Annotated in this window: 45 protein-coding genes and 2 tRNA genes (1 of these 47 running past the window's edge); 33 read left to right on the top strand and 14 right to left on the bottom strand. The window is 70.7% G+C overall.

What is annotated here, in order from left to right:
• A protein-coding gene (locus tag ACFY01_RS30355) for a CCA tRNA nucleotidyltransferase (protein WP_390738952.1) crosses the window boundary here: on the bottom strand, positions 1-291 show its 5' end (the start). It extends 1,176 nt beyond the left edge of the window; 291 of the gene's 1,467 nt are visible here — the first part of the coding sequence; it begins with the start codon at positions 289-291; its stop codon lies off the left edge, out of view.
• Between the two features lie 257 nt (positions 292-548).
• Here ACFY01_RS30355 and ACFY01_RS30350 point away from each other — a divergent pair, with 257 nt between their 5' ends.
• The 7 genes from ACFY01_RS30350 to trxA all read left to right on the top strand — a co-directional run bounded on the left by ACFY01_RS30350 (position 549) and on the right by trxA (position 10,181).
• Positions 549-2,912 (top strand): DUF6049 family protein, encoded by a 2,364-nt coding sequence (locus tag ACFY01_RS30350; protein ID WP_390738951.1) that lies wholly within the window; start codon positions 549-551, stop codon positions 2,910-2,912.
• Between the two features lie 46 nt (positions 2,913-2,958).
• A complete protein-coding gene (gene murJ / locus ACFY01_RS30345; protein ID WP_390738950.1) occupies positions 2,959-5,307 on the top strand; it encodes a murein biosynthesis integral membrane protein MurJ in 2,349 nt (782 codons plus the stop codon).
• A 119-nt stretch (positions 5,308-5,426) separates the two neighbouring features.
• On the top strand, positions 5,427-7,130 hold the full coding sequence (locus ACFY01_RS30340) for a protein kinase family protein (RefSeq protein WP_390738949.1): 1,704 nt from the start codon (positions 5,427-5,429) through the stop codon (positions 7,128-7,130).
• A 51-nt stretch (positions 7,131-7,181) separates the two neighbouring features.
• Positions 7,182-7,871, top strand: coding sequence for an RNA polymerase sigma factor SigM (gene sigM / locus ACFY01_RS30335; protein WP_390738948.1), 690 nt, complete (start codon positions 7,182-7,184; stop codon positions 7,869-7,871).
• The gene (locus ACFY01_RS30330; RefSeq protein WP_390738947.1) at positions 7,868-8,671 is read left to right on the top strand and encodes an anti-sigma factor family protein; all 804 of its coding nucleotides are present in this window, start codon (positions 7,868-7,870) and stop codon (positions 8,669-8,671) included. Before sigM ends, ACFY01_RS30330 begins: the two co-directional genes overlap by 4 nt.
• A gap of 170 nt (positions 8,672-8,841) precedes the next feature.
• The gene (trxB, locus tag ACFY01_RS30325) at positions 8,842-9,810 is read left to right on the top strand and encodes a thioredoxin-disulfide reductase (RefSeq protein WP_390738946.1); all 969 of its coding nucleotides are present in this window, start codon (positions 8,842-8,844) and stop codon (positions 9,808-9,810) included.
• A 41-nt stretch (positions 9,811-9,851) separates the two neighbouring features.
• Positions 9,852-10,181 carry a thioredoxin gene (gene trxA, locus ACFY01_RS30320; RefSeq protein ID WP_390738945.1) on the top strand — a complete coding sequence of 110 codons (330 nt, stop codon included), beginning with the start codon at positions 9,852-9,854 and terminating at the stop codon, positions 10,179-10,181.
• A gap of 72 nt (positions 10,182-10,253) precedes the next feature.
• On the opposite strand, the gene ACFY01_RS30315 is transcribed toward trxA, so the two are convergent.
• The 9 genes from ACFY01_RS30315 to rpmH form a co-directional block, all read right to left on the bottom strand.
• Positions 10,254-10,871: a GNAT family N-acetyltransferase gene (locus ACFY01_RS30315; protein ID WP_390738944.1), complete on the bottom strand. Its 618-nt coding sequence runs from the start codon at positions 10,869-10,871 to the stop codon at positions 10,254-10,256.
• Positions 10,872-11,188: 317 nt separating this feature from the next.
• Positions 11,189-12,307 carry a ParB/RepB/Spo0J family partition protein gene (locus ACFY01_RS30310; RefSeq protein WP_390738943.1) on the bottom strand — a complete coding sequence of 373 codons (1,119 nt, stop codon included), beginning with the start codon at positions 12,305-12,307 and terminating at the stop codon, positions 11,189-11,191.
• Positions 12,304-13,377 carry a ParA family protein gene (locus ACFY01_RS30305; RefSeq protein ID WP_390739110.1) on the bottom strand — a complete coding sequence of 358 codons (1,074 nt, stop codon included), beginning with the start codon at positions 13,375-13,377 and terminating at the stop codon, positions 12,304-12,306. Before ACFY01_RS30305 ends, ACFY01_RS30310 begins: the two co-directional genes overlap by 4 nt.
• A 293-nt stretch (positions 13,378-13,670) precedes the next feature.
• Positions 13,671-14,387, bottom strand: a complete 717-nt coding sequence (gene rsmG / locus ACFY01_RS30300) for a 16S rRNA (guanine(527)-N(7))-methyltransferase RsmG (protein WP_390738942.1) — start codon at positions 14,385-14,387, stop codon at positions 13,671-13,673.
• A gap of 117 nt (positions 14,388-14,504) precedes the next feature.
• Positions 14,505-15,017, bottom strand: coding sequence for a protein jag (locus ACFY01_RS30295; RefSeq protein ID WP_390738941.1), 513 nt, complete (start codon positions 15,015-15,017; stop codon positions 14,505-14,507).
• Between the two features lie 15 nt (positions 15,018-15,032).
• On the bottom strand, positions 15,033-16,319 hold the full coding sequence (gene yidC, locus ACFY01_RS30290; RefSeq protein WP_390738940.1) for a membrane protein insertase YidC: 1,287 nt from the start codon (positions 16,317-16,319) through the stop codon (positions 15,033-15,035).
• 3 nt (positions 16,320-16,322) lie between these two features.
• The gene (yidD, locus tag ACFY01_RS30285) at positions 16,323-16,688 is read right to left on the bottom strand and encodes a membrane protein insertion efficiency factor YidD (protein ID WP_390738939.1); all 366 of its coding nucleotides are present in this window, start codon (positions 16,686-16,688) and stop codon (positions 16,323-16,325) included.
• Positions 16,685-17,056 carry a ribonuclease P protein component gene (gene rnpA, locus ACFY01_RS30280; RefSeq protein WP_361442064.1) on the bottom strand — a complete coding sequence of 124 codons (372 nt, stop codon included), beginning with the start codon at positions 17,054-17,056 and terminating at the stop codon, positions 16,685-16,687. Before rnpA ends, yidD begins: the two co-directional genes overlap by 4 nt.
• A 20-nt stretch (positions 17,057-17,076) precedes the next feature.
• Positions 17,077-17,214 (bottom strand): 50S ribosomal protein L34, encoded by a 138-nt coding sequence (gene rpmH, locus ACFY01_RS30275; protein WP_005482975.1) that lies wholly within the window; start codon positions 17,212-17,214, stop codon positions 17,077-17,079.
• 381 nt (positions 17,215-17,595) lie between these two features.
• Between rpmH and dnaA the strand changes: the two genes are divergently transcribed.
• From dnaA to ACFY01_RS30225, 10 genes are all read left to right on the top strand, one after another.
• Complete coding sequence (dnaA, locus tag ACFY01_RS30270; RefSeq protein ID WP_390738938.1) at positions 17,596-19,515, top strand: chromosomal replication initiator protein DnaA; 1,920 nt, start codon at positions 17,596-17,598, stop codon at positions 19,513-19,515.
• A gap of 862 nt (positions 19,516-20,377) precedes the next feature.
• The gene (dnaN, locus tag ACFY01_RS30265) at positions 20,378-21,508 is read left to right on the top strand and encodes a DNA polymerase III subunit beta (RefSeq protein ID WP_390738937.1); all 1,131 of its coding nucleotides are present in this window, start codon (positions 20,378-20,380) and stop codon (positions 21,506-21,508) included.
• A gap of 142 nt (positions 21,509-21,650) precedes the next feature.
• The gene (gene gnd / locus ACFY01_RS30260; protein ID WP_390738936.1) at positions 21,651-22,529 is read left to right on the top strand and encodes a phosphogluconate dehydrogenase (NAD(+)-dependent, decarboxylating); all 879 of its coding nucleotides are present in this window, start codon (positions 21,651-21,653) and stop codon (positions 22,527-22,529) included.
• 101 nt (positions 22,530-22,630) lie between these two features.
• Positions 22,631-23,752 carry a DNA replication/repair protein RecF gene (recF, locus tag ACFY01_RS30255; protein WP_390738935.1) on the top strand — a complete coding sequence of 374 codons (1,122 nt, stop codon included), beginning with the start codon at positions 22,631-22,633 and terminating at the stop codon, positions 23,750-23,752.
• Positions 23,749-24,348 (top strand): DUF721 domain-containing protein, encoded by a 600-nt coding sequence (locus ACFY01_RS30250; RefSeq protein ID WP_390738934.1) that lies wholly within the window; start codon positions 23,749-23,751, stop codon positions 24,346-24,348. The genes recF and ACFY01_RS30250 overlap by 4 nt, the downstream gene beginning before the upstream one ends.
• A gap of 397 nt (positions 24,349-24,745) precedes the next feature.
• Positions 24,746-26,806, top strand: a complete 2,061-nt coding sequence (gene gyrB, locus ACFY01_RS30245) for a DNA topoisomerase (ATP-hydrolyzing) subunit B (RefSeq protein WP_390738933.1) — start codon at positions 24,746-24,748, stop codon at positions 26,804-26,806.
• Between the two features lie 42 nt (positions 26,807-26,848).
• On the top strand, positions 26,849-29,443 hold the full coding sequence (gyrA, locus tag ACFY01_RS30240) for a DNA gyrase subunit A (RefSeq protein WP_390738932.1): 2,595 nt from the start codon (positions 26,849-26,851) through the stop codon (positions 29,441-29,443).
• 16 nt (positions 29,444-29,459) lie between these two features.
• On the top strand, positions 29,460-30,197 hold the full coding sequence (locus ACFY01_RS30235) for a DUF3566 domain-containing protein (RefSeq protein WP_390738931.1): 738 nt from the start codon (positions 29,460-29,462) through the stop codon (positions 30,195-30,197).
• An 89-nt stretch (positions 30,198-30,286) separates the two neighbouring features.
• Positions 30,287-30,363, top strand: a tRNA-Ile gene (locus ACFY01_RS30230).
• A 107-nt stretch (positions 30,364-30,470) separates the two neighbouring features.
• Positions 30,471-31,268, top strand: coding sequence for a maleylpyruvate isomerase family mycothiol-dependent enzyme (locus tag ACFY01_RS30225; RefSeq protein WP_390738930.1), 798 nt, complete (start codon positions 30,471-30,473; stop codon positions 31,266-31,268).
• 148 nt (positions 31,269-31,416) lie between these two features.
• Here the strand turns inward: ACFY01_RS30225 and ACFY01_RS30220 are convergent, their stop codons facing one another.
• Positions 31,417-31,740 (bottom strand): DUF6344 domain-containing protein, encoded by a 324-nt coding sequence (locus ACFY01_RS30220; RefSeq protein WP_390738929.1) that lies wholly within the window; start codon positions 31,738-31,740, stop codon positions 31,417-31,419.
• Positions 31,741-31,990: 250 nt separating this feature from the next.
• Here ACFY01_RS30220 and ACFY01_RS30215 point away from each other — a divergent pair, with 250 nt between their 5' ends.
• Positions 31,991-32,119 (top strand): DLW-39 family protein, encoded by a 129-nt coding sequence (locus ACFY01_RS30215; RefSeq protein WP_003999697.1) that lies wholly within the window; start codon positions 31,991-31,993, stop codon positions 32,117-32,119.
• 107 nt (positions 32,120-32,226) lie between these two features.
• Positions 32,227-33,618 carry a hypothetical protein gene (locus ACFY01_RS30210; protein ID WP_390738928.1) on the top strand — a complete coding sequence of 464 codons (1,392 nt, stop codon included), beginning with the start codon at positions 32,227-32,229 and terminating at the stop codon, positions 33,616-33,618.
• Here the strand turns inward: ACFY01_RS30210 and ACFY01_RS30205 are convergent.
• The gene (locus tag ACFY01_RS30205; RefSeq protein ID WP_390738927.1) at positions 33,582-34,961 is read right to left on the bottom strand and encodes a serine/threonine-protein kinase; all 1,380 of its coding nucleotides are present in this window, start codon (positions 34,959-34,961) and stop codon (positions 33,582-33,584) included. The two genes, ACFY01_RS30210 and ACFY01_RS30205, sit on opposite strands and share 37 nt — an antisense overlap.
• Positions 34,962-35,075: 114 nt before the next feature.
• Positions 35,076-35,624, bottom strand: a complete 549-nt coding sequence (locus ACFY01_RS30200; protein ID WP_390738926.1) for a helix-turn-helix domain-containing protein — start codon at positions 35,622-35,624, stop codon at positions 35,076-35,078.
• A 184-nt stretch (positions 35,625-35,808) separates the two neighbouring features.
• Between ACFY01_RS30200 and ACFY01_RS30195 the strand changes: the two genes are divergently transcribed.
• From ACFY01_RS30195 to ACFY01_RS30140, 12 genes are all read left to right on the top strand, one after another.
• A tRNA-Ala gene (locus ACFY01_RS30195) sits at positions 35,809-35,881 on the top strand.
• Positions 35,882-36,023: 142 nt separating this feature from the next.
• Complete coding sequence (locus ACFY01_RS30190; RefSeq protein WP_390738925.1) at positions 36,024-36,956, top strand: 3-oxoacyl-[acyl-carrier-protein] synthase III C-terminal domain-containing protein; 933 nt, start codon at positions 36,024-36,026, stop codon at positions 36,954-36,956.
• 77 nt (positions 36,957-37,033) lie between these two features.
• Entirely contained in the window at positions 37,034-38,434 is a 1,401-nt protein-coding gene (locus tag ACFY01_RS30185; RefSeq protein ID WP_390738924.1) for an ATP-grasp domain-containing protein, read from the top strand.
• Positions 38,435-38,436: 2 nt separating this feature from the next.
• Positions 38,437-39,720 (top strand): type III PLP-dependent enzyme, encoded by a 1,284-nt coding sequence (locus ACFY01_RS30180; RefSeq protein ID WP_390738923.1) that lies wholly within the window; start codon positions 38,437-38,439, stop codon positions 39,718-39,720.
• A gap of 24 nt (positions 39,721-39,744) precedes the next feature.
• Positions 39,745-40,026 (top strand): acyl carrier protein, encoded by a 282-nt coding sequence (locus ACFY01_RS30175; protein ID WP_390738922.1) that lies wholly within the window; start codon positions 39,745-39,747, stop codon positions 40,024-40,026.
• 2 nt (positions 40,027-40,028) lie between these two features.
• The gene (locus ACFY01_RS30170) at positions 40,029-40,922 is read left to right on the top strand and encodes a hypothetical protein (protein ID WP_390738921.1); all 894 of its coding nucleotides are present in this window, start codon (positions 40,029-40,031) and stop codon (positions 40,920-40,922) included.
• Positions 40,897-41,601 carry a hypothetical protein gene (locus ACFY01_RS30165; protein ID WP_390738920.1) on the top strand — a complete coding sequence of 235 codons (705 nt, stop codon included), beginning with the start codon at positions 40,897-40,899 and terminating at the stop codon, positions 41,599-41,601. The genes ACFY01_RS30170 and ACFY01_RS30165 overlap by 26 nt, the downstream gene beginning before the upstream one ends.
• On the top strand, positions 41,598-42,758 hold the full coding sequence (locus ACFY01_RS30160; protein ID WP_390738919.1) for an acyl-CoA dehydrogenase family protein: 1,161 nt from the start codon (positions 41,598-41,600) through the stop codon (positions 42,756-42,758). The genes ACFY01_RS30165 and ACFY01_RS30160 overlap by 4 nt, the downstream gene beginning before the upstream one ends.
• Positions 42,759-42,760: 2 nt before the next feature.
• Positions 42,761-43,495, top strand: coding sequence for a 4'-phosphopantetheinyl transferase family protein (locus ACFY01_RS30155; RefSeq protein WP_390738918.1), 735 nt, complete (start codon positions 42,761-42,763; stop codon positions 43,493-43,495).
• A gap of 160 nt (positions 43,496-43,655) precedes the next feature.
• Positions 43,656-45,851 (top strand): MMPL family transporter, encoded by a 2,196-nt coding sequence (locus ACFY01_RS30150; protein WP_390738917.1) that lies wholly within the window; start codon positions 43,656-43,658, stop codon positions 45,849-45,851.
• A 318-nt stretch (positions 45,852-46,169) separates the two neighbouring features.
• Positions 46,170-46,421, top strand: a complete 252-nt coding sequence (locus ACFY01_RS30145; RefSeq protein WP_390738916.1) for a response regulator transcription factor — start codon at positions 46,170-46,172, stop codon at positions 46,419-46,421.
• 221 nt (positions 46,422-46,642) lie between these two features.
• A complete protein-coding gene (locus ACFY01_RS30140; RefSeq protein WP_390738915.1) occupies positions 46,643-47,320 on the top strand; it encodes a BTAD domain-containing putative transcriptional regulator in 678 nt (225 codons plus the stop codon).
• Positions 47,321-47,395: 75 nt separating this feature from the next.
• On the opposite strand, the gene ACFY01_RS30135 is transcribed toward ACFY01_RS30140, so the two are convergent.
• Entirely contained in the window at positions 47,396-54,649 is a 7,254-nt protein-coding gene (locus tag ACFY01_RS30135) for an amino acid adenylation domain-containing protein (RefSeq protein WP_390738914.1), read from the bottom strand.
• Between the two features lie 273 nt (positions 54,650-54,922).
• Between ACFY01_RS30135 and sbnA the strand changes: the two genes are divergently transcribed.
• Complete coding sequence (sbnA, locus tag ACFY01_RS30130) at positions 54,923-55,960, top strand: 2,3-diaminopropionate biosynthesis protein SbnA (protein ID WP_390738913.1); 1,038 nt, start codon at positions 54,923-54,925, stop codon at positions 55,958-55,960.
• 65 nt (positions 55,961-56,025) lie between these two features.
• Positions 56,026-57,671 (top strand): condensation domain-containing protein (locus tag ACFY01_RS30125; RefSeq protein WP_390738912.1); only part of this gene is annotated, 1,646 nt, incomplete at its 3' end.

Here is a 57,671-nt window from a genome sequence, read left to right as displayed (position 1 = left end):
CGCCCCCACCGTGCCGAAGGCGATCCCGACCTCCCAGACAGCGTCCGCCCACGGCCGCATGATCTTCAGTACGTCCTCGGGCCGGGCGTCGGTGGTGAAGTCCAGGTCGTTGCCGAGCCGGCCGAGGAGCGCGTCCCGGACCGAGCCGCCGACCAGGGCGAGCGAGAACCCCGCCTCCTGGAAGCGGCGGGCGAGATCGTCGGCGACGGGAGCCACCCGGAGCAGTTCGCTCACCGCGCGCTGCTGCGCCTGGCTGAGGGCGTTGGGAGTGTCTTCGTTGGCGTTCGGCACAACAGAAGAGGGTACGTGGCCCGGCCGCCCGGCAGCGCCCCCATTAAGGACATGGGAACAGAGGGATGTCTTTCCTCACAAAGCCAGCCTTTGCCGCGTACGTCCATTCTTCCCTTGCTACTGGAAATACAGGGCGGGGCGGCAATGTCTCCCGATCTTGCGGAGCAGACCGCGGCACTTCCCCTCGGCGCGCATCGTTACCATGCGTGGACGCACATTCCGACGACCACTGACGACGACGAGGGACGGGCGAGCGCGTGGCCGAGGCGGCAGACTTCCAGGGGATGAGTCCCTCACCTGCCCGCCGCTGGCTGCGGCGCACCGGAGCACTGCTCGCCGGGGCGCCGCTGCTGGCCGGCCTGCTCCAGCTGCCCGCAGCCGCCCCGGCCCAGGCCGCCACCTCGGACACGGTGGACGTCTCCCTGGACTCCTTGAGCCCCAGCGCCCCCAGCGACGGGGACACACTGACCGTCTCCGGCACGGTCACCAACAACGGCAAGCAGACGGTCGACAACGCGCATGTCGGGCTGCGCGTGGGTCCCCAGTTGGACACCCGGTCGGCGATCGACACCACCGCCAAGCGCTCCGACGACCTTCAGACCTCCGTCGGCTCCGAAGTCGGCGGCAAGTACGTAGAGAAGTTCGCCAAGCTGACTCCCGGTGTCGCCGAGCACTTCAGCATCTCCGTACCGATCGACAAGCTCGACCTCGGCCAGGACGGCGTCTACGAGTTCGATGTCTCGCTCTCCGGCCGGACGTCCGCGCAGCCGTGGGACCAGGTGCTCGGCATCCGGCGCACCTTCCTGCCGTGGCAGCCGGGCGAGGCCGACACCCCGACGAAGACCACGTATCTGTGGCCGCTGATCTCCTCCGTCCACATGACGGCGAAGACCGATGCCGGAGAACACCAGACACCGGTCTTCCGCAACGACGACCTCGCCAAGGAGATCGCCCCGGGCGGCCGCCTGGCGCAGATGCTGGCGCTGGGCAAGGACCTCGACGTCACCTGGGTGGTCGACCCGGACCTGCTGGCCTCCGTGGACGCCATGGCGGGCAACTACAAGATCCAGGGCCCGGGTGACACCACCACGGCCGGCACCCATCAGGCGGTCGCCAAGCAGTGGCTCGGGGATCTCCAGGAAGCGGTGGCCGGCAAGGAGGTCGTCGCCCTGCCGTTCGCCGACCCGGACCTGGCCTCCCTCGCCCACAACGGAACGAGCGTCACCGGGTCGCTGAGCCACCTCAAGGACGCCACGGACGTCGCCTCCACCACGGTGAAGACCGTGCTCCACGTCACACCGAGCACCGAGTTCGCCTGGCCCGTGGACGGCGCGGTCGACCCCTCGATCATCAAGGTCGCCACCTCCGCCGGTGCGGACAAGGTGATCGCCCGCAGCGACAGCCTCCAGGAGACCGGCGACCTGTCCTACACGCCCTCCGCCGCCCGTCCGGTCGGCGGCGGCACCACCGCGGTGGTCGCGGACGCCCGGCTGTCCACCGCGTTCGAGAGCGACCTGACGAAGGCGGGCGCCACCACGCTCGCCGTGCAGCAGTTCCTGGCCCAGAGCCTGGAGCTCGACCACCAGACGGACACGCAGCGCAGCATCGTCGTCGCCCCGCAGCGCATGCCGTCCACCGGGCAGGCCCAGGCGATGGCCCAGGCCATCACGGCGCTCCAGGGCAGCACCTGGAGCCAGTCCCAGGATCTCGCCGCCGCGGCCAAGGCCAAGCCGGACGCGGGCGCCACCACGCGGATCCCGTCGGCATCCGCCTATCCCTCCTCGCTGCGCAGGCAGGAGCTGCCGAGGGCGGCCTTCGAGCAGATCGCGCGAACCGAGGGCAAGCTCGAGAACTTCAAGGTGATCCTCACCGACCAGTCCCGGGTGGTGACTCCCTTCGGGCGGGCCATGAACCGCGAGATGTCCGTGTCGTGGCGGGGCCGGAACAGCAGGGCGGACAGCTTCCGGCAGGCCGTGGAGAACTACATCGACGGCCTCGCCCAGCAGGTCAAGCTGATCCCCAAGTCGGAGACGAAGCTCTCCGGCCGCAGCGCCACCATCCCGGTGACCGTCCAGAACAACCTCGTCCAGGGCGCCGACCACCTCGTGCTGCGACTCACCTCGACCATGCCGACCCGCCTCAAGATCGGCGGCAAGGCCTACAAGGAGCAGCCCGTCGCCGTATCCGGCGGACACAGCCAGTCCGTGAAGTTCACCACGTCGGCCAACGCCAACGGCCCCGTGACGGTGACCGCCCAGCTGTACACGCAGGACGGCCAGAAGTACGGCAAAGCGGTTCAGTTCAAAGTGAAGGTCACCGAGGTCACGCCAACGGTGATGCTGGTCATCGGCGGCGGTGTCCTGCTGCTCGTCCTCGCCGGGTTCCGCATGTACACCCAGCGCAAGCGCGCGGCCGCCCGGCAGGCCGAGGGCGGGGCCCCCGACGAGGCGGGGGAGGACACCGAGGGAACGGACAAACCCGAAGACACCGGCGACCGTCCCACGGAGGAATCCGACACGCACACCCGGGCAGGCGACCCGGAGCAGCCGGGTGACCCGACACCGGACACCGCACCGGAAAACGCCGACCCGTCCGGGACGGGTGAGAGAGTGGACCGTTGAGCGATGTCGTGGCCGGTGGGCCCGGGGACGATGAGGTGGGGTAACCATGAATTCGCCGTACGACGGTGACCGCGGCCAGGCCGCGGCCGGCTCGGGCTACCCCGAGCCGCCCGAGCCCGGCCAGGTGCCGCCGCAGCCCGCGGCGGACATGTACCTCCAGGACGCCTACGACCAGGACCCCTACCGGGCACAGGACCTCTCCGCCCAGGACCCGGTCGCCGAGGCGCTGTACGACCGTGCCGCCCACCCCCCGCCGCCCCCGGGGACGTATCCGCAGCAGCAGCCGTACGCCCAGCCGGCCCAGTCGCCGTACGCTCCCGACCCGCACCTGTGGGCCCAGACCCCCGCGCCGGAACCGTCCGGCCCGACGCAGTACCTGCCGTACGGCGAGAACCCCCGTACGACCCAGTTCGTGGGCGTCGACGACCTGGTGACGCACTCCGGTGAGGAGCGCCACCAGCCGGACGCCTTCGCGCACCTCTTCCGGGACCAGCAGCAGGGCGGCGGATACCCGTCGCAGGAGCCGCCGTCCGTGCCGGGCCCGGCCGCCGCGCCGGGCGGGGCCCAGGCGCCCGCCGGGCAGTACCCGCCGGCCTCGTACCCCGCCGCTCCTCATCCAGGGCCCGGGGCCTACAGCGCCGATTCCACGATCTCTCTCGGCGCCGCCGCTCCCGCCTCCGCGCCCGCTCCGGCCGCCCCCGGCAGTCCCGCGGGCCCCGCGGGACAGGAGGCCGCCGCTCCCGCGGCCCCCGTCGGGAAGAAGGGCGGCAAGGCCGCAGGCCTGCTGAAGTCCAGCGCCGTCATGGCGGCGGGCACGATGGTCTCCCGCCTCACCGGCTTCGTCCGCTCCGCGCTGATCGTCTCCGCGCTGGGCCTCGGCTTCCTCGGCGACTCCTTCCAGGTCGCCTACCAGCTGCCGACGATGATCTACATCCTCACCGTCGGCGGCGGCCTCAACTCCGTCTTCGTGCCGCAGCTGGTGCGGGCGATGAAGGAGGACGAGGACGGCGGCGAGTCCTTCGCCAACCGGCTGCTGACGCTCGTGATGGTGGCCCTCGCCGCACTCACCGCGCTCGCGATGTTCGCCGCCCCGCTGTTGGTGCGGATGATCTCCAACTCCGTCGCCAGCACCCCCGCGGCCAACGAGGTCGCGGTCACCTTCACCCGCTACTTCCTGCCCTCGATCTTCTTCATGGGCATCCACGTGGTGATGGGTCAGGTACTCAACGCACGCGGCAAGTTCGGCGCGATGATGTGGACCCCGGTCCTGAACAACATCGTCATCATCGTGACGCTCGGCATGTTCATCTGGGTGTACGGCACGGCCGCCGACTCCCACATGACCGTCACGAACATCCCGCCGGAGGGCCAGCGCCTGCTCGGTATCGGCGTGTTGCTCGGTCTGGTCGTCCAGGCCCTGGCCATGATCCCGTACCTGCGCGAGACCGGGTTCCGGCTGCGGCTGCGCTTCGACTGGCGGGGACACGGTCTGGGCAAGGCCGCGATGCTCGCCAAGTGGACGGTGCTGTTCGTCCTCGCCAACCAGGCGGGCGCCATGATCGTGACCCAGCTGTCCACCGCCGCAGGCAAGGACTCAGGGATCCGGGGCACCGGATTCGCCGCCTACGCCAACGCCCAGCTGATCTGGGGCCTGCCTCAGGCCATCATCACGGTCTCCCTGATGGCGGCCCTGCTGCCGCGCATCTCGCGCTCGGCCGCCGAGGGCGACGGAGGCGCCGTCCGCGACGACATCTCCCACGGCCTGCGCACGACCGCCGTCGCGATCGTGCCCATCGCCTTCGGCTTCGTCGCGCTGGGCATCCCGATGTGCACGCTGATCTTCGGCTCCTCGGGCACCAGCGAAGCCACCAACATGGGCTACATGCTGATGGCCTTCGGCCTCGGCCTGATCCCGTACTCCGTGCAGTACGTCGTCCTGCGTGCCTTCTACGCCTACGAGGACACCCGCACCCCCTTCTACAACACCGTCATCGTGGCCGTGGTCAACGCGGGTGCCTCGGGGGCCTGTTACTTCCTGCTCCCCGCCCGCTGGGCCGTGGCCGGCATGGCGGCCTCGTACGGCCTCGCCTACGCCATCGGTGTGGGCGTCGCCTGGAAGCGGCTGCGCAAGCGGCTCGACGGCGACCTGGACGGTGCCCGCGTCACCAGGACGTACGCACGGCTGTGCATCGCCTCCGTACCCGCCGCCCTGCTCAGTGGTGCGGCCTGCTACGGAATCGGCCACACTCTCGGTCAGGGCGTCCTCGGCTCCTTCGCCGCGCTGCTGGCCGGTGGTGCGGTCCTCCTGGGCGTCTTCTTCGTCGCTGCCCGACGCATGCGCATCGAGGAGCTCAACTCCCTCGTGGGCATGGTGCGCGGGCGCCTGGGACGCTGAGGCAGGGGTAAGCGCACAACCATCGTTCGCCGCCGCGTGTCGTGCATAGCGGCGGACTGTGGGCACAATTGGTTTCGGCGTCGGACAGGGTGCAATGGATGGGGAGGCAGGGAACGACGGTGGCGGAACGTAGCACGGCTGCCGTCGACGTGGCAGACAACAGCGGTGACGAGCCGCTGACCGCCAAGGCGGACCAGTCCACGGCCGACGGGGTGGCCCAGAACCCGGAGCGGGACACAGACAGCGACGAGGCGGAGGGGAGCGGCGGGACGGACGGGCCCGGAAAGGCCTCGCCTCCCGAACTGCACAGCGGTCACAAGCTCGCCAGACGCTATCGTCTCGAAGAGTGCGTCACCCGTCTGGACGGATTCAGCAGCTGGCGAGCGGTGGACGAGAAACTCCGGCGTGCCGTCGGCGTCCATGTCCTGCCCGCGGACCACGCGCGGGCCCGTTCGGTGCTGGCCGCCGCACGCTCCTCCGCGCTGCTCGGTGACCCCCGCTTCGTCCAGGTCCTGGACGCGGTCGAGGAGAACGACCTCGTGTACGTCGTGCACGAGTGGCTGCCCGACGCCACCGAGTTGTCCACGCTGCTGGCCGCCGGACCGCTGGAACCGCACGACGCCTACCAGATGGTCAGCCAGGTGTCCTCCGCCATGGCCGCGGCCCACCGTGAGGGCCTCGCCCATCTGCGTCTCAACCCCAACGCCGTACTGCGTGCCTCCACCGGCCAGTGGCGCATCCGCGGCCTCGCCGTCAACGCGGCGCTGCGCGGCATCAGTTCCGACACCCCGCAACGCACCGACACCGAGGCGATCGGCGCCCTGCTGTACGCGGCGCTGACCCAGCGTTGGCCGTACGAGAACGACGCCTACGGCCTGTCCGGCCTCCCCAAGGACATCGGTCTGATCCCGCCGGACCAGGTACGGGCCGGGGTGCACCGCGGGCTGTCCGAACTCGCCATGCGGGCCCTGGCCAACGACGGTGCCACCGCCTCCCGGCACGAGTCGCCGTGCACCACGCCCGAGGAGCTGGTGAAGGCGATCGGCGAGATGCCTCGCATCCGGCCGCCGGAGCCCGCGTTCACGGCCCCGCCGGAGTACCAGCGCACGACCTACCAGCAGGGCACGTACGGCCGGCCCGCTCCGCACCCCGGCGCCACCCAGCCGCTCGCGACCCCGCCGCCCCCGCTCCAGAGCCGCACCGGCAAGGCTCTGAAGTGGGCGGTCTCCGCCCTGCTCATCGCCGCCCTCGGCCTGGGCAGCTGGCAGCTGGCGGACGCCCTGATGAACCAGGACGGCAAGTCCGAGGACAAGCCGACCACGCAGACCACGGACGGGGGCGACAAGGGCGGCAAGAAGAAGCCGGCCGTCTCCGGCAAGCCGATCGCCATCAGCGAGGCCCGGGACTTCGACCCCTTCAGCGACGACCATTCCGAGAACCCGGATGACGTAGGGAAGGCCTACGACAACAGCACAGCCACGTACTGGCAGACGAGCTTCTACCTGAGCCCGAAATTCGGCAACCTGAAGTCGGGCGTCGGCATCATCCTCGACCTCGGCAAGGTCCAGCAGGTCGGGAAGGTGACCGTCAGCTTCGTAGGGGACACGTCGGTCGAACTCCGTAGCGCGAGCGCGGACGCGGGATCGCGGCCGACATCCTTCTCCGCCTACACCAAGGTCGCCGGGGGCTCGGGTACCACCGTGGAACTCAAGCCCGGGAAGTCCCTGAGGTCGCGCTATCTCCTGGTATGGCTGACCCAGCTGCCCATGCAGGACGACGGCCAGTGGCGCGGCAGGGTGGCAGACATCAAGGTGACCAGCTGAGGCTGGATTCCCGCCGGGAAGTCCGTAAGGTTGCCCCCGAGGGAGGGGCGAATGGCAGATGGCGCCGGCTACGGCGACGTGAAGGACGAGGATCTCCTCGCCCGACACGTCCAAGGTGATCCCGACGCCTTCGGGGAGATCGTCCGGCGGCACCGGGACCGGCTCTGGGCCGTGGCCCTGCGGACCCTGGGGGACCGCGAGGAGGCCGCTGACGCGGTCCAGGACGCGCTGGTGTCGGCCTACCGGGCCGCCCACACCTTCCGGGGCCAGTCGGCCGTCACGACCTGGCTGCACCGGATCACGGTGAACGCCTGTCTGGACCGTGCCCGCAAGGCCGCCTCACGGAAGACCGCTCCCGTCGACGACACCGAGCGCCTCGAGCAGCTGCTGGAGCCGCACGAGGCGGCCTCGGCGCCCGCCGAGAGAAACGACCTCCACCGCCAGCTCCTCGAAGCCCTCGGCACTCTCCCGCCCGACCAGCGGGCCGCCCTCGTCCTCGTGGACATGCAGGGCTACCCCGTCGCCGAGGCCGCCCGTGTTCTGGATGTGCCGACGGGCACGGTGAAGAGCCGCTGCGCCCGAGGCAGAGCCAGACTGCTGCCACTGCTCTCCCACCTACGGCCGGAAAGACCCGGCGACGGGAAAGAACCGGGCCAAGCACGGAACCGGACGCAGGGGACATCCGTCCCACCCGCAGCGGGGCCTCAGGACACAGTGAAGGGCGGAGGTGGGCGAGCGTGACTTCCACGACAGACGCGGCCGGGCACCCGGACGTCGCCGAGATCTCCGACCTCACCGAGGGCCTCCTCCCACCGTCCCGGACCGAGGACATACGACGCCATCTGGAGGAGTGCGAGCTCTGCGCCGACGTCCATGCCTCTCTGGAAGAGATCCGGGGACTCCTGGGCACACTCCCTGAGCCGTCCCACATGCCCGCCGATGTCGCCGACCGCATCGATGCCGCCCTCGCGGCCGAGGCACCGGTGAATCATGTTTCACGTGAAACACCGGCCCCGGCAGACCGCCCCGCCGGACGCCCGCAAGCGGCTACCGGACCGGGCCGCAAGAATCGCGGACGCGGGCGCCGTCGCCGGACGGTCGTCCTGGGCGCCGTCCTCACCGCAGCCGTCCTGGGTGCCGGAACTCTTTTCCTGCAATCCCTCGGCACCGACAAGCCGAGCTCGACGGCACAGGGCACGCAGACGGCTTCCGTGGGCACCTTCTCCGGAAGCGACCTCAAGAGTCAGGTGGACGGCCTCCTCTCGGCGAAGAAGCCACAGCGAGGCTCCGAGAGCGCCAAGACCCTGATGCAGACCGCCGTCCCCGTCCCGGGGTGCATCCGGGGCGGCATCCACGGCAACGGTGCCGTCCTCGGAGCGAAGACCGGGACCTACGAAGGAAAGGACGCCTTCCTCGTCGTCGTGTCCGACCCGTCCGACTCCACCCGGGTCACGGCCTACGTCGTCGACGCCACCTGCGTCAGCCGGCAGCCCAACTCGGCGGGCAAGGTCCTCGCGAAGCAGTCCCTCGCACGTCCCTGAACAAAGCGGCTTCGTCTTGGCCCAACGTGGTTATCCGTACCGTGGGTGAACCCTCGTGTGCCCGGACACACCGGGGAATGCGCGCCCCTTAGGATCCGTTGGGTGGGGTGAGGGTTCCGACAGGGCTCCCACCGGTCGAATGACGCAGACCAGAGACGAGGAATCAAGCCGTGAGCGACGTTCGTAACGTGATCATCATCGGCTCCGGGCCCGCCGGCTACACGGCGGCGCTCTACACCGCGCGCGCGTCGCTGAAGCCCCTGGTGTTCGAGGGAGCCGTCACTGCCGGCGGTGCGCTGATGAACACCACCGAGGTGGAGAACTTCCCGGGCTTCCGCGACGGCATCATGGGCCCCGAGCTCATGGACAACATGCGCGCCCAGGCGGAACGCTTCGGTGCCGAACTGATCCCGGACGACGTCGTCTCGGTCGACCTGACCGGAGAGATCAAGACCGTCACGGACACCGCGGGCACGGTCCACCGGGCCAAGGCCGTCATCGTCACCACCGGCTCGCAGCACCGCAAGCTCGGTCTGCCGAACGAGGACGCGCTGTCCGGCCGCGGTGTCTCCTGGTGCGCCACCTGTGACGGGTTCTTCTTCAAGGATCAGGACATCGCCGTGATCGGTGGCGGCGACACCGCGATGGAGGAAGCCACCTTCCTCTCCCGGTTCGCCAAGTCCGTGACCATCGTCCACCGCCGGGACACCCTGCGCGCCTCAAAGGCCATGCAGGAGCGCGCCTTCGCCGACCCGAAGATCAAGTTCGTGTGGGACAGCGAGGTCGCCGAGATCCAGGGCGACCCCAAGCTGGCCGGCCTGAAGCTGCGCAACCTCAAGACCGGCGAGCTGTCGGACCTGGCGGTGACCGGTCTGTTCATCGCGATCGGCCATGACCCGCGCACCGAGCTGTTCAAGGGCCAGCTGGACCTTGACGAGGAGGGCTACCTGAAGGTCGCCGCGCCCTCCACCCGTACCAACGTGACCGGTGTCTTCGGCGCCGGTGACGTGGTCGACCACACCTACCGCCAGGCGATCACCGCGGCCGGCACGGGCTGTTCCGCCGCCCTGGACGCCGAGCGCTTCCTCTCCGCCCTCGCGGACGAGGAGGAGCCGGAGCCCGAGAAGACCGCCGTCTGACCCTCTTCCACCCCACCGCACGCACCCGTTAGGAGCCACCCGTGGCCGACCTGAAGAACGTGACCGACGCCTCCTTCGAGCAGGACGTCCTCAAGAGCGAAAAGCCCGTCCTGGTGGACTTCTGGGCCGCCTGGTGCGGTCCGTGCCGCCAGATCGCTCCGTCCCTCGAGGCGATCGCCGCCGAGCACGGCGACAAGATCGAGGTCGTCAAGCTCAACATCGACGAGAACCCGGGCACGGCTGCGAAGTACGGCGTCATGTCGATCCCGACCCTGAACGTCTACCAGAACGGCGAGGTCGCCAAGACCATCGTCGGCGCCAAGCCCAAGGCCGCGATCGTCCGCGACCTCGAGGACTTCATCGCTGAGTGACGTTTCACGTGAAACACGAATGGGCCAACCCCTCGGGGTTGGCCCATTCGTTTTGGCGCCGGCCGATCTGCTTCAGAGGGGCCGCAGCGCCGGTTCCTTCTGCACGGCTCCCAGCAGCCGGTCGAGCGCCATCTCCACGTCTTCCTTCCAGGAGAGCGTCGACCTGAGCTCCAGTCGCAGCCGGGGATGCAAGGGGTGCTGCCGGACCGTCTTGAAACCCACGGCCAGCAGATGGTCGGCGGGCAGCAGGCAGGCCGGTTCCTTCCAACGGGCATCACCGAACGCCTCGATGGCCTTGAAGCCGCGGCGCAGGAGGTCCTTGGCTACCGTCTGGACCATCACCCGGCCGAGCCCCTGCCCCTGATAGCCCGGCATGATGAAGCTGGTGATCAGCTGTACCGCGTCCGGGGACACCGGGCTAGTGGGGAACGCGGTGGACCGAGGGACATAGGCGGGGGGAGCGTAGAGCATGAAGCCCACCGGGATGTCGTCGACATAGACCACCCGGCCGCAGGATCCCCAGTCCAGCAGGACGGCGGAGATCCACGCCTCCTTCTCCAGAGCGGCTGTCCCCGCTTTTACCGCGGCCTCACCGCTGACCGGGTCCAGTTCCCAGAAGACGCACGAGCGACAGCGCTTGGGAAGGTCCTGAAGGTTGTCCAACGTGAGCGGTACGAGCCGGCGCCCCATGAAAGCTGTTCCTCGCTTCCTTCGCCCGCACTCTCGCGAGCGGCTGTCAGTGCGCTCCGTTCCCTGAGCAGACTGCCGACGAACCCGCCGACCGCGCCGAGTCCGAGACCCGCGCTCACCAGTCCGGTGCGGCTCACCGATCGCATGGCCCCCGCCTCCCACTCACAGGTGCTGTCAGGTGGATGCGCCATACCCGATCGCATGGTATCCACGATGCGATTGCCTCGAAACCGCCTGAAAGCAAAGAGCGGACCGTGTTCCGGTACTTACCGGACACGATCCGCTCACTTGCTCACCCGCGCGGATCAGCCGCGCGGTCAGTCCTCCGTCTCCTCGGATTCCGAGGAATCCAGGGACTCACCGTCATGCAGGCCCTTCTGAAGGACCGGTCCCTCGCCCGGAGCGAGCGTGCTCAGGATCCGCCCCAGGTCTTCCATGGAGGCGAACTCAACCGTGATCTTGCCCTTCTTCTGCCCCAGGTCGACCTTCACCCGAGTCTCGAAGCGGTCCGAGAGCCGGGTGGCGAGATCGGTCAGCGCCGGGGAGAGCCGAGCGCCGGCCCGCGGCCCCTTCGAGCGTTGCGCCTTCTGCGGCCGCGAGCCCATCAGCGTCACGATCTCCTCGACCGCCCGCACGGAGAGCCCCTCGGCCACGATCCGGTGAGCCAGCCGGTCCTGCTCCTCCGAGTCCTCGACCGAGAGCAGCGCTCGGGCATGCCCGGCCGAGAGCACACCGGCGGCCACCCGCTTCTGCACGGCCGACGAAAGCTTCAGCAGACGCAGCGTGTTGGAGACCTGCGGACGGGAACGTCCGATGCGGTCCGCCAGCTGGTCGTGCGTGCAGTTGAAGTCCTTCAGCAACTGGTCGTAGGCGGCCGCCTCTTCCAGCGGGTTCAGCTGTGCCCGGTGCAGGTTCTCCAGCAGCGCGTCCAGGAGGAGCTTCTCGTCCTCCGTGGCCCGTACGATCGCCGGAATCGCCTCGAGCCCGGCCTCACGGCAGGCCCGCCAGCGCCGCTCGCCCATGATGAGCTCGTAGCGGTCCGGACCCAGCTGCCGTACGACGACGGGCTGGAGGAGGCCGACTTCCTGGATGGAGGTGACGAGTTCCTGGAGCGCGTCCTCGTCGAAGACATCACGCGGCTGACGAGGGTTCGGCGTGATGGCGTCGAGGGGGATCTCGGCGAAGTGGGCACCCATCGGGGGCGCGGGCGCCTCCGCGGCTACGTGCACCGAAAGCTCTTCTGGCTCCTCGGAAACAGGCGGCAGCGTGGTCACCTTCGCCGCGGCCACTCCCCGGTCGGCCGTCAGGACCGGCACCGTCGCAGGTGACGGGGACGGCGCACCTCCCACCGGGGCCGGGGGCGGGTTCTTCTCCGTCGGGGCAGCAGGAATCAGTGCGCCGAGACCACGGCCCAGTCCCCTCCGTCGCTCGCTCACTGGATCCCCTCCACCATGCTCGGATTGCTCTGTGCGCCGATGTGGGCCTGAATCGGGTCGTAGCTGACGCCGACACCCTTCAGCGCGATTTCTCGTGCGGCCTCAAGATAGGAGAGGGCACCGCTCGAACCTGGATCGTACGTCAGGACCGTCTGGCCGTAACTCGGCGCCTCGGAGATGCGGACCGATCGGGGAATGCTCGTCCGCAGCACCTCGTCGCCGAAGTGGGTACGCACCTCGTCCGCGACCTGGGACGCGAGCCGCGTCCGGCCGTCGTACATGGTGAGCAGGATCGTCGATACATGCAGGTCGGGATTGAGGTGACCCCGCACCAGGTCGACATTGCGCAGCAGTTGGCCCAGTCCCTCCAGCGCGTAGTACTCGCACTGGATCGGAATGAGAACCTCCTGGCCGGCGACCAGCGCGTTGACCGTCAACAGGCCGAGCGATGGCGGACAGTCGATGAGGATGTAGTCCAGTGGCTGCTCGTAGGCCCGGATGGCCCGCTCCAGCCGGCTCTCCCGCGCCACCAGGGACACCAGCTCGATCTCCGCACCGGCGAGATCGATGGTGGCCGGGGCACAGAACAGCCCCTCGACATCGGGAACCGGCTGGACGACCTCCGCCAGGGGCTTGCTCTCGACCAACACGTCATAGATGGACGGGACTTCCGCGTGGTGGTCGATACCGAGGGCGGTGGACGCATTGCCCTGCGGATCGAGGTCGATCACCAGGACGCGGCCGCCGTGCAGAGCCAGCGAAGCGGCAAGGTTGACGGTCGTCGTCGTCTTGCCGACACCGCCCTTCTGGTTGGCGACCACCATGACCCGGGTCTGCTCAGGCCGTGGCAGGCCTTCACCGGCACGGCCGAGAGCCTCCACCGCAAGTTGGGCAGCACGACCGATGGGAGTGTCGTCCATCGGAGGCGGTGTTTCACGTGAAACATCCGCCCCCATCGACTCGGTACGGGGACCGGGGACCGGATCGGTCATCGGTCCCGCGATGTTGGCGTCGGACCGCAAGGATTCACTCTCCTCGACTTCAGGCTCGCAATACACAGAGCCTCCCATGCCTTCGGGGTCGTGAACCAGTGAGGCCTGGCGTTCTGTGGAGAAATCCACCTCTGTGGACAACTCCGTTGCCTCTCCGAGTGAGCCGAGAGGCTTCCGGTCCCGCGGTTCGGCCGCAGCCCGGCCGCGACTGATGATGCCGTGCAGCAGTGAGCGACGTTTCACGTGAAACACGATGCACAGTGAGCGCGTCCGGACTGTCGCGACACTCCGTCATGCGTAGGTTTGGCAGCTTGTGTGGAGTACGTCTCGTCGTCAGGACGGATCAGTGCGGCCGATCCGCCCTGACCCCATTACCGGCGCCTGCGCGCTCGACCCGTGCGGGCCGCCTTGGCCCGTTTGGCCGCGAAGCGAACACCACCGGGGCTTTCGCCCACCTCGACCCGCACGACGGTGGACAGGGGATCCACCACTCCCTCACCGACCTGAAGGATGGACGTCGACACCGCACCGAGCTTACTCAGCGCGGTGGTCGCGGCCTTCAGCTCCTCCTCCGCGGTGTCCCCCTTGAGCGCGAGCATCTCGCCGTAGGGCCGCAGGAGCGGGATGCCCCACGCGGCCAGCCGGTCCAGGGGGGCCACCGCACGGGCCGTGACCACATGAACCGGCTGGACCTTGCCCATGACCTCCTCGGCACGACCCCGCACGACGGTCACATGATCCAGGCCCAGCAGCTCCACGACCTCGGTCAGGAAGTTGGTACGCCGAAGGAGCGGCTCCAACAGAGTGATCTTCAGGTCGTCTCGGACGAGCGCCAGCGGAATCCCTGGCAGACCGGCACCGGAGCCGACGTCGCACACGGTCACGCCCTCAGGAACCACCTCCGAGAGCACCGCGCAGTTCAACAGGTGCCGCTCCCAGAGGCGGGGCACCTCACGGGGGCCGATCAGCCCGCGCTGCACACCGGCCTCGGCGAGCAGCTGCGCATAGCGCACCGCATCGGCGAAGCGATCACCAAACACCTCCTGCGCCTGCTCGGGCGCAGGGGGGAGCTCCGCTGCCTCCGTCACGGGGACCGTCCTTCCGTACCGCATCGGCGCGCACGCGCCGACCACCAGAACTACCAGGCTGACAAAATTCGGCCCCGCCTGCGCAACAGACGGGGCCGAGGGGACGTACGAACCGAATCAGTTGGGCAGCACGACGACGAAGCGCTGCGGCTCCTCGCCCTCGGACTCGCTGCGCAGGCCCGCGGCCTTCACCGCGTCGTGCACGACCTTCCGCTCGAACGGGGTCATCGGCTTGAGCTTGACGGGCTCGCCGCTGTTCCTGGCGTCCGCGGCGGCCTTGGCGCCCAGCTCGGACAGCTCGGAGCGCTTCTTGGCCCGGTAGCCGGCGATGTCCAGCATCAGCCTGCTGCGGTCCCCGGTCTCCCGGTGCACGGCCAGCCGCGTCAGCTCCTGGAGCGCCTCCAGTACCTCGCCGTCCCGGCCGACCAGCTTCTGAAGGTCGCGGGTGCCCGTGTCGCTGATGATCGACACGGAGGCACGGTCGGCCTCGACGTCCATGTCGATGTCGCCGTCGAGATCGGCGATGTCCAGCAGACCCTCGAGGTAGTCCGCCGCGATCTCGCCCTCCTGCTCAAGGCGGGTCAGGGTGTCTGCACCCTCGGCAGCGGCGGAGGTGGTGCCTTCCGTCACGGGATGGGCTCCTTCTTACTTCTTGGACGGGGACTTGGGCCGCTGCGGGCCACCCTTGCGCTGGCCGGACTGGGCCTTGCTACGGGTGCCGCTGCCGGACTTCGGGGCGGCCTTCTTGGCGGCGGCGGCCGGCTTGGCGTCCTTGGGCTCGGGCTCCTCGGACTTCTCCAGCGACGTGGACGGCTCGGCGTCGCCCGCCTGCTTGGCGGTGCCGGACTGGCGCTGGGACTTGCTCTGCCGCTTGGGCTGCTGCCGCTTGACGGCGGTCGTGGTGGTGGTCACACCGTCCTCGGCCTCCGCCACGGCCTGGCCCTCGCTCTTCACCACGGACCCGTCGGCCTGGGCCGCGAGGCCCGCCTTGGTCAGGCCGTTGATGAACTTGCGCTCGAACTCGTTGCGGTCGCGGCCCTTGGCGACGATCGCCTTGACGATGGCCTTCTCGCTCCGCCGACTGACCTTGCCGTGGTGCGTGACGTGCTTGGTCAGACGCTCCAGGTAGGCGGCCTGAGCCTTGGAACCCGGGGTCGGGTTGTTGTGGATGACGTACATCTGCTGGCCCATGGTCCACACGTTGGTGGTCAGCCAGTAGACGAGGACACCGACCGGGAAGTTGATGCCGAAGACGGCGAACATCACGGGGAAGACGTACATCAGCATCTTCTGCTGCTGCATGAAGGGCGTCTTCACGGTGGTGTCGACGTTCTTCGTCATCAGCTGGCGCTGCGTGTAGAACTGCGACGCCGACATCATGATGATCATGACGGCGGTGACGACCCGCACATCGGTGACCGTGGCGCCCAGGGCCTGCACGGTGGCGGAGCCGTCCTTGAACTTCGCGGCCAGCGGGGCCCCGAAGATGTGCGCCTTCCGGGCACTGGCCAGCAGCGACTCGTTGATGACGCCGATGGTCGTGCCCGACGCGATGCCGTTGAGCACGTGGTACAGGGCGAAGAAGAACGGAGACTGCGCCAGGATGGGAAGGCACGAGGAGAGCGGGTTGGTGCCCGACTCCTTGTACAGCTTCATCATCTCTTCGGACTGACGCTGCTTGTCGTTCTTGTAGCGCTCCTGGATCTTCTTCATCTCGGGCTGGAGCGTCTGCATGGCCCGGGTCGCCTTGATCTGCTTCACGAAGAGCGGGATCAGGCAGATACGGATCAGGATCACCAGGGACACGATGGACAAGCCCCAGGCCCACCCGGTGTCAGGCCCGAAGATGGCGCCGTACACCGTGTGGAACTGGACGATGACCCATGAAACGGGTGTCGTGATGAAGCTGAAGAGGCTGGCAATCGTGTCCACTAATCATGCTCCTTGGGCATGGGACGAGGTCTCTGCGGCCGGGCTCGAGGAAGGCTCGGGAGGGAGCTGCCCTTCGAGGGCCGGTTCGGCGGCGGAGGGCCCGCCCCTGCGTGCACGCCAGGCGTCACGCAGCATTTCGTGCCACCGCGGGCGCTTGCGCGGCGGAACATGGTCCACCCCGCCCAGCGACCACGGATTGCACCGCAGGATGCGCCAGGCGGTGAGTGCCGTGCCCTTGATCGCACCATGCCGGTCGATGGCCGTGTAGCCGTAGTGGGAGCACGACGGGTAGTACTTGCACACCGGCCCGAGCAGTGGACTGATCGTCCACTGGTACAGCTTGATCAGAGCCAGTAGCGGGTACTTCATCGCGCGCCCCCTCCCAGCAGCCGCTGAACGGCGGCATCCAGGTCTCGGGCCAGCTGTGCATGGTCTGCGTCGCCCGCTCCGGGCAGCGCTCGTACGACTACCAGGCTACCGGGGGGAAACAGGACGACTCGGTCACGCATCAGATGGCGAAGTCTGCGCTTCACTTGGTTGCGCACGACCGCGCCACCCACAGCCTTGCTCACGACGAAACCCGCACGCGTCGGGGGAGCGCTCTCCCCAGGCGCGTGCGGGTCCGTGGCACCGCTACGAAGGTGGACGACGAGCGTCGGGCGGCCGGCCCGGCGCCCCCGTCGTACCGCGGTCGCGAAGTCCTCGCGCCGCCTCAGCCGATGCTCGGTAGGCAGCACGACGTCATGACCTGATCAGATCAGGCGGACAGGCTGGCGCGACCCTTGCTGCGACGGTTCGCGAGAATCGCGCGGCCGGCACGGGTACGCATCCGCAGGCGGAAGCCGTGGGTCTTCGCGCGACGACGGTTGTTCGGCTGGAAGGTGCGCTTGCTCACTCGGGGGCTCCAGAAGAAATCGGTAGTGGCGGGGTGCCGTCCTGGCTGTCACCGTGCGCCCACGAGTAGCTAGTAGCTCGCATCACGCCCGAGTGCACCGCTTCCCGATCACCTTCAGCGATCTGTGCCCATCGGAGGCAGGCGGCAGCAGCCATCGACAACTCGACCTGGTTACGGTACGCGGGAGTACGCCATCCGGTCAAACCGAGTGTCACGGAGAGACACTATCCACAGGCTGGGGACAACAACTTGAACCGTACCCGCCGCCCTGACTACCGTGACTGGACTCCGATTCGTTCCTTTGTCCCCCCGCCCCACCGATCTACATCCCGACCCGTCCCACAACCACACGTTCGTGGGACCTGTGAGAGAGCGTGCCCTGTGGCTGACGTACCTGCCGATCTTGCCGCAGTGTGGCCACGAGTACTCGAGCAGCTCCTCGGCGAGGGCCGCGGACAGGGTGTGGAGGGCAAGGACGAGCACTGGATCCGGCGCTGCCAGCCCCTCGCGCTCGTCGCGGACACCGCCCTGCTCGCCGTACCGAACGAATTCGCGAAGGGCGTACTGGAGGGCCGTCTGGCCCCGATCGTCAGCGAAACCCTGAGCCGCGAGTGCGGCCGCCCCATCCGGATCGCGATCACCGTCGACGACTCCGCGGGCGAGCCCCCGGCCCCACCCGCGCCCCCCGCGCAGCCGCAGCCGCGCTACGAGGAGCCCGAGCTCCCCAGCGGACAGTACGAGGGATACGGCCGCCACCGCGCCGACGACCAGCTCCCCACCGCCCGGCCCGCCTACCCGTCCGAGTACCAGCGGCCCGAGCCGGGTGCCTGGCCGCGCCCGACCCACGACGACTACGGCTGGCAGCAGCAGCGCCTCGGCTTCCCGGAGCGCGACCCGTACGCATCCCCGCCGGACACCTACGGTGAGCCGCACCGCGACGCCTACGGCGCCCCGCCCCAGGACTACCGGCAGCCGACGATGGACCGCCCGTCGTACGAGCAGCCCTACGACAAGCCGCGCCCGGACTACGACAAGCCCCGGCCGGACTACGACCAGCCGCGCCCCGACTACGACAAGCCCCGCTCCGAGTACGACCCCTCCCGGGTCGACTACGACCAGCGCGACCCGGCCCGCCGCGAGCTCCCCGAGCCGCCGGCCGGAGCCGGTCACGTGCACCGCGGCGGCCCCGTGGGACCGAACCTGCCCACGACCGGCGCCCCCGGCCCGCTGGCCGCGCAGCCCGCGCCGGCGACCGGCCCGGGCGAGCCCACCGCGCGGCTGAACCCGAAGTACCTCTTCGACACCTTCGTCATCGGCGCCTCCAACCGCTTCGCGCACGCGGCCGCGGTCGCCGTCGCCGAAGCGCCCGCGAAGGCGTACAACCCCCTCTTCATCTACGGGGAGTCCGGCCTCGGCAAGACGCACCTGCTGCACGCGATCGGGCACTACGCCCGCAGCCTCTACCCGGGCACGCGGGTGCGGTACGTGAGCTCCGAGGAGTTCACCAACGAGTTCATCAACTCCATCCGCGACGGCAAGGGCGACAGCTTCCGCAAGCGCTACCGCGAGATGGACATCCTGCTCGTCGACGACATCCAGTTCCTGGCGGACAAGGAGTCGACGCAGGAGGAGTTCTTCCACACCTTCAACACGCTCCACAACGCCAACAAGCAGATCGTGCTCTCCAGCGACCGGCCGCCCAAGCAGCTGGTCACGCTGGAGGACCGGCTGCGGAACCGTTTCGAGTGGGGCCTGATCACCGACGTCCAGCCACCCGAGCTGGAGACGCGCATCGCGATCCTGCGCAAGAAGGCGGTGCAGGAGCAGCTCAACGCGCCGCCGGAGGTGCTGGAGTTCATCGCCTCCCGGATCTCGCGCAACATCCGCGAGCTGGAGGGCGCGCTGATCCGGGTGACCGCGTTCGCCTCGCTCAACAGGCAGCCGGTGGACCTGGGCCTGACGGAGATCGTCCTCAAGGACCTCATCCCCGGCGGCGAGAACGCGGCCCCCGAGATCACCGCCACGGCGATCATGGCCGCGACCGCGGACTACTTCGGCCTCACGGTCGAGGACCTGTGCGGCACCTCGCGCGGCCGCGCCCTGGTGACCGCGCGGCAGATCGCCATGTACCTGTGCCGTGAGCTCACCGACCTGTCACTGCCCAAGATCGGCGCGCAGTTCGGCGGCCGCGACCACACGACCGTCATGCACGCCGACCGCAAGATCCGCGCGCTCATGGCCGAGCGCCGGTCCATCTACAACCAGGTCACCGAGCTGACCAACCGCATCAAGAACGGCTGACACGGCCCCTAGGACGGCCGGCACGGCCCCACGACAGCGCTGAGGGCGCCCCCGGAAGGAGATTCCGGGGGCGCCCTTCGTCATGTCGCGGCCATCCGGTGTTCGATTACCTGCCGGGTTACGGCCGCTCTCCACAGATTCGGGCACTTTCTTGCGTCCACATGCTGGGGACTGTGAAGTTGTCCCGAAACCATCCACAGGCTGTGCGGTTGAAAGGTCATCGGCCCAGCTCATGCGCCTGTGGATCCGTGGACGAAGGATCTCCACAGGTTGTGGACGAAGCGGGGATCCACAGGCTGTGCACGAAGTTGTCCACCGGCAACCCACAGCCTGTGGCCGGTTGTCCCCAGCGATCACCGGCTTCTCCACATGGCTGTCCACTGTTCGGCAACGCGACGCACCCGATCACCGCCGCGAGTGAAAGGCGTCACACGAAGGTGCCGGGTTGGGGTGTGGGAAACGTGGGTAAATCTGGGGACGCAGCTGGGGAGAACTGCCCTCGGGCTGTGGGTGGTGTGTGCAGAACTTTCTGTTCTCCACAGAAACGGTCGGTTGTCCACCGCCGTCACCCACAGGGCCAGTGGATAAAATCTGGGCTCTGACCTGGGCAAACGTGGTTATCCACGGTATCCACAGGCCCTACTACTACTCCCGACTAGAGAGAGCGGGAAATCCGTTTCGAAGTGGGGCCTGTGCACAACTCGCCGTCTCGAGCCCGGCTGCCCCTCGGAGCGACTTGACCCCGACAGGCACCTACTGTCAGTGCGGTGCGTCAGACTGGTCCCCGGTGTCCTTCCCGTCCCAGTGGGCGGCGACACCGAGTCGGAGGACTCAGAGGCAACAGCGCAGGAGGCGGCTTACGGTGAAGATCCGGGTGGAACGCGACGTACTCGCGGAGGCAGTGGCGTGGGCGGCACGCAGCCTCCCGGCCCGTCCGCCGGCGCCTGTGCTCGCCGGTCTCCTGCTGAAGGCCGAGGACGGCCAGCTGAGCCTGTCCAGCTTCGACTACGAGGTCTCGGCGCGTGTGTCCGTCGAGGCGGAGGTCGAGGAGGAGGGCACGGTCCTCGTCTCCGGCCGCCTGCTCGCCGACATCTCCCGCGCCCTCCCCAACCGTCCGGTGGAGATTTCCACAGACGGTGTACGGGCGACGGTGGTCTGCGGCTCCTCCCGGTTCACACTCCACACACTGCCTGTGGAGGAGTACCCGGCGCTGCCCCAGATGCCGAACGCGACCGGCACGGTCCCCGGCGAGGTCTTCGCCTCCGCCGTCCAGCAGGTCGCCATCGCCGCCGGCCGCGACGACACGCTGCCCGTCCTCACCGGTGTGCGCATCGAGATCGAGGGCGACACCGTCACGCTGGCCTCCACCGACCGCTACCGCTTCGCGGTCCGCGAGTTCCTGTGGAAGCCGGAGAACCCGGACGTCTCCGCGGTCGCTCTGGTGCCCGCCAAGACGCTCCAGGACACCGCCAAGGCGCTGACCAGCGGCGACAGCGTCATCCTGGCGCTGTCCGGCTCGGGTGCGGGCGAGGGCCTGATCGGTTTCGAGGGCGCCGGGCGGCGGACGACCACGCGTCTGCTGGAGGGCGACCTCCCGAAGTACCGCACGCTGTTCCCGACCGAGTTCAACTCCGTCGCCGTGATCGAGACCGCCCCCTTCGTGGAGGCCGTCAAGCGTGTGGCCCTGGTCGCCGAGCGGAACACCCCGGTGCGGCTGAGCTTCGAGCAGGGCGTGCTCATCCTGGAGGCCGGCTCCAGCGACGACGCACAGGCTGTGGAAAGGGTCGACGCCCAGCTGGAGGGCGACGACATCTCGATCGCCTTCAACCCGACCTTCCTGCTGGACGGGCTGAGCGCGATCGACTCCCCGGTGGCCCAGCTGTCGTTCACGACGTCCACCAAGCCCGCGCTGCTCAGCGGCAAGCCGGCGGTGGACGCCGAGGCGGACGAGGCCTACAAGTACCTGATCATGCCGGTGCGGCTGAGCGGCTGAGCGGGACCTCCGGCAAAGCCCCAGGTGAGGGCATACGAATGAGCGCGTATGCCCACAGCTGTGCGTGAGCGTCCGGGTTTAGGCTCGGACACGGGTACGACAGTGCCTCACACGCCACACAGCGACCTAAGGAACACAACTGATGGAGCTCGGTCTCGTCGGCCTCGGCAAGATGGGCGGCAACATGCGCGAGCGGATCCGCCGCGCGGGCCACACCGTCGTCGGATACGACCGCAACGCTGACCTCGCGGACGTCCACAGCCTGGAAGAGCTTGTGGGCAAGCTTTCCGGCCCGCGCGTGGTCTGGGTGATGGTCCCGGCCGGCGAGCCCACCCAGTCCACGATCGACGAGCTCGCCGAGCTCCTGGAGCCCGGCGACGTGGTCGTGGACGGCGGCAACTCGCGCTGGACGGACGACGAGCGGCACGCCGAGGAGCTGGCCGCCAAGGGCATCGGCTTCGTGGACTGCGGTGTCTCCGGCGGCGTCTGGGGCCTGGAGAACGGGTACGCGCTGATGTACGGCGGCGACGCCGAGCACGTCGCCAAGGTGCGGCCGGTCTTCGACGCGCTCAAGCCGGCGGGCGACCTCGGCGCCGTGCACGCCGGCAAGGTCGGGGCGGGCCACTTCGCGAAGATGGTCCACAACGGCATCGAGTACGCGATGATGCAGGCCTACGCCGAGGGCTGGGAGCTGCTGGAGAAGGTCGACTCCGTGGAGAACGTCCGCGAGGTCTTCCGTTCCTGGCAGGAGGGCACGGTCATCCGTTCCTGGCTGCTCGACCTCGCGGTCAACGCCCTGGACGAGGACGAGCACCTGGAGCAGCTGCGGGGTTATGCACAGGACTCCGGCGAGGGCCGTTGGACCGTGGAAGCCGCCATAGACAACGCGGTGCCGCTGCCGGCGATCACCGCGTCGCTGTTCGCGCGGTTCGCCTCGCGCCAGGAGGACTCCCCGCAGATGAAGATGATCGCCGCGCTGCGCAACCAGTTCGGGGGCCACGCGGTCGAGAAGAAGCCGTAGGGCGGACTCGGCGAAGCCCGAGGAAGCCCGAAGCGGTCGGCAGAAGTTGTCCACAGGATCGCCCCGCGATCCACAAGCCTGGGGGAGGTCGGCGAACGACCATGCACGTCACGCATCTGTCGCTGGCCGACTTCCGCTCGTACGCCCGGGTCGAGGTCCCGCTGGACCCGGGCGTCACGGCCTTCGTCGGCCCGAACGGGCAGGGCAAGACGAACCTCGTCGAGGCGATCGGCTACCTCGCCACCCTCGGCAGCCACCGGGTCGCCTCGGACGCGCCCCTGGTGCGCATGGGCGCAGATCGCGCGATCATCCGTGCCCAGGTCCGGCAGGGCGAGCGGCAGCAACTGGTCGAGCTGGAGCTGAACCCGGGCCGGGCCAACCGTGCCCGGATCAACCGGTCCTCGCAGGTCAGGCCGCGGGACGTGCTGGGGATCGTACGGACGGTGCTGTTCGCGCCGGAGGACCTGGCCCTGGTCAAGGGTGATCCCGGGGAGCGGCGCCGCTTCCTGGACGAGATGGTCACCGCGCGTTCTCCGCGTATGGCCGGCGTGCGTTCCGACTACGAGCGGGTGCTCAAGCAGCGCAACACGCTGCTGAAGTCGGCGGCGCTGGCCCGGCGGCACGGCGGCCGTTCCATGGACCTGTCCACGCTGGACGTGTGGGACCAGCATCTGGCGCGTGCGGGCGCCGAGTTGCTCGCGCAGCGCATCGACCTGATCGCCGCGGTGCAGCCGCTGGCCGACAAGGCGTACGAGCAGCTCGCTCCCGGCGGCGGTCCGGTCGCCCTGGAGTACAAGCCGTCGGCGCCGGGTGAGGCGCACACGCGCGAGGATCTGTACGCCCAGCTGATGGCGGCCCTGGCGGACGCCCGCAAGCAGGAGATCGAGCGGGGCGTGACCCTCGTGGGCCCGCACCGGGACGATCTGGTGCTCAAGCTCGGTCAGCTGCCCGCCAAGGGGTACGCGTCGCACGGCGAGTCCTGGTCCTATGCGCTGGCGCTGCGCCTGGCGTCGTACGACCTGCTGCGCGCGGAGGGCAACGAGCCGGTGCTGATCCTGGACGACGTATTCGCCGAGCTGGACGCCCGGCGCCGTGAGCGGCTGGCGGAGCTGGTGGCTCCCGGCGAGCAGGTGCTGGTGACGGCCGCGGTCGACGACGACGTGCCGCATGTGCTGGCGGGTGTCCGGTATGCCGTGTCCGAGGGGGCGGTGGAGCGAGTATGAGCACCGAGGGCTCCGGCTCCGACAGGACTCCCGGGCCGGACAGGACTCTTGGGTCCGACGCGGCTTCCGGCTCCGGCACGAGCTCCGGTAAGGCGCCCGAGCCGTCGGGGGTGGATCTCGCGCGGGTGGCGCTGCGTGCCGCGAAGGAGCAGGCACGCGCGCGTGGGGACGCGGCGCAGCAGAAGAAGCAGGCGCGGCGGGGCGGTCTGCGTTCCGGTGCGCGGGCGGACGGCCGTGATCCGATGGCGCTCGGCGCGGCGATCAACCGGCTGATCACCGAGCGGGGCTGGGAGGCTCCGGCCGCGGTGGGCGGTGTGATGGGCCGCTGGCCGCAGATCGTGGGCGAGGACGTGGCCAAGCACTGCGTTCCGGAGAAGTACGACGAGGACGAGCGGGTGCTGGTCGTGCGCTGTGACTCGACGGCGTGGGCGACGAATCTGCGGCTGCTGGCGCCGACTCTGGTCGCGCGGCTCAACGAGGATCTCGGGCACGGTGCGGTTCGGATGATCAAGGTGTTGGGGCCCGGTGGTCCCGTCCGTCGCTATGGCCCGTTGCGGGCTCCGGGCAGCATGGGCCCCGGTGACACCTACGGGTGACTGATCTCACATAAGAACGTCACGGGGGCCTGCCGCGGGGGCGTCCCGGCGGTTCGGTATGCAACCGCACGCTCTTGCGAATCCCGACCTGACCCTTGAGTAGCGAAGGGTTGACATCCCGAAGCGCTGAGTGCCGCTGTGAGCCGCTTGGAGCCCCCTTCCGTATATCGGGACCCGGCGGAGACCGGTTGAGGGCGGCACATGAGGACTCAGGTACCGGCAAACCCCCATCACTGTCGGCGCTACCGGTAGACTGGAAGACAATCCCGCCCCCAACGTGGGGACCGTCCGGGAAAAGCTGAGCAACGCTGATCAGGGCTTACCAACGCAACATGCCGCAGCCGCTCCGGCAACCCGCCGACGAGCCCGGCTCGTGCTGTGCCAGAAAGGGCGCTTCGTGGCCGATTCCGGCAACCCCAACGAGAACATCCCGTCCACCGACGCGGGCGCGAACGGACCGGCGACCTCCTCGAACGGGGAGGTCACGGCCTCGTACGACGCCAGCGCCATCACCGTCCTCGAGGGCCTGGACGCGGTCCGCAAGCGGCCCGGTATGTACATCGGTTCCACCGGCGAGCGCGGTCTGCACCACCTGGTGCAGGAGGTCGTCGACAACTCCGTCGACGAGGCACTGGCCGGCCACGCGGACACCATCGACGTGACGATCCTCGCCGACGGGGGCGTGCGGGTCGTCGACAACGGCCGCGGCATCCCGGTGGGCATCGTCCCCTCCGAGGGGAAGCCGGCCGTCGAGGTCGTGCTGACCGTGCTGCACGCGGGCGGCAAGTTCGGCGGCGGCGGCTACGCGGTCTCCGGTGGTCTGCACGGCGTCGGTGTCTCCGTCGTCAACGCCCTGTCGACCAAGGTCTCCGTCGAGATCAGGACCGACGGCCACCGCTGGACGCAGGAGTACAAGCTGGGCGTCCCGACGGCCCCGCTGGCCAAGCACGAGGCGACGGAGGAGACCGGCACCTCGGTCACCTTCTGGGCGGACCCGGACATCTTCGAGACCACCGAGTACTCCTTCGAGACGCTCTCGCGGCGCTTCCAGGAGATGGCGTTCCTCAACAAGGGTTTGACCATCAAACTCACTGATGAGCGCGAGTCGGCGAAGGCCGTGACCGGTGCCGACGAGGCGGGCGCCGACGAGAAGGACGAGGTCAAGTCGGTCACGTACCACTACGAGGGCGGCATCGTCGACTTCGTGAAGTACCTCAACTCCCGCAAGGGAGACCTGGTGCACCCGTCGGTCATCGACCTGGAGGCCGAGGACAAGGACAAGAGCCTGTCCCTCGAGGTCGCGTTGCAGTGGAACAGCGGCTACAGCGAGGGCGTCTACTCGTTCGCCAACATCATCCACACCCACGAGGGCGGCACGCACGAAGAGGGCTTCCGTGCGGCGCTGACCTCGCTGATCAACAAGTACGCGCGTGACAAGAAGCTGCTGCGCGAGAAGGACGACAACCTCACGGGTGACGACATCCGCGAGGGTCTGACCGCGATCATCTCGGTGAAGCTGAGCGAGCCGCAGTTCGAGGGCCAGACCAAGACCAAGCTGGGCAACACGGAGGCCAAGACCTTCGTGCAGCGGGCGGTCTACGAGCACCTCAACGACTGGCTGGACCGCAACCCGGTCGAGGCCGCGGACATCGTCCGCAAGGGCATCCAGGCGGCCACCGCGCGCGTGGCGGCCCGCAAGGCCCGCGACCTGACCCGCCGCAAGGGCCTGCTGGAGTCGGCGTCCCTGCCGGGCAAGCTCTCCGACTGCCAGTCGAACGACCCGACCAAGTGCGAGATCTTCATCGTCGAGGGTGACTCCGCCGGCGGCTCGGCCAAGTCCGGCCGGAACCCGGAGTACCAGGCGATCCTCCCGATCCGCGGCAAGATCCTCAACGTGGAGAAGGCCAGGATCGACAAGATCCTCCAGAACCAGGAGATCCAGGCGCTGATCTCCGCGTTCGGCACGGGTGTGCACGAGGACTTCGACATCGAGCGGCTCCGCTACCACAAGATCATTCTGATGGCGGACGCCGACGTCGACGGCCAGCACATCAGCACCCTGCTGCTGACCTTCCTGTTCCGCTTCATGCGGCCGCTGGTCGAGGCCGGGCACGTGTACCTCTCCCGTCCCCCGCTGTACAAGATCAAGTGGGGCCGGGACGACATCGAGTACGCCTACTCGGACCGCGAGCGTGACGCGCTGATCGAGATGGGCCGGCAGCGCGGCAAGCGCATCCGCGAGGACTCGATCCAGCGCTTCAAGGGTCTCGGTGAGATGAACGCCGAGGAGCTGCGCGTGACCACGATGGACCAGGAGCACCGGGTCCTCGGCCAGGTCACCCTCGACGACGCCGCCCAGGCCGACGACCTGTTCTCGGTCCTGATGGGCGAGGACGTGGAGGCCCGTCGCCAGTTCATCCAGCGCAACGCCAAGGACGTCCGCTTCCTCGACATCTGAGTCGGTCTCAGCTGACCGCACAGGGAAGGATCTTCACCAGCAATGGCCGACGAGAACACTCCTGACACCCCCGAAGAGGGCGGCGAAGTCGCGATGCGCGTCGAGCCCGTCGGGCTCGAGACGGAGATGCAGCGCTCGTACCTGGACTACGCGATGTCCGTCATCGTGTCCCGTGCGCTGCCCGACGTCCGGGACGGTCTCAAGCCCGTCCACCGCCGCGTCCTGTACGCCATGTACGACGGCGGCTACCGCCCCGACCGCGGCTTCTACAAGTGCGCCCGTGTCGTCGGCGACGTCATGGGCAACTACCACCCGCACGGCGACTCCTCGATCTACGACGCTCTGGTGCGCCTCGCCCAGCCGTGGTCGATGCGGATGCCGCTGGTGGACTCCAACGGCAACTTCGGCTCCCCGGGCAACGACCCGGCGGCGGCGATGCGCTACACCGAGTGCAAGCTGGCGCCGCTGTCGATGGAGATGGTCCGTGACATCGACGAGGAGACCGTCGACTTCACGGACAACTACGACGGCCGCTCCCAGGAGCCGACCGTTCTGCCGGCCCGCTTCCCGAACCTGCTGATCAACGGTTCGGCCGGTATCGCGGTCGGTATGGCGACCAACATCCCGCCGCACAACCTGCGCGAGGTCGCGGCGGGCGCCCAGTGGTACCTGGAGAACCCGGAGGCCTCGCACGAGGAGCTCCTGGACGCGCTCATCGAGCGCATCAAGGGCCCGGACTTCCCGACCGGCGCGCTCGTCGTCGGCCGCAAGGGCATCGAGGAGGCCTACCGCACGGGCCGAGGCTCGATCACCATGCGCGCGGTCGTCGAGGTCGAGGAGATCCAGAACCGGCAGTGCCTGGTGGTCACGGAGCTGCCGTACCAGGTGAACCCGGACAACCTGGCGCAGAAGATCGCCGACCTGGTGAAGGACGGCAAGATCGGCGGCATCGCCGACGTGCGCGACGAGACCTCGTCCCGCACGGGCCAGCGCCTGGTCATCGTGCTGAAGCGCGACGGGGTCGCCAAGGTCGTCCTGAACAACCTCTACAAGCACACCGACCTCCAGACGAACTTCGGCGCCAACATGCTGGCGCTGGTCGACGGTGTGCCGCGCACGCTGTCGCTGGACGCGTTCATCCGCCACTGGGTGACGCACCAGATCGAGGTCGTCGTCCGCCGGACCCGCTTCCGGCTGCGCAAGGCGGAAGAGCGCGCGCACATCCTGCGCGGTCTGCTGAAGGCCCTGGACGCCATCGACGAGGTCATCGCGCTGATCCGGCGCAGTGAGACCGTCGAGATCGCGCGCGGTGGCCTGATGCAGCTCCTGGAGATCGACGAGATCCAGGCCAACGCCATCCTCGAGATGCAGCTGCGCCGCCTGGCCGCCCTGGAGCGGCAGAAGATCGTCCAGGAGCACGACGAACTCCAGGCGAAGATCAACGAGTACAACGAGATCCTGGCCTCGCCGGTCCGCCAGCGCGGCATCGTCAGCGAGGAGCTCGCCGCGATCGTCGAGAAGTACGGCGACGACCGCAAGACGATGCTGGTGCCCTACGACGGTGACATGTCCATCGAGGACCTGATCGCCGAGGAGGACATCGTCGTCACCGTCTCGCGCGGCGGCTACGTCAAGCGCACCAAGACGGACGACTACCGGGCGCAGAAGCGCGGCGGCAAGGGCGTGCGCGGCACGAAGCTGAAGGAAGACGACATCGTCGACCACTTCTTCGTCTCGACCACGCACCACTGGCTGCTGTTCTTCACCAACAAGGGCCGGGTGTACCGGGCGAAGGCGTACGAGCTCCCCGACGCCGGCCGGGACGCGCGCGGGCAGCACGTGGCCAACCTGCTGGCCTTCCAGCCGGACGAGGCGATCGCCGAGATCCTCGCGATCCGGGACTACGAGGCGGCGCCGTACCTGGTGCTGGCCACCAAGGCCGGTCTGGTCAAGAAGACGCCTCTGAAGGATTACGATTCGCCCCGTTCCGGCGGCGTCATCGCGATCAATCTGCGGGAGCGCGAGGACGGTTCCGACGACGAACTGATCGGAGCCGAACTCGTCTCGGCCGATGACGATCTGCTGTTGATCAGCAAGAAGGCGCAGTCGATCCGGTTCACCGCCTCGGATGACACCCTGCGACCGATGGGCCGTGCCACCTCGGGTGTCAAGGGCATGAGTTTCCGCGAGGGCGACGAGCTGCTCTCGATGAATGTTGTTCGACCCGGTACGTTCGTGTTCACTGCCACAGACGGCGGGTACGCGAAGCGCACCCGCGTCGACGAGTACCGCGTCCAGGGTCGCGGTGGCCTCGGTATCAAGGCCGCCAAGATCGTGGAGGACCGCGGATCGCTCGTGGGTGCGCTGGTGGTGGAGGAACTCGACGAGATCCTCGCCATCACCCTCTCCGGCGGTGTGATTCGTACGCGAGTCAACGAGGTCAGGGAGACGGGCCGTGACACCATGGGCGTCCAACTGATCAACCTGGGCAAGCGCGATGCCGTGGTCGGTATCGCACGTAACGCCGAGGCGGGACGCGAGGCGGAGGAGGTCGACGGCGACGTGGCCGTCGACGAGACCGCCGAGGGTGCCGCGACCACCGGCACGGACGAGGGTGAGGCGCCCTCGGACGAGTAGCACGAGGAGTGAGATCGTGAGCGGAGCCACGGGCGCCGGGTCGGCCGGTACCTCCACGGGTACGGAAACGGGCGGCGGCGGCCGTGGCTCCGCCGCGAGCGCCGCGCAGACGGATCCGCACACGACCAACCTGAAGCCGGTCAAGCCGGCCGCGGCGGACTCGCCCTCGCCCGACTCGCAGGGATCCCAGGGGGGAAGTGTGGGGAACGCCCGCGGCCGTGAGGACCGGCCGGCGCCCGAGGCGGCCTCGCCGCTGCCCGGGGAGCGCAAGCCGCAGCAGCCCTCCGGCCCCTACCACCCGCCGCAGGCCTACCCGGCGCAGGCTGCCGGGGCGGCCGCCGTGCGCCGGCCGCGCACCGGATCCGGGGCGCGCACCGTGCCCCGCACGCGCAAGGCGCGGCTGCGGGTGGCCAAGGCCGACCCGTGGTCGGTGATGAAGGTCAGTTTCCTGCTCTCGATCGCGATCGGCATCTGCACGGTCGTCGCGTCCGCGGTGCTGTGGATGGTCCTGGACGCGATGGGCGTCTTCTCGACGGTCGGCGGCCAGATCTCGGAGGCCACGGGCTCCACCGAGTCCAACGGCTTCGACCTCCAGGCCTTCCTCTCGCTGCCGCACGTCCTGACGTTCGCCACGATCATCGCGGTCATCGACGTCGTCCTGGCCACGGCCCTCGCCACGCTCGGCGCGTTCATCTACAACATCTCCGCGGGCTTCGTGGGCGGCATCGAGCTGACCCTCGCCGAGGACGAGTGAAGGTCCCCCGACAACCGATTTTGGGACTGCCCCCCTGGTGCGCTAATCTTCAGGAGTCAGCGCGCGGGAGACACACCGCAAAGCGCGGCGGGGCTATAGCTCAGTTGGTTAGAGCGCATCCCTGATAAGGATGAGGCCACAGGTTCAAATCCTGTTAGCCCCACCACCACGAAGACCCCCGACCGGTCACGGTTGGGGGTCTTCGACGTCTATGGCCGCCTCGGCTGTGGAAATCGCTGTCCGATTGTCGGAACACGGTGGTAGAGAGTCGTTGTGACAACGACACTTGCGTTCCCCGTTCTGTTGCGACTGATCGACGAACGGTCGAGCGCCTTCCGCGCCGCGGTCGCCTCGGCGCCCAGCCTCGACGTGCAGGTGCCGACCTGCCCGGAGTGGACGCTGTTCGATCTGGCGCAGCACATCGGCGAGGGGCGCCGCGACTGGGCCGCCACCGTCGCCGCAGGGCCTGCTCCGGCCAAGTCCGCGGCGGAGGGCGCCCCGGCGGTGCCCCGGGAGCGTGAGGCCCTGTCGGCCTGGTTGGCCGCGTCGACGCAGGAGTTGCTGGACGCACTGCGGGAGGCCGGCCCGGATCGCGGTTGCTGGACGTGGTGGGGTGCGTCCCAGTCGCCGCAGACCTGTGGCGCCGTCGCCCGGCACCAGCTCCAGCAGATGGCGGTGCACACCTACGACGCCCAGGTCACTGTGGGTGCCCCGGAGCCGCTGCCGGATGAGGTGGCGCTCGACGGTGTCGAGGAGTTCCTGTTCACCTGCGTCGCCACGACGGGTGCCTGGCCGCACAAGCCCACCGCCTTCGACTTCCACGCCACCGGGGGCCACTCCTGGCGCCTCACGGTCGACGGCGACGGCGCACGCTCCACCCGTGTCCCCGCGCCCGGCACGACGCCTGTCGCGGCTGCGGACGAGGGCCCGGACGCGGCTGGCGTCTCCGTTCGCGGTACGGCCAGTGAGCTGGTCCTCTTCGTGTACGACCGTATCCCGGCGGACTCCCTTCGGCTCGAGGGAGACGCAGGTCTGTTCGACCTGCTCCGCGCGTGGGAGCCGGAGGAGTAGGACGGGTCCGTCGGCAAGGCGGGCACCTGTGCCGAGCAGTACGACGAGACCCCCGACCGGTTCTGCCGGTCGGGGGTCTCTCTGTGCGGGTGGCTGTACGCAAACCGCCGTTGTGTCGTGTTACGTCGCTGGTGTACTGCCCTGGCCGTCAGGTCTGAAGGGGGGCCTTGTGCTCGGGGGAGGGAGACGCTTCCTGGTCGGCGACGGGCCGGCGGCGGCAGCCGGGCGACTTGCCGTGGGCCTCGGCTTGGATGCGCTGCTTCATCGTGGGGGGCAGGGACGCGGCGGCCAACCGGGACAGGAGGGGCGGCAGCGGAGCCGAGACCTGGACGGTCTCGCTGCACGGTTCCTCGGTCCGGGTCTGCGGTGCGGCCGCGGCGGTGGTCGCCGTGACGAGGCCGAGCGCTGTGAACAGCGCCAGGAATGCGGTGACGATGGCGGTCCACAGCTTCATGACCTTGCTCTGGGTCATGGCCCCTCACTTTCGGGTCGGGCGATTTGCGTACTTTCCTCATGATGTGTATGAGGGCCGCGAAGTGGTGGACCGACGCCCGTGGCGCGGCGATGTTCTGATGAACACCACTCGTATGGGCGTAAAGGACAAGAATTGTTCTCACACAGGCGGAAGTTGACGGCCTGATGTAGGTCACCGATCGATATCGGTCGGTGTGTATAGTCGGGCGCCAGAGGTCCCCTACGTCAAGGAAAGACGAGGTCGCGCGGTGAAGAAGCTTCTCCTGGTCGCACTGGCCGCCATCGGCGGGCTCCTCGTGTACCGCCAGATCCAGGCGGATCGCGCCGAGCAGGATCTGTGGACGGAGGCGACTGACTCCGTGCCCACGGGTTCGTGAGTACCGGAAAAACCGGAATCTGAGCAAGCCCCGACCGCCCTCGCGGTCGGGGTTTCGTGTTGCAGGATGGGCGACGGTCCGGTACGAGCGCGAGGGGGCGGGGCGGCATGGGGGCGGAGCGTTGGCGTACGGGGTGGTGGCGTACGACGTTGTGGCGTACGGCCGTACGGTTCGCCGTCGCCGGAGCGCTGACGGGCGCGGCGGTCGCCCTGCCGGGCGGCATCGCGGCCGCCGACGGCACCACGGCCGGGACATCGGGCGGCTACGCCTTCGCACCGCAGGCGCGGACCGTGACGGGCACGGCCGGCACGGCGGACGCCGAACGCCTCGAGCCCGGCGAGACCTACCGCAGCTCCCTCGGGAAGAACGCCGAGGTCTACTACCGCCTCGCACTGAAGGACCGGGCGACCGCCTACGTCGCCGTCACCGCCGTCCCCCCGCCCGGCGCCAAGGTCGCCGCCACCGACGGCATCCGCGTCTCGCTCCAGGACGCCAACGGCACCACCTGCTCCAACGACAGCGCCAGTTTCGGCGGCGGCCTGAGCCCGCACCCCGTCACCGCGCTGGGGACGCGTGAGGCGGGCAGGGCCCTGTGCCAGGGGGTGGGCACGTTCTACCTGGCCGTCTCACGCGTCGACGCGACCGGCTCCGGGTCCGGTGGCGCCTCCTCGGCCCAGGACTGGGGCCTGGAGATCGCCCCGGTCACCGAACCGCCCCGGGCCGGGGCCACCGGCACCGCGGCACCCGAAGCCTGGAACTCCACCACCCCCGAACCCCTCACCGGCGACCCCCGGACCCGAACCGGCGGCGCGGGCTTCGCCGGGGCACCGGCACTGGTCCAGGGCGTCTGGAACACCCGCATCCGGCCCGGCCGGACCGTCTTCTACAGGGTCCCGGTCGACTGGGGCCAGCAGCTGTACGCCACCGCCGAACTCGGCAGCTCCGCGGGCGACGGCGGCTATGTGACCGGCGCCCTCGACCTGGCCCTGTACAACCCCGCCCGGGGTGAGGTCACCGACGACTCCCGTGGCTACAGCGGCCGGCAGACGACGGTCGCCCTCGCCCCCCTGCCGCCCGTCGAATACGCCAACCGGTACGCCCCGGGCGGCCAGGTCAGCGCCATGCGCTTCGCCGGCGCCTACTACCTCGCAGTCCACCTCAGCGGGCAGGTCGCCGACACCTTCGGCGACAGGGCGTTCGGGCTGACACTGCGCGTCCGCGTCCAGGGCACGCCGCACGCGGGTCCGGGGTACACCGGGAAGTCCGCCCCCGCGAACCTCTTCGAGATCACCGAAGGCGACCGCGAGGCCGCGGCCACGGGCGCGGCTCCCGGCCAGGCCCCCGGCGGCGGCACCGCCATGAAGGCCCTCGCCGCCGGCGGGATCGGCACCGGGACCGTCCTGATCCTGGGGCTCGGCATGTGGACCCTGACGGTACGCCGCAGGGCCGCGGCCACCGAGGCTCAGACGCGGGCCAGCGCCCAGAACCCGACCGCGTAGCAGGCCAGCGCGAGCAGCAGCACCGGGACGACGACCTTGGGCGGAGGCCCGGGGCGGCGCCGACGGGGCGCGGCGTGGGCGGCATGCGTGGCCTGGGCGGCGTGTGTGGGGCGGGGGATCTGTGCGGTGTATGGGGCGGTCGGGGTGTGGGGGTGCGGGGGCGTGTAGGGGTGCGGGGGCGTCGCGACCGCGTACGACGGCGGGTGAGAGGGAGCCTGCGGGGCGTGCGCGGGGCTTTGGCTCTGCGTCGTAGGCGTAGGCGTAGGCGTGGGCGTCGGCGGCTGCTGCGGCGGCGGGAGGCGGAAGCTGCCGGTGTCCGAAGGGGATCGGCCCGTATCAGTACGCGAGCCGGTGCCGGTGCCGGTGCCGGTGCCGGTGCCCGTGCCGGTAGCCGTCCCTGCGTCTTCGTACGGCCCCCGCGCCCCCTCGTCCGCTTCCGCACCGGCCGCCGCGGGCGTGGCTTTCAAAGGCCCCTCAGGGCCGAACCCGGGCGGCAGCGGGCCGACTTGGTCGAAGATCTCGATCAGTTCCTCGTCGGGGCCGGGCTCCGGCAGGAGTTCGACGGCGGCGGCGAGGGCCTTGCGCGCTCCCGTGGCGGTGCGGAAGCGGGCCTGTGGGTCCGGTTGCAGCAGGGAGGCCACGACCTGCCACAGCGGCTCGGGAACGCCTTTGGGCGCGCCGGGTGTGCCGTGTTCCATGAAGTACTGGACGAGCGCCTTGGCGTCGGGCTTGGCGCCCTGGAGCAGGTACAGCGCGACCAGGCCGACCGCGAACAGATCGGCGGGGAAGTCGGGTTCGGCGCCCAGCATCTGCTCGGGCGCGAGGTAACCGGGCGTTCCCACCACGAGGTTGGTCTCCGTCAGGCGCGGCTCGCCCAGCCGCATCGCGATGCCGAAGTCGGACAGCCGCAGCCGGGGCCGTGCGGTACCGGTGGCTTCCAGCAGGATGTTGGCGGGCTTGATGTCCCGGTGGACGACTCCCTCGGCGTGCACGGCGGCGAGGCCGGCCAGCAGCTGGTCGAGGAGCGTGCAGACGAAACCGGGAGGCAGGGGACCGTAGTCCCCGACCAGGTGTACCAGGGAACCACCGACGACCAGGTCCATGGTGAACAGGACTTTGTCGTCGTCGGCGGCCCAGCTCGCCGGAGCGAGCACGTGCGGGTGGTCTATCCGCAGGGCCTGCTCACGTACGAAGCGCAGGAGGGAGTGGGCGTCGCGCTGCTGGAGCACCTTGGCGGCGACGTAGCGGCGACGGCGGTGGTCCCAGGCGCGCCAGACGGCGCCGACCCCGCCGCGTCCGATCGGATCGGCCAGTTCGTACCGCCCGGCGAAGACCTCACCCATGGCTGTCCGTCGCTCCTCCCCCTGCGGCCCCCGTGTTGCTCTCCCGTCACTTGCTTTCCCCCGTGACGAGCTTCCCCCGTGATGAGAGCTACGACCCCTCCCCGGGCCGCGGACTCAGCTCTGGTGCGACTGGTAGTGCGCGACCGCGTCCGAGGTGCGGCCGGCGCCGTAGACGCGCAGGAACTCCGCCAGCTCCGGATGGCTCGGGGCGAGGGTGTCCGCGGCCTCGATGATGTCCCCGGCGGCGGCCACCGAGCGCAGCAGCGACTGGATCTCGCGGACCACCCGTTTGACCGTGGGCGCCCCCGAGCTGCTCGTCGTCTGCGTGGTGTTGTTGAGCACCGATCCCCCCTGCGACTTCTTGATCTCGTCCATGCGCTCGGTCGCCTCGGCCGCGCTGACGCTGCCGTCCGCGACCTGCCCCGCCAGGTCCTGCAGCAGCTGCACCCGCTGCACGACCGCCGGATTGCCGATCTTCGCGCGCTGACCGCTCATCAGCTGCGACAGCATCGGCGCGGACAGTCCGAGGACCGCCGCGAGGCGGGCCTGGTTGAGACCGAGATCTTCGATGAGCTTACGGAAGAGCGCCCCCAACGGCTCCCCGTACCAGTTCCGCTGAAGCTCCCGCGCTCTTGCGGTGGCTTCCTGTTGTGCGGCGTCCATTGCGTCTCCCCATCGCTTCCCCTGAACGTGGGTTCGCTGTAGCGAACCACGTCCGAGCATCTTACGGAGAGTGGTCATCCTGGGGGACCCCCAATCTTTTTGCGGGATACCCGGGGTGACCCGGTACTCTGGTCTGCGACGGCCGCCGGTACCGAGATCGTTCCGGCCGGGCGTCGCCTGCTCCGGGGCCTTAGCTCAGTTGGTAGAGCGCTGTCTTTGCATGGCAGATGTCAGGGGTTCGACTCCCCTAGGCTCCACATAAAACCCCTCTCACCTGCGCGGACGCGGTGAGAGGGGTTTCTGTTTCGCCCTGCGGGCCCGCAGGGCGCGAGGGGCGTCCGCAAGGACGGTCAGCGCTCCGTCAGCTGCACGTCAGCGGCTGCCGCGACTGTTGTTGGCATGACGTCCATCGTGGCGGTCTCCAGCTGCCTTCCCGAGACCATTCCGATCGCCCGGTTCCAGCGCGAGCTGCGGCTGACGGATGTCCAGCTGAGGCGTTACCAGCGCTTCTACGGACTGTCCGAGGTCTGCCGTGACGCGCACGCCACCGAGACCGACCTGCTGCTGCGGGCGGCGGCCAAGCTCGCGGAGCTGCGCGGGCGGGAGCACCGGGTGAAGTACGTGCTCCAGGCGCGGACCATGCCCTCGCCGCTGCCCTATCCGCTGACCTCGCTGCGGCCGGTCCAGGAGGAGCTCGGGCTGCGGCACGCGGCCGGGTTCGTCGTGTCGCAGCACGCCTGTGCGTCCGGTCTGCTGGCCGTGGACATGGCAGGCACACTGCTCGCCGCCGACCCGGACCCGGACGCGCTCGCGCTGGTACTGGCCGGGGAGAAGGCCTGCACGGGGCTGACCCAGTCCATCCCGGACGTCACCGTGATGGGGGAGGGCACCGTCGCGCTCCTGGTCAGCGCGGACCGCACCGGGCCGGACCGGATGCTGGGCTACGCCGCCCGGACGCACACCCGGTTCGGCGACGAGTTCATCATGGGCGAGAAGGCGGCCAAGGACTTCCAGGACCTGTACGGGCCGGGGCTGTGCGAGGTGATCGACGCGGCGCTCGACGAGGCGGGCTGCTCGCTGGACGAGCTGGCGCTGGTGCTGCCGCACAACGTCAACCGCCTGTCGTGGATCGGTGTGTGCAAAGCACTGGGGCTTCCCCTGGAGCGCGTCTTCCTGGACCTGGTGCCGTACACCGGCCACTGCTTCTGCGCCGATCCCTTCATCAATCTGCAGAAGGCCGGGGAGCTGGGCCGGCTGCGCCCCGGCGACCGCTATCTGATGACCAGCGTCGGGCTCGGGGCGACCTTCGCGGCGATGGTCCTGGAGCACTGAGCGCCCGCGCCGCGCCGACCGCCCGATCCCGCCCCCTTTGCCTGCGCCCGCCGCACCCGAGAAAAGACGAGGTCGACATGCAACCACCGCCCTCCGGCTTCACCGACCGCCTCAAGCGGGCCGTGACCGGGTCCGGCGACACGCCCCTGGTGTTCCTGGGCAACTTCGAGGTCGAGAACCAGTGGGCGCTCGGTGAACCGGCGCTGCCGCGCGTCGCCGCGCACGCGGGCAACGCCGTCGTCAACCGCATGGACGAGTTCGCGCTGCTGCTGGGCGGCAAGGACGACCACGTCGTGCTCAAGACCGCGCTCGACGACGGCTACCGCGCCTATCTGGAGGGCCTCGGCCTTTCCCTGCCCACCGTGCACGTGGTGGCGGACCAGGATCCGCAGCGGACGGTCACCGAGGACGCCCTCGCCGACCCGGCGCTGCTGGCCGCCCTCTCCCGGCTGGCCGGGGACGGCGCCGGGCTGACCGCGCACGGCATCTCCACCGTGGAGGAGGAGCTGGCGGCCCGTACCGGGCTGCGGCTCGCCGCGCCGGCGGCCGCGTGCTGCAAGCGCGTCAACAGCAAGGTCTACAGCCGGCGTCTCGCCGACGAGCTCGGCATCCGGCAGGCCCGCGGCTGGGCCTGCGAGACGCTGGAGGAGCTTTCGGCGGCGGTCGCCGCGGCCGGTGAACTGCTCGACGCGGGCACGCGGGTCGTCGTCAAGGACGCCTTCGGGGTGTCCGGCAAGGGCATCGTCGTCCTGGACTCGGCCAAGAGGCTCCAGAGGCTGCACCGGATGGCCGTCACGGCGGCCGAGCGGGCGGCGGCCGCCGGGGGCGGCAGGCCGCGTACCGCCCTGGTGATCGAGGAGTGGGTGGCCAAGCGGGCCGACCTCAACTACCAGTTCACGGTGGGCCGGGACGGCCGGGTGAGGTTCGACTTCGTCAAGGAGCTGCTCACCGAGGGCGGGGTGCACAAGGGGCACCGCATGCCGGCCCGGCTGAGCGAGCGGCAGGTCGCCGAGATCACCGGTGTCGCGCACCGGCTGGGCGAGCGCCTGGCGGCCGACGGCTACTTCGGTGTGGTCGGCGTCGACGCCATGGTCGACCCCGACGAGGGGCTGTACCCGATCGTGGAGATCAACGCCCGCAACAACATGTCGACGTACCAGGCCGTCGTCCACGAGCGGCTGGCCGGGCCCGAAGAGGTGGCCGTCGCCAGGCACTTCACCGTACGGCCGCGTCGGCCGCTGCCCTTCGCCGAGCTGCGCGAGGTGCTCGGCGAGCTGCTGCTCACCGAGCGCGGGGCGGAGCCGCGGGGCCTGTTCGTGAACAACTACGCCACGGTGAACGCCGCGGCCGCCACCGCCGGTGAGGACGGGTTCGAGGGCCGGCTGTACGGGGTGCTGGTCGCCGCCTGCGACGAGCAGGTCGCCGCGCTCGACGCCGACATCGCCCGCCGACTGGCCGCACACACGGAACGGAGCTGAACGTGAGTGTCGCATTCGAGGTGCAGGGGCTCGGCGTCACCGAGCTGGCCGAGGAGTTCGGCACCCCGCTGTACCTGTACGACGGTGAGGAGATCACCACCCGTTTCCGCGGGCTGCGCGAAGCGCTGCACCCCGCGCTGGAGGTCTTCTACTCTCTCAAGGCCAACCCCAACGTCTCCCTGTGCGCCCTGCTGCACCGCTCGGGCGCGCGTGCCGAGGTGTCCTCGCTCACCGAGCTGGTGACGGCGCGCCGGGCGGGTGTGGCGCCGGCCGACATCATCTTCCTCGGGCCCGGCAAGAGCCGTGCGGAGCTGGCCGCCTGCCTGGACGAGGACGTCCACGCGATCGTCTGCGAGAACCTCGACGAGCTCCCCCTCATCGACGAGCTGGCGCGGGAACGCGGGGTGACGGCGCGGGTGGCGCTGCGCGTCAACCCGGCGTTCTCCGTGAAGGGTTCGGGGCTGACGATGGGCGGCAAGCCCCGCCAGTTCGGGATCGACGAGGAGCAGCTGCTGGCCGCGGGGCCGCAGCTGGCGGCCCGGTACGGCGCGATCCGCCTGATGGGCGTGCAGGTGTACATGGGGACCCGGATCCTGGCCGCAGGGACGGTCGTGGAGAACTCCCGGCGGATCCTCGAACTGGCCGAACGGCTGGCCGAGCGGCTGGACTTCACGCTGGAGACGGTCGACATCGGCGGCGGTCTGGGCATCGCCTACTTCGACAACGAGAAGGACCTCGACGTCGCGGAGCTGGCCGAGGGCCTCAACCCGCTCATCGACGCGTTCACCGCCCGTCGCCCGGGCGTGCGGATGATCATGGAGTTGGGCCGCTTCCTGGTCGCCGCGTCCGGCACCTATGTGACGCGGGTCCGTTACACCAAGACGTCGATGGGCGAGAACTTCGCCGTCACCGACGGCGGCACCAACCACCACATGGCGGCCGTCGGCATCGGCTCCTACGTGAAGCGGAACTTTCCGATGGCCGCCCTGGAGCGGCTGGACGAGCCCGCGACCGGGGCGTGGAACATCACCGGGCCGCTGTGCACCCCGAACGACGTGATCGGCAAGAAGGTGCCGATGCCCGAGCTGCGGCCGGGCGAGCTGGTGGGTGTGCACCGCTCCGGCGCCTACGGGCCGACGGCCTCGCCGGTGCACTTCCTCAGCCACGGCTATCCGGCGGAGGTGCTCGTCCTGGACGGACGGGCGCGGCTGATCCGGGAGCGCGACGACGTCGAGGCGATGCTCGGCCGGCAGCGGCTGTACGACGACCCGACGAACCAGCACTGAACCCACTTTCCCAAGGAGATCCGCGTGACCGAGAACACCGCAGTCGTGGACGCCACCGAGCGCGCACGGTACGTCGACGCCGTCCGCAAGGCCCTCACCGAGGTCCTGAACAAGGACGTCTCCGAGGCCGCCGAGAGCGTGCGGCTCTTCGACGAACTGGGCCTGGACTCCAGCAGCGCGCTGGAGCTGCTGATCACCGTCGAGGAGATCCTCGACGTGCAGTTCGACGCCGACGACCTGGAGATGACGCACTTCGAGACGGTGGGCTCGCTCGCCGACTTCGTGGCGGCGGAAGCGAGCGCCTGACCGTGTTCCGCACGACAGCGCCCGTACGCGTCCCGGCCGGCGCGGCAGGGCAGGCGCCGGCGGGCGTGCCCCGGGTGGTGCGGGCGGCCCGGTACGCGCCGACGGGGCCGGGAGCCGGGTACCGGCCCGACGCGGAGCTGGAGGCGTTCTTCCGGGACCTCGGCGCCCCGTACGGGGCGCGTTTCGCGGCCGAGCGCTACGCCGCCGAGCCGCGCCGCACGTCGGTGGAGCTCGCGTACGGCGCGCTCGACGCGCTGGGCCCGCTGTCCGGGCAGGACGCGCCCCAGCTGGCCGTGGTCGCCTACGCGACCCCGGACATCGACCACGCGGAGCTGGTCGCGTCCTGTGTGAAGCGGCGGCTGCCGGGCGAGCCGCTCGCGTTCGGCGTGTCCGACCAGGGTGTGCTCGGCCCGTTCAGCGCGCTGCGCGTGGCCGTCGAGTACGCCCGGCGCTGCGGCTTCCACCGTCTGCTGCTGCTGACGCTGGACCAGCGGACGCAGCCCTTCGACGTGCCGCGCGAGGAGCAGGACGAGGTCCGCGCGGACGTCGCCGTGGCGCTGCTGCTGCACTGGGGCGGCGGCGCGGGCGCGGTGGCGGGCATGGCGCACGGGCAGCCGTCGCCGCGGCTGTTCGACGACTGGGACCGGGCGGTGGCGACGGTGACGGGGACCGGCCTGACCGGCGACGGCCCCCGGCTTCCGGCGCACACCGGGCCCCGCGCGGTGGCGGAGCCGGGGCAGCCGTGCACCGGCCCGTGGGCGGCCCTGACAGACACCGCGGGCCCGGCCGGCCGGGTCGTCGTGGCCGACTACGACCGTGCGCGGGACCAGCTGGCCCTGTGCACGCTGGACCTGGGGGAGAGGGGGGCCGATGACGATTCCGGCCGAGCTGCGTGAACACTGCCATCAGGCGCGGGACAACGCCCGCACCGACGGTCTCGTACCGGCGCTGACGCTGCTGATGCGGGCGCTGTCCCCCAAGGCCCCGCCCCGCGGTCCCCGCGGCCATGCCGTCCTGCCCAGGGAGCTGTTGGAGGAGTTCGCGGCGATGGAGGCCGACGGGGACGGCGCGGCCGAGGAGGCGCCGGCCCGCGCCGGGCGGGGTGACGGGGCCGCGGGCGCCGGGCTGCCCGGCCTCGCCGTGCTGGCCCCCGACGCCCGCGCGGCCGCGTACGAACAGCCGCCGGCCCCTGCCGGCCCCTCCCCCGCCGCCCCGGTGTGGAACACGGCGCTGGCCTGGCTGCGGCTGGGCATGTCCGAGCAGCTGCGGGAGGTCTGCCTGGCCCATCTCGCGGGCCGGCAGGTGGACGGCAGTCCCCTGCTGATGCAGCAGATGGTGAAGGGGGCGCTGGCCGACGTACTGATCGAGCACCTGGAGATCGAGGGCGTCCTGGACGAGCTGATGGCCGGCGCCCTGGACGAGGTGGCCGTGGCGCGGCTCCAGGAGCAGATCACCCGGGCGGACCGTGCCCTGCTGAGGCTGCTCGGTGCCCATGGCTTCACCCTGGAGGGCCCGGGCGCGGCCGCGTACGCCTCCGAGGTGCTCGCCGACGTCTACGGCGGGGAGGGCGTGTGAACGGGCTGCCCGCCGGGCTCGCCACCACGCACGCGTACGTCCGCCGCTGGGCCGGCGATCTGCGGGCGGGCGCCCTGGAGCTGGACCGGGACCCGGACGCCGTCCATTCCTTCCTGGACCTGCCGGCCATCCGGTTCCTGGCCGGGCACGAGACGCCGCCCGGCTGGGAGCGCACCGGTCCGGAGGCCGGCGCGGGGCCCGCGCACGGACTTGCGACGCTGGAGCGGGTCCTGGTGAGCGAGGAGCTCGCCCGCGGCGACGCCGGGATGATGCTGGCCTCGCCCGGCGCCTCGATGTGCGGTGTGCTGCTCGGGGTGCTGGGCAGTCAGGCGCAGCGCGACTGGGTGTACGGGCGGCTCGCCGAGCGTCCCCGCTGGACGTGCTTCGCCCTGACCGAGCCCGAACGCGGCTCCGCCATCGGGGAGATGACGGCCACGCTCACTCCGGTCGGCGACGGCTCCTATGTCCTCGACGGTGAGAAGCGGTACATCGGCAACGCGGCTCGCGCCGATGTCGGCGCGGTGTTCGCGCGGGTGGCCGGCACCGAACGGCTCGGGGTGCTGGCCGTGCTGGTCGACACCGCCGACCCCGGCTTCAAGGCGGAGCCGCTGCCGACGCTGGGCCTGCGCGGCGCGCAGCTGACCCGGATCACCCTGGAGGGGGTCCGGGTGCCGGCCGAGCGGGTGCTCGGCGCCCATCTGCCGCCCACCCGGCGGGGCATGTGGAGCATCGTCGCCGTCTTCGACCGGCTGCGGCCGAGCGTCGCCGCCATCGCGCTGGGCATCGCCCGCGCCGCCCACGAGTACGTCGCCGAGCACCGGCGGTCGCTGCGCGGGGCGGAGCGGGAGACCTACGAGGAGCTCGGGCGGCGCATCGACGCCGCGCGGACGCTGACGTACCGGGCGGCGCGGGCGGTGGACCGGGGGCGGGGCGGGGGGTACCTGGCGTCGGCGGCGAAGGCCCGCGCGTGCGAGGTGGCGGAGGACGTGACGCTCGGGGCGCTGCGCCTCTTCGGTCCCGGCGCCCGGCTCGACCATCCGCTGCTGGACAAGTACGCCCGGGACGCGCGGGGTGTGGAGTTCATGGAGGGAACGCGGAACATCCAGAAACTCGCTCTCTTCCAGGGGCTGCACACCGGGAAAGTGGGGCGGGGCTGAGGATGCCGGTTCGCGGGGGCGACGCGGCCGAGGTGGAGGTCTGGATGATTCCGCTCACCTGCGGGGATCCGGAGGGGTATCCGGCCTCCTACGAGGACGTACTGGACGACGGTGAGCGGGCGCGGGCCGCTCTCGGCCGGGAACCGGGGATGCGACGCCGGTTCGTGACCGCGCACGCCGCCGCCCGGTTCATCCTCGGCGACCGGCTGCGCTGCCCGCCGGGGGCGGTCCGCTTCACCCGCGGCCCCTGGGGCAAGCCGGAGGTTCCGGTGCCCGGGGCGCCGCACTTCAGTTTGTCGCACTCCGGTGAGCTGGCCCTTCTCGCGCTGGCGTCACGGCCGGTCGGCGTGGACGTGGAGCACTTGCGCTCCACGCTGGACGTGCGGCGGCTGGCCCGTCGTTTCTTCCCGCGGGGGGAACGGGAGTGGGTGGAGCGTGACGGCCCGGAGGCCTTCGGTGCGCTGTGGACGCGCAAGGAGGCGTGTGTGAAGGCGGCGGGCGGCCGGCTCGCCGAGGGCATGGCCCTGCCCGTGGCCCACCGCACCCGCCAGGCCCGGGTGCGCGGCGGCCCGGGCGGTCTCACCGGGCCCTGGCGGGTCGCCGACGTGCCGCTTTCCGGCGGGTACGCGGGAGCGGTCGCACTGCTCGGCGACACTCCCTTTTCCCTGTCGATGCGAGTGTGGTATCAAATTCCGCCTACACCGAGAACGATGCGGACCGGCCGGGGTGTCAAGTAGAGAAAACTCCCCCTCGAACCGGAGCGTTTGTACCCGTGATCGCATGCCTGGGCGTCATTAGGTTTTTGCCCAGGGCATGCGGCGAGTACCGGGCAGAAATCAGAAGCCAGGCCCGTGTCCCGTGAATCCGGGTATTTCTTTCGTGGAGGGGAAAGCGATCGTGGCAGGCAGGAATCTGATCACCAGGACCGCTCGCTGGAGCGCCGTCCACCCCTGGTGGGCGATGGCGCTGTGGACGGTGTTCGTCCTCGGCGCGCTGGCGCTCGGCAGCGTGACCGGGACCCGGTCCGCCACCGACTCGGACCTGGCCATCGGACAGTCGGGACGGGAGGCGGCGATCGCCCGCGCCGGCGGTCTTCAGTCCCGCGCGGTCGAGAACATCCTCGTCACGTCCTACGCGGGCCGTCTGGACCAGGCCGCGGCCCGCAAGGCGGCCGGTGAGGCCGCGGACGCGCTGCGCGGCGCCAAGGGGGTGAGCGCGGTCGGCGATCCCGTCCCGGCGCCGGACGGTTCCGCCCTGCTGGTCCCGGTGACGCTGTCCGGTGACCCCGAGACCGCCGACGCCCGGGTGCAACCGCTGCTGGACAAGGTGGCGAAGGTCCGCGGCGCGCACACCGACGTACGGGTCGAGCTGGTCGGCGCCGGCTCCATCAAGGCCGGGCTGGGCGACATGCTCAACAAGGACCTGGGCAAGGCGACGGTGCTGAGTCTGCCGGTCACGCTGCTGGTGATGGTCTTCGTCTTCGGTGCGCTGGTCGCGGCGAGCATCCCCGTGCTGCTGGGCATCTCCTCGGTGCTCGCCGGGCTCGGTCTGTGGGGGGCCGCCTCCCAGCTGGTGCCGGACCCGGGCCCGGTGACCCACATCATCGTGCTGATGGGCATGGCCATCGGCGTGGACTACTCGCTGTTCTACCTCAAGCGGCAGCGTGAGGAGCGGGCGCTGGGCGCGAACAACATCGACGCCATCGAGATCGCCGCGGCCACCTCCGGTCACTCGGTGATGGTGTCCGGCCTGGTCGTCATGGTCTCCATGGGCGCCCTCTACCTCGCCGGGCACATCGCCTTCGAGTCGATGGCCACGGGTGCGGTGCTGGTCGTGGCCATCGCGATGCTGGCCTCGCTGACCGTGCTGCCGGCCATGCTGTCGAAGTTCGGTCGCTACCTGGACAAGCCGCGGGTGCCGCTGGTGTGGCGGCTGACCCAGCGGATGGGCAGCAAGCCGCGGCTGTGGTCCGTGATGCTCAAGCCGTCCCTGCGCCACCCGGTGATCGCCCTGGTGCTGTCCGTCGGAGCCCTGCTGGCCCTGGCCGCCCCCGCGCTGGGCCTGAAGCTGAAGGCCACCGGCATCGACGACCTGCCCAGGTCGATCCCCGCGATGCAGGCCTACGAGCGGCTGACGCAGTCCTTCCCGAGCCAGGCGGACACGCACGTCGTCGCGGTGAAGGTGCCCGCCGGCCGGACGGGGCAGCTGCGTACGGCGGTGGCGAAGCTGGTCGACGCCACCGGACGCGACGACCTGTTCGTGCACACGCCGAAGCCGCAGGTGCGCACCTCCAAGGACGGCACGGTCGCCACCATCGCCGTGGGCACCCGTTTCAACAGCAGCTCGGCGCAGGCGCAGCGGTCCCTGACCGTGCTGCGCGAGGACATCGCCCCGGCCACGGTCGGCGCGGTGCGGGGCGCCGACTACGCGGTGGGCGGCAGTGACGTGGCGTACGACGTGGACTACCGCGCGAACGTCGTGGACAAGATGCCGTGGGTGCTCGGGGTGGCGTTGCTGCTGACCTTCCTGGTGATGGCGCTGGCGTTCCGGTCGGTCACGCTGGCGGTGATCACGGTGGTGCTCAACGTGCTGTCGGCGGCGGCCTCGTTCGGTCTGCTCGCGCTGATCTTCCAGCACACCTGGGCGGAGGGCCTGCTGCACTTCGAGTCGACGGGCCGGGTGGTGGCCTGGCTGCCGCTGCTGCTCTTCGTGATCCTGCTGGGCCTGTCGATGGACTACCACGTCTTCGTGGTCAGCCGGATCCGGGAGGCGGCGCGTGGCGGTCTGAGCATCCGGGACGCCGTGGAGCAGGGCATCACGCGTACGGCGGGCGTGGTGACCAGCGCGGCGGTGGTGATGGTGAGCGTGTTCGCGCTGCTGGCCTCGCTGTCCTTCATCGAGATGAAGCAGATGGGCGTCGGGATGGCCTGCGCGGTGCTGCTGGACGCGACGCTGATCCGGATCGTGGTCCTGCCGTCGGTGGTGACCCTGCTCGGGTGGAAGACCTGGTGGCCTTCGCGCCTGGCGCACCAGGACGAGAGCCGCCCGGTGAGCGTGCCGTCCTCGGTGGCCGGGCAGGCACCGGTGATGTGACGGCACCGCGGCCGGGGAACCGGTGCGAGCCGCGTACTCCGCACGGCCCCAGGGACAGGTTTCGGCCTGTTCCCGGGGCCGTCGTCGTTCACCCGCGCGCCGCCTTGCCCCGGCGTAGATGTCCAGTCTGTGAATGCCGGTCGATCGGTTTGTTTTCCCTGTGACCGCCGTGACGTCGGCTGTAGACTCACACGAGCGTTCGGTTGGGGGACGAAACGGCGCTGTACCTGGGTCGAGCCATGTCGTCCGGCCGTCGTTGACGGGGGAGTCGGGCCATCGAGGGGCAGGCCTATGCATGCGTACAGCAAGGAGCCGACCGTGCTCTGGCAGGCGGAACTCGCCAGAGTGGGAGAGCTTTCCGGCCGGGAGACACAGGTCTTCGAGCTGCTGGGCGCGGGGATGTCGAACCGTGCCATCGCCGTTGCGTTGCATGTGACCGAACGGACGGTGAAGGCCCACGTCGCCAGCATTCTGGCCAAACTCGAAGTGGAATCCCGGCTTCAAATCGGCTTGGTCGCTCAGGCCCATCTGCTATGTACAAAGGTACAGTTTCGGCCAACCGAGAACTGATTGACAATTGATCGGTTCCAGGCATCTTCAGTTTTTCCCTGAGTCGGACTGGACGGTTTGTGCCGCGTGACGTCAAGGCCGGTTTTCCGCCTTGACACCAGGTTCCCGCGGCCGGCCAAAGAGGTGGGGAAGGATAATTGGTTTACATTTCAATATTAGGGCCGTTGCTGGTGGGGGACGGGCACCGGAGTGCGGGTCTGCGGGCCAAGAAGGTCCGTGTGATGCTCACGATGCTGGCGCTCAACGCCGGCCAGGTGGTCGCCTTCGACGAGCTGATCGACGAACTGTGGGGTGAGGCACCTCTCAAGAACACGCGCAACGCTCTCCAGGCGAATGTCAAACGCATGCGCAAGTCCCTGGTCGAACTCGGACTGGAGGGCCCCGACCAGACCCTGATCCGCACGGTGGACAACGGGTACATGCTCGACGTACCCGACGACGCCCTGGACGCCCACCGCTTCCTGCGGATGGCGGAACGCGGGGCGGGCCTGGTCAACGAGCGTCCGCTCGAGGCCAGGGACGTGCTGCGGGAGTCCCTGGCGATGTGGCGGGGCCCGGCCCTGCTCGACGTCAGCGACGGGCCCAGATGCCGGGCCGTGGCGCTGCGGCTGGACGAACAGCGCAAGACCGCGCGGGAAGATCTCATCGAGGCGCAGCTCAGGGCCGGCGAGGCGGGGGTCGTCGTGGCCGAGCTCAAGCAGCTGCTCGCGCAGTATCCGGAACGGGAGCGGTTCAGCGAGCAGTTGATGATCGCGCTGTACCGCTGTGGACGGCAGTCCGAGGCCGTCGACATCTTCCACCGCACCCGGAGATGGCTCGACGAGGAGCTGGGACTCCAGCCGAGCCGCAGACTGCACACCCTGTATCAGGCGATCCTGATGCAGGACCCCTCCCTGTGACGGTTCAGGAGGACGGCAGTACCAGGGCGCCGGCGGCTTTCCACAAGCCGCCGGCGCCTTCGTGCCGGGTCAGGATCAGTCCCGTTCGATCAGTGCCGAGATCCTCCGGGCGGCGTCCCGGCCGAGCATCTCCTCGTGACCGCACGGCACTTGATGGACCGTGAGCTCGCCCTCCAGATGGGGCCGCCAGCGTTCGGCGAGACCGGCCCGCCCGGTGCGCTCCTCGTGGGCGGCGACGCACAGCGTCAACGGCCCGGCGAACCGCCTGGGGGTGAACCGGCGGGCGATGTCGGTGTGGTGGCGCATGACCGCCATCAGCAGGTCCAGGTCGCGCTCGGCGAGTGTGAGGCCGCGGGCGTGGTGCTTCAGGAACGCCTCGCGGATCTCCTCGTCGGTGGGGTCGGGATCGTCGGCGCGCACGGGAAAGGCGTCCAGGACCGTCAGGGCCGCCACCCGCTCGCCCGCCGCCTCGAGCTGCACCGCCATCTCGTGCGCGACCAGGCCGCCGAACGACCAGCCCAGCAGCCGGTACGGCCCGCTCGGCCGCACCCGGCGCAGCCGCTCGACATACCGGGTGGCCAGGGAGCGCACGTCTCGCGGCCGGTCCCAGGCAGCGGCGTCCGGGGCCGCGATCCCGTCGGACTGGAGCGCGTACACGGCACGCCCGGCAGGCAGGTGCGCGGCGAGTTCCGCGAAGGGCAGCCCGAACCCCACTCCTCCGTGCACGCAGAACAACGGCTCGGGCCCGTCACCGGGGCGGATCGTGAGCACCGGCGCGAGGGCCCCGGGGCCGGCCGCCCCGCTCAGTGCGGCCGCCGCCTCGCCCGGGGCCGGGGCAGCGGTCGGGGCGGCGGCCGCGGCTATCGCCGCCACCGTGCGGTGGGTGAAGACGTCGGAGAGGGAGAGGGTGAGGCCGGACTTGGCGGCGCGGCCCACGATCTGCACGGAGCGCAGGCTGTCCCCGCCCAGGGCGAAGAAGTCCCCGTCGGCGTCGACCCGTTCGAGGCCGAGGACCTCCGCGAAGGCCTCGGCGACGATGCGTTCGGCGGGCGTGTCCGGGGCGCGGCCCCCCTGGCCGGCGGGGGCCGGCGCGTCCGGCGCGGGCAGTGCGCGCACGTCGAGCTTGCCGTTGGGGGTCAGCGGCAGCGCGGACAGGGTCACCAGCGCGGTCGGCACCATGTGCGCGGGCAGCCGTTCACCGACGAAGTCCCGCAGGACGGGCACGTCGACGGCGGCGACCCCGGGGACGGGCACCACGTAACCGGTGAGCTGGGACGCGCCGGTGGAGGTCCGGGTGAGCACGACCGCGGCCTGGTCGATCACCGGGTGCCTGCCGAGGGCCGCCTCGATCTCCCCCGGTTCGATGCGGAAGCCGCGCAGCTTGATCTGGTGGTCGGCGCGGCCCACGTAGTCGAGGGCGCCGTCGGCGCGCGGGCGGACCAGGTCGCCGGTGCGGTACATGCGGGTGCCTGGGGCGCCGTGGGGGTCGGCGACGAAGCGTTCCGCGCTGGTGCCGGGGCGGCCCAGATAGCCGTGGGCGAGGCCGGGGCCGGCCAGGTACAGCTCGCCGGTGACGCCGACCGGCACCGGGGAGAGGGCCGCGTCCAGGACGTAGACGCGGAAGTTGTCCAGCGGGCGGCCGATCGGCGGGCGCCCGCCCGGCGTGAGCGGGTCGCTCCAGGTCGCCGCGACCGAGGCCTCGGTCGGGCCGTAGGCGTTGTGCAGCCGCACGTGCGGGGCGATGCGCTCGACCAGGGCGGGCGGGCACGCCTCCCCGCCGACGATCAGGGTGAGGTCGTCCGGCAGGGCGGCCGGGTCGGGGAAGCCGGCGGCGACCGTCGGCGGCAGGATGGCGTGGTTGACCCGGTGAGCGGCGATCAGCTCGGCCAGCAGCGGGGCGGAGAGCCGGCTGTCGGCGGTGGCGAGCACGAGGGTGCCGCCCGCGAGCAGGGAGGCGCACAGTTCCCACACGCTGGCGTCGAAGCTGAAGGACGCGAACTGGAGCGCCCGGGTGCCGGGCCCGGTCCCCAGGTGCGCGCGCTGGTTGGCGGCCAGGTTCGCCGCTCCCGCGTGCGGCACGGCGACGCCCTTGGGCCGGCCGGTGGAGCCGGAGGTGTAGATGACGTAGGCGGGGTCCGCCGGGGTGAGCGGACGGACGCGGTCGTCGTCGGTGGGGGCCGCGGCGGGTGTGCGGCGCAGCTCGGCCAGTGTCTCCGGGGAGTCCAGGACCAGCGGTGCGGACCCGGTCCGCGGCAGTCGTCCGGCGGTGTCGGCACGGGTGAGCACCGTGACCGGGGAGGCGTCGGCCAGCATGTACGCGATGCGTTCGGCGGGGTAGTCGGGGTCGACGGGCACGTAGGCCGCGCCGGCCTTCCACACCGCGAGCAGCGCCACGACGGTCGCGGCGGACCGGGGCAGCGCCAGGGCCACCACGTCGCCCGGACCGACTCCGCGCCGGATGAGCAGCCGGGCGAGCCGGTTGGCGTCGGCGTCGAGCTCCTCGTAGGTCAGCGGTGCGGTTCCGCCCGGTCCAGTTCCGCCCGGTCCAGTTCCGCCCGGTCCAGTGCCGTCCGGGACGATCAGCGCCGGGTGGTCGGGGGCGGCGCCGGCGTGGGCCTCGAACAGGGACGTCAGGGTGGCCGGGGGCCGCGGGCGGTGCCGGCCGTGCCGTCCGGTCAGCAGCGCGTCCCGCTCGTCGGAGGTGAGCAGGTCGAGGGCGCTCAGCGGGGCGTCGGGGGTGCGGGCGGCCGAGGCCAGCAGGGTGGTGAGGGCGCCCGCGAGACGGTCGGCGGTCGCCTCGGTGAACAGGTCCGCGCTGTACTCCAGCAGGACCTCCAGGCCGTCCGGGACACCGTCGGGGGTCCGGCGCTCGGTCACCTCGAAGGACAGGTCGAACTTGGCGGTGCGGGTGTCGACCGGCTCCACCGAGGTACGCAGCCCCTCCGGGGCGGGCAGCGCGTCGGCCGCGTCGCGGAATGCCAGGACCACCTGGACCAGGGGCTGGCGGGCCAGCGACCGCACCGGCTTCAGCTCGTCGACGAGGTGCTCGAAAGGTACCTCGGAGTGTGCGTACGCGGTCAGGTCCGTCTCGCGCACCCGGGCCAGCAGCCCGGTGAACGACGGGTCGCCCGCGGTGTCGGTGCGCAGCACCAGCGTGTTGACGAAGCAGCCGACCAGATCGCGCAGCGCGTCGTCGGTGCGGCCCGCGACAGGGCTGCCCAGCGGGATGTCGGTGCCGGCGCCGAGCCTGGTCAGCAGCGCGGCCAGCCCGGCCTGTACGGCCATGAAGAGGCTGGCCCCGCCGTTGCCCGCCAGCTCGGCCAGCCGGACGTGGGTGCCGGCGTCCACGGTGCGGGCGACGGTGCCGCCCCGCAGGCCGGCGCGAGCCGGACGCGGGAAGTCGGCGGGCAGCTCCAGTTCCTCGGGTATTCCCGCCAACACCTCGCGCCAGTGCGCGAGTTCAGAGGTCAGCAGGCTGTTCGGATCGTCCTTGGAGCCGAGCAGGTCACGCTGCCAGCGGGCGTAGTCGGTGTACTGCACCGGCAGCGGCGCCCAGCGCGGGGGCCGGCCGTCGAGCCTGGCCCGGTAGGCGGTGGTGAGGTCGTGGGCGAGCGGGCCGAGGGACCAGCCGTCGGCGGCGATGTGGTGCACGGTCAGCGCCAGCACCCGCTCGTCGGGCCCGAGCTCGAACAGCCGGGCGCGCAGCGGGACCTGGGCGGCCAGGTCGAAGGGCCGGGCGGCCTCCTCGGCGAGCGCCTCGGCCAGCGCCGTCCCGTCGGCGACGGGGAAGGTCTCCAGCCGGGCGCCGGCACCGTCCGCCTCCGCGGCGGACAGGACCACCTGCGAGGGCAGTCCGTCGGCCTCCGCGAACACCGTCCGCAGACTCTCGTGCCGGTCCACGAGGTCCCGTACCGCGGCGGCCATCGCCGCACCGTCCAGCGGCCCGGTCAGCCGCACGGCGAGCGGGATGTTGTAGGCGCCGGACACCCCGTCGATCCGGTTGAGGAACCACAGCCGTTCCTGCGCGTACGACAGGGGTGCCGACGCCGGCCGGTGCGGTGCCGCGCGCAGGGGCGGACGGGTGGCGTCCGCGGCGGAGGCGGGCAGGGCCCGGGCCAGGGCCTCGGCGGTGCGGGCGTCGAACAGGACGCGGACGGGGACGTCCACGCCCAGCTCGGCACGGAGCCGGTTGACGACCTTGATCGCGGACAGCGAGTGGCCGCCCAGGGCGAAGAAGTCGTCGTCCGCGCCGACCCGCGGGCGGTCGAGCACCTCGGCGAAGACCGCGCACAGCTTCCGCTCGTACTCCCCCGTCGGTGCCCGTCCCGTCCCCGGCCGGTCCTCGGCGGGGGCGGGCAGCGCCTTGCGGTCGACCTTGCCGTTCGGAGTCAGCGGCAGCGCGTCGAGAGATACGTACACGGCAGGGACCATGTGCTTGGGCAGCACCGCGGACGCGCGCTCCCGCAGCCGGTCGCGGTTGGTCCCTGCCGGTACGACATAGGCGACCAGGCGGGTCTCCCCGCCGTGGTCGGTGCGGGCGGTGACGACGGCCCGCTCGACGCCGGGCTGCGCACCGAGGACGGACTCGATCTCGCCGAGCTCGATGCGGTGGCCGCGGATCTTCACCTGGTGGTCACTGCGGCCCGCGTAGTCCAGGGCCGTGCCGCCCGCGTCCCAGCGCACCACGTCACCGGTGCGGTACATACGGGTGCCGGGCGGGCCGAAGGGGTCGGCGACGAAGCGTTCCGCGGTCAGACCCGGCCGGTTGAGGTATCCGCGGGCGAGCCCGGCGCCGGCGATGTACAGCTCGCCGAAGCAGCCGTCGGGCACGGGGCGCAGGGCACCGTCCAGGACGTAGACCCGGGTGGCCGCTATGGGGCCCCCGATGGGTGGCGGTGCGTTCTCTCCGTGCGCCGGGGTCAGCCGGGCGGCCGTGGACCAGATCGTCGTCTCCGTCGGACCGTAGACGTTGGTCACGGACGCGCAGTGGGCGACGAGCGCGGAGGCCAGCGGCGCGGGCAGCGCCTCACCGCCCACCAGCGCCCGTACGCCGGCCAGCGCGGGAGCGTGCTCCGCGGTGAGCGTCTGCCAGAGGCTGGGCGTGGCCTGCATCAGGGTCGCGCCGGACCCGGTGACGGCAGCGGCCAGCGCGGCCGGGTCACGCACCGTCTCCCGGTCGGCGAGGAGCAGTTCGGCGCCGGCGTGCAGGGGGACGAACAGCTCCAGGTTGGCGATGTCGAAGCCGAAGGTCGTCACCGCCAGGAACCGGTCGCGGGCCGTCACGTCGAAGCGCCGCACCATGTCCTCGACGAGGTTGACCAGAGCGGCGTGCGGGACGACGACGCCCTTGGGGCGGCCGGTGGAGCCGGAGGTGTAGATGACGTAGGCGGGATGGTCGCCGTGCGGGGCCCGCGCCGCGTGCGTGCCGCCGTCGTGCGTGCCGCTGTCGTACGCGTCGCTGTCGTAGTACGGGGACTCCTCGCCGTCGAGGACCCACAGCGGGCCGTGCTCCGTCGTCAGGGCCTCGCCGAGCAGGGCGTGGACACGGCGGTGGGTGAGGGTGACGACGGGCGCCGCGTCGGTGAGCATGTGACGCAGCCGGTCGGCCGGGTAGTCGGGGTCGAGGGGCAGATAGGCGGCGCCGCTCTTGAGGACGGCCAGGGCCGCCACGACGAGGTCGCAGGAGCGGTCCAGGGCGAGGGCCACCACCCGCTCCGGTCCCGCGCCCGCCCCGCGCAGGGCGGCGGCCAGCCGGTCGGCGCGGGCGTGCAGTTCGCGGTGGGTGAGGCGTTCCCCGCCGCAGGAGACGGCCGGGGCGTCGGGGGTGCGTTCCGCCCGGTCGGACAGCAGGGGGGCGAGCCAGGTCGCGGACGGACCGTCGCCGGTGCGGTTGCGGTCGTCGACGCGGGCCGTCAGCTCGTCCGGGGAGAGCACGTCGAGACGGCCGCAGGGCTCGTCGGGGCGGCTCACGGCCGCCTCCAGCAGCCGGGCGAGCTGTCGGCCGATCGCCTCGGCCCGGGCGCGCTCCACCCGGGCGGGCAGGTGGTCGACCGCCAGGCCGAAGGGGTCGCCGGGGAACACGGTGAGGGACAGGGGGTAGTGGGTGGCGGACCTGATGTCGGCGCCCGTGACGCGGGGCCCGTCGGCCGGGGTCGCCGGGTCGCCGGTGAGCGGCGGTCGTCCCATCGGGTAGTTCTGGAACATCAGCGCGGTGTCGAACAGTTCGCCGCGCACCGGCGTGAGCTGCTGGACCTCGGCCAGGGTGAGGTGCTCGTGCGGCAGCAGGTCGCCGCGCTCGCCCTGGATGCGGGCGAACAGCTCGGCCGGGGTCAGCCGCGGATCCACGTCGACCCGGACGGGCAGCGTGTTGGCGAACAGGCCGACCATCCGCTCCACGCCGGCCAGGTGGGCGGGCCGGCCCGAGGTCACCGCGCCGAACAGCACCGTCTCCTGGCCGGTCAGCCGGGACAGCAGCAGCGCCCAGCAGCCCTGGACCACGGCGTTGACGGTCAGGCCGCGGGAGCGGGCGAAGGAGTCCAGGGCCGCGGGGAGGGAGGGAGCGACGGGGACGTCGACCCGGGCGGGCAGGGCGCCGGCGCGGGCGGGGAGGGAGGGGGCGACGGGGGCGTCGGCTCGGGCGGGCAGGGCGTCGGTCGGTGTCGCGGCCGGGTTCACGCTGGCGGTCGGCACGAGTCTCGTCGGCTCCGTCACCCCGGCGAGGGCCCGGGCCCATGCCTCCCGGGCCGCTTCCTTGTCCTGGGCGGAGAGCCAGGAGAGGTGGCCGCGGTAGGCCGGGGGCTCCTCGGTGCCCCGGGGTTCCGGCGGAGACGTCGTGCCGTCCGGGCCGGCGGCCAGCTCGGCCAGTTCCCGGGTGAGCGTCGTCATGGACCAGCCGTCGGCCAGGATGTGGTGCACCGTCCACACCAGGCGCGCCCGGCCGTCCCCGGCGCGCAGCAGGGTGAAGCGGTGCAGGGGCGGCCGGGACAGGTCGAAGCGGCTCAGCCGGTCCTCCTCCGCGAGCCGCTCGAAGTCCGCGCCGTCGGCCTGGATCTCCCGCCACGGCAGCGCCACCGACGTCGGTATCACCTGGATCGCCTCGCCGTTCCCGCGGTGCCGGAAGCAGGCGTTGAGATTGGGGTACCGCTCGAGCAGGGCCGCCGCCGCCCGGCGCAGGGACGTGGCCCCGGCGTCGGTCAGGTCCGCGAGGTCGACCACCAGTTGCAGGGTGTAGACGTCCGCCCCGTCGCGGTCGTACTGCGAAAGAAAGAGCAGCCCCTGTTGCAGCGGCGACAGCGGAAGGATTTCACTGATGCGGGATGGCCGATTCAAGCCGTGCTCCTCACGGAACAGCTGGGTGGTCCACGGCGAAAGTGTGCTGCCGCGACGGGACGGGAATTCCGACTGGACGACGATTTCCCACACCACTGACGCTCAACTGACCGGCAGCTGACGGCCCGCTGACGCGGCACCGGCCCGCTCCGGACGGCTCACCTGCCGCTTCCGGTGGACACCCGCCCCGTCAGTAGCCCGTCAGCACGTCGTCAGCGCCCGGCGACAGGCTTGCCGACGAGGCTAATTCGTTGCCGAAGGCCAGGAGTCCCAGTGCCGGTTATATCCGCGTCGCATGAATTCGACGTCAGTGACCTCTTCGTGAATCTGCAACCGCTCTTCGGGCACCGCCTCTTCTTGAAGGTCGAGGGATTCAACTTCGCCGGATCCATCAAGTTGAAGGCGGCCCGCGAGATGATCGCGCAGGCGGAGGCCGCCGGTGTGCTCGGTCCCGGCTCGACGCTGGTCGAGTCCTCCTCCGGGAACATGGGTGTCGCGCTGGCCGTGCTCGCCGCGAGCCGCGGCTTCCGCTTCCTGTGCGTGACGGACTCCCGCTGCAACGCCGTCACCCGGCGCACGATGGAGTCGCTGGGCGCCGAGGTCCACGTCATCACCGAGCCGCACGAGACCGAGGGCTTCCTCGGGGCGCGCATCCGCCACGTCAAGGCGCTGCTGGCGGACGACGACAAGAGGGTCTGGCTCAACCAGTACCTCAGCCCGGGCAACTGGATGGCCCACTACCGCACCACCGCGCCCGCCGTGGCCCGCCAGTTCCCCGACCTGAACGTGCTGTTCGTCGGCGCGGGCACCACCGGCACGCTGATGGGCTGCGCCCGCTACTTCCGTGAGCGGCGGCCCTCGGTGCGGGTGGTCGCCGTGGACAGCGTCGGCTCGGTCACCTTCGGCGGTCCGCCGGCCACCCGGCACATCCCCGGCCTGGGCACCAGTGTGCGCCCGCCCCTGCTGGACGCCTCCCTGGTCGACGCCGTGGTCCATGTGCCGGAGGCGGCGACCGTGCGTACCTGCCGCCGGCTGATGCGCCACGGCTACTCCTTCGGCGGCTCGACGGGAACCGCGGTCACCGGAGCCCTGCGCTGGCTGACGGAGCACTACGGCGACGGCGCCGGGGGCGTCCGTGAGCGGGTGACCGCCGTGACGATCTCGCCGGACCTCGGCGAGCGCTACATGGAGACGATCTACCACGACGAGTGGGTCCGGGACGCGTTCGGCCCGGACGGCCTGAGCGACGACACCGGCACCGAAGCCTTCCCGGCAGGGTTCGCCGCCGGACTCGGGGCGCTGACCAACTGACGTTCCTCCCCGGGCGCCTGGGGAGCGGAGCGGGGCTGAAGCTGAAAACGACGGGGAGCAAAGAGATGACGACGAACCGAGGTGCCGTCCTTCCGCTCACGGCGGCGCAGGCGGAGATCTGGTTCGACGAGCAGTTCACCACCGGACCGCTCGCCTACAACATGGCCGACTACCTCGACCTGCGCGGCCCGCTGGACCCCGGCCTGCTGGACCGGGCGCTGACCCGGCTCAGCCATGAGGCCGAGGGGCTGCGCGTGCAGTTCGTGGAGGAGGACGGAGCCCCGGGCCAGATCGTCCGCCCGCTCGCCCGAGTCCCCCTCAAGACCCTCGACTTCTCCACGGAGGCCGAGCCGCTCGCCGCCGCCGAGCAGTGGATGCGCGCCGACCACGGCAACCCCCTGAAGGTCACCGACTTCCCGCTGTTCCGCGGGGCGCTCATCAGGCTCACCGACGAGCACCACCTGCTCTACCTGTGCATGCACCACATCCTCGCCGACGGCTACAGCCGCTCCCTGCTCTACCCGAAGCTCGCCGAGCTGTACGCCCGTCTCGCCGCCGGCACGGACGGGGCGGCCCTGGACGCCGCCGCCATGCCGCCCTTCCAGGCGCTGCTGGACGCCGAACAGAGCTACCTGGCGTCCGCCCGGGTCGAGCGCGACCGCGCCTACTGGACCGAGCGGCTCACCTCCGGCGCCGACGGGTCCGTGCCCGAGCTGGTGTCGCTCTCCGACCGGCAGCCCGCCCCGGGACGCGCCTGTCTGCGGCGCACCGCCCGGCTGTCGGAGACGGCCACCGGGGCGCTGCGCGAACTCGCCCGGGAGGGCAAGGTCACCCTGCCCGTGATGATGGTCGCCGCGGCCGCCGCCTACACCCAGCGGACGACCGGGGTGTCCGAGCCGCTGCTCACCCTGCCGGTGACCGGCCGGGTCGGCGCGGTCAGCCGCGAGATCCCCGGCATGCTCGCCAACTACCTGCCGCTCGCCCTGCGGGTCCGCCCCGAGATGACCCGCTCCCAGCTGCTGCGCCGGGCCTGGCGAGAGGTGTCGAACGCCCTCAGGCACCAGCGCTACCGCGGTGACCGCGTCCGCCGCGACATCGGGCTGCGCACCGACGACCGGCGCCCCTTCGGCCCGTTCATCAACGTCCTCGACCAGGACCCGGAGCTCGCCTTCGGCGACGGCTGCCACGGCACGGTGGTCAACATCTCCACCGGCATCGTCAACGACCTCATCATCAACGTCCTCAACACCGCCGACGGCACCCTGGAGATCCACTTCGACGGCAACCCCGAGCTGTACGACGAGGAGGAGCTCGCCGTCCACCTCGCCCGGTTCACGTCCTTCCTGACCGCCCTCGCCGAGGCCCCCGCCGAGCAGCCCCTCGGCCGCATCGGGCTGGGCGCCCCCGGTGAGCGCCTCGCCCTGCTCGGCTCCTGGGACCGGGCGGCCGAGCGCGACGGCTACGAGGGCCTGGTCGAACGGGTCCGTGAGGTGGCCGCCCGCACCCCCGACGCGATCGCCGTGACCGACGGCCGGGACAGCGCGACCTACCGCGAGCTGCTGTCCCGCGCCGCCGCCGTCGCCGCCCGCCTCACCGAGGCCGGCCTCACCCGGGGCTCCGTGGTGGCGATGCTGGCCGATCCCGGGGTGTCGTTCGTCGCGGGTGTGCTGGGTGTGCTGGGTGCGGGTGGCGCGTACCTTCCGCTGGATCC

This window comes from Streptomyces sp. NPDC001480 (assembly GCF_042894725.1).
Classification (GTDB): Bacteria; Actinomycetota; Actinomycetes; order Streptomycetales; family Streptomycetaceae; genus Streptomyces.
The sequence above is the reverse complement of the archived record's forward strand: the minus strand, read 5'-3'. Positions and strand labels throughout refer to the sequence as shown.

Coding starts and splice junctions, on each gene's coding strand:
- murJ (WP_390738950.1), top strand. CDS start 2,959: ATGAATTCGCCGTACGACGGTGACCGCGGCCAGGCCGCGGCCGGCTCG.
- sigM (WP_390738948.1), top strand. CDS start 7,182: ATGGCAGATGGCGCCGGCTACGGCGACGTGAAGGACGAGGATCTCCTC.
- ACFY01_RS30315 (WP_390738944.1), bottom strand. CDS start 10,871: ATGGGGCGCCGGCTCGTACCGCTCACGTTGGACAACCTTCAGGACCTT.
- ACFY01_RS30305 (WP_390739110.1), bottom strand. CDS start 13,377: ATGGGAGGCTCTGTGTATTGCGAGCCTGAAGTCGAGGAGAGTGAATCC.
- yidD (WP_390738939.1), bottom strand. CDS start 16,688: ATGAAGTACCCGCTACTGGCTCTGATCAAGCTGTACCAGTGGACGATC.
- gnd (WP_390738936.1), top strand. CDS start 21,651: ATGGAGCTCGGTCTCGTCGGCCTCGGCAAGATGGGCGGCAACATGCGC.
- recF (WP_390738935.1), top strand. CDS start 22,631: ATGCACGTCACGCATCTGTCGCTGGCCGACTTCCGCTCGTACGCCCGG.
- ACFY01_RS30250 (WP_390738934.1), top strand. CDS start 23,749: ATGAGCACCGAGGGCTCCGGCTCCGACAGGACTCCCGGGCCGGACAGG.
- gyrA (WP_390738932.1), top strand. CDS start 26,849: ATGGCCGACGAGAACACTCCTGACACCCCCGAAGAGGGCGGCGAAGTC.
- ACFY01_RS30220 (WP_390738929.1), bottom strand. CDS start 31,740: ATGACCCAGAGCAAGGTCATGAAGCTGTGGACCGCCATCGTCACCGCA.
- ACFY01_RS30210 (WP_390738928.1), top strand. CDS start 32,227: ATGGGGGCGGAGCGTTGGCGTACGGGGTGGTGGCGTACGACGTTGTGG.
- ACFY01_RS30205 (WP_390738927.1), bottom strand. CDS start 34,961: ATGGGTGAGGTCTTCGCCGGGCGGTACGAACTGGCCGATCCGATCGGA.
- ACFY01_RS30200 (WP_390738926.1), bottom strand. CDS start 35,624: ATGGACGCCGCACAACAGGAAGCCACCGCAAGAGCGCGGGAGCTTCAG.
- ACFY01_RS30190 (WP_390738925.1), top strand. CDS start 36,024: ATGACGTCCATCGTGGCGGTCTCCAGCTGCCTTCCCGAGACCATTCCG.
- ACFY01_RS30185 (WP_390738924.1), top strand. CDS start 37,034: ATGCAACCACCGCCCTCCGGCTTCACCGACCGCCTCAAGCGGGCCGTG.
- ACFY01_RS30165 (WP_390738920.1), top strand. CDS start 40,897: ATGACGATTCCGGCCGAGCTGCGTGAACACTGCCATCAGGCGCGGGAC.
- ACFY01_RS30155 (WP_390738918.1), top strand. CDS start 42,761: ATGCCGGTTCGCGGGGGCGACGCGGCCGAGGTGGAGGTCTGGATGATT.
- ACFY01_RS30140 (WP_390738915.1), top strand. CDS start 46,643: ATGCTCACGATGCTGGCGCTCAACGCCGGCCAGGTGGTCGCCTTCGAC.